Origin of the sequence: Polaribacter sp. 20A6 (assembly GCF_011378915.1) — a bacterium.
In the GTDB taxonomy this organism is placed as follows: domain Bacteria; phylum Bacteroidota; class Bacteroidia; order Flavobacteriales; family Flavobacteriaceae; genus Polaribacter; species Polaribacter sejongensis.
This window is the reverse complement of sequence record NZ_WTPZ01000005.1, coordinates 115,344-173,014: the sequence shown is the minus strand read 5'-3', so window position 1 is coordinate 173,014 and position 57,671 is coordinate 115,344. Positions and strand designations below refer to the sequence as shown.

Sequence of the window (57,671 nt, the reverse complement as noted above, 5' to 3'; positions counted from 1 at the left end):
TTCTCTGAACACCATATTCAGCAGCTTGTGGATTCATTCTTTTTAAACGATTGATTTCTTTTTCAAACGTTTCACCAACTTCTTTACTCCATTTTTTAGTTTTAGCCTGCTTACGCATTTCCTCTAACTCTTCGTCATTAGAAACGCCACCAAGTTCATCCTGAATGGTTTTTAATTGCTGATTTAAATAATATTCACGTTGTTGTTGGTCTAAATCTTCACGAGTTTTAGACTGAATATCATTACGTAATTTTAATTTCTGAAGCTCTTTGTTTAAGTTTTTCAACGCTAATAAAGCACGTTCTTTTAGATTGTCTTTTTCTAAAATTACTTGTTTCTGAGCTACAGATAAATCCATATTTGATGAAATAAAATTCACCAAAAACGAATCTGATTTTATGTTTTTAATTGCAAAAGAAGCTTCACTAGGTAACATTGGGTTTTCCTTAATTACCTCTAAAGCTTGTTCTTTAATAGACTCTATTATTGCTTCAAATTCTTTTTCATCATCAACGCTCCTGTCTTCTATCGCCTCTTTTACCGTTGCTTTTAAATACGGTTTGTCCTGAATAATTGCATCAATTTCGAAACGTTTTTTACCTTGAATAATAACGGTTGTGTTACCATCGGGCATTTTTAAAACACGTAAAATTTGTGCAACAACTCCTGTTGTATGAATGTCTTTTAAAGTTGGTTCCTCTTCGTCTTCATTTCTTTGTGCAACAACTCCAATAACTTTATCGCCTTTGTTTGCATCTTTTATTAATTGAATAGAAGCATCTCTACCTGCTGTAATAGGAATTACAACACCCGGAAACAATACGGTGTTTCTTAATGGTAAAATGGATAAAACTTCTGGAACACTTTCCTTATTAATAATTTCCTCATCTTCTGGGGTCATTAACGGAATTAATTCAGAATCTTCATTCAACATATTTTGTAGCGACATATTGTCTAAATGCATTATTTTTGGTTTGCTCATGTGTTATATCTCTGTCATACTGACATTGATTCTTAAAAAGTATAAAATCAATATCAATTCGTTATTTTTAGTTTACTAGTAATCAATAAAATAGAGTTCTATTTTCTTAATGTCTAATATATAAAAACAATTGTTGTGCCAAGGTTAAAATAGTTTAGATTCCTTTTAAAGTATTTAACTTATTATAATTTTAGTAAATTTGATTCAATAAAATAATTAATTTTCAATTATGAAAGATACAAGTCATCATGATGAGCGTATTGCAAATATGAAGTTTTTCTCTGTGTATCCACATTATGTTACAAAAGTCGAAAAAAAGGGGAGAAGTAAAGCTGAACTATTAGAAGTAATTGAATGGTTAACGGGGTATAATGAAAGTAAAATAAATGAACTTATCGATAAGCAGGTTACTTTTGAAACTTTTTTTAAAAATGCAACATTACATCCAAATGTACATTTGATAAAGGGCGTAATTTGTGGGTATAGAGTAGAGGAAATAGAGAATTCTTTAACACAGCAAGTTCGTTATTTAGATAAATTAGTTGATGAGTTAGCTAAAGGGAAAAAGATGGAAAAGATTCTAAGGCAAGCGCCTAAAAAATAGTATAAAGTGTAGTCACAATTTTGCCTTTTCCGTCTTCTAAGGTATAAGACAATAATTCTTTTTCTTCTTTAACCTTCATATTAAAAGGTGTCGCTAATAGGTCGATTCCGCTTTTCTTTTTAATTCGGATTCCTTGTCCGGAAATAATATCTTTATTAGGAGTAAAATTGCCTAAAGGAAGATGTTCTGTAAGAATAACATATTTAAAGTTTGCTAATTTAGCAACAACACTTTGTACTTCTGTATTAGATAAATGCTGTAAAACTTGTCTTAAAATAATACAATCTGCTTTTGGTAAATCATCCGTAGCAATGTCTAAACATTTGAAGTTTAAATTTTCTTCTTTAAAATTTTCTTTATTGTATTTTATCAATTCTGATACAATATCTATAGCCGTATATTTTTGAGTAAGTTTCACAAAGTTTTTACCAATATTAAAATCTCCACACCCTAAATCTAAAACTGTAATTGCGTTTTTTAAAGAAGTTAAAAAAGAGCTAATAGTTTCTATATAAGGTTCAATTATTTCTGGTTGATGAGATCCAGAACCAGAATAAAACTCAGCGTTGTTACTTCCCCAAAGCTTCATTTTATAAACTTGATCCATAGCATCTTTTGTTGGCCAAGGTTTTTTATTCTTTTTGATATTCGTGTTTTTCAAATGGATTAATATTTAACTACTTCAGTTTTTTTCGTCATTTTTGTATTAAAATAACATAGATGTCAGCAATACAAATTAAAAGATTTACTTATAATGGTTGGAAAAATGCTGTTGAAATTTCAAATTTAGAAATTAAATTGATTGTAATTCCAGAAATGGGAAGAATAATTTACTTCGGATTTTTAAATGGTGAAAATTTATTTTATGAAAATGAAGCATTAGAAGGAGTTGAATTTAAAGTTGGAGAATATTTTGCCGAGAATAATATAAAACAAGCACCAAATGTTGGCGGAAATAGAGTTTTACCTTGTTCAGAAGAGTATCATCATTTAATTACAGATTCTAGACATATTCCCGATCCTTTTATAAATGCAAGTTGTTATTCTGTTGCGTTTTTATCAAACGGAATCGTTTTAGAAAGTCCGATTAGCGACTTATTAGGAATTCAAATAAAAAGAACCATTACAATTTATGAAGATGGGGCAGAAGTTGATGTTCAACAAGAATTGATAAAAATTCAAGTGGCAAAAAATACTATTTTAGAAACAATACCTTTAACAATTTGGAGTTTATCAAAAATTAAAACTCCCAATGTTAGTTTTTCATCCATTGCAGAAAACAGCATTTTTGAAAATGGATTTACGATTTCTAAATGGCCAGATGCAAAAAATTATGCCGAAGAAAATGCATCTGTAAAAAACACTATTTTATCCTTAAAGTCTTCTGATGAATTTCCTCAAAAGATAGGATTAGATGCTAGAAAATGGGTTGCAGGTTATTTAAACGACACGTTGTTTGTAGAGCAATTTACTTTTGATGAGAAAGCTACGTACCCAGATAACGGAACTTCTGTAACCATTTTTGGGAATCATTTATTTACAGAATTAGAATGTTTAAGTCCTGAAAGAAAGTTGTCAATCGGAGAAAAAATCACTTATAATTTAAGTTGGAGTTTACAAAAAGTTAAGAATTACAGTGAATTAAAAGAGATTTTACATACTTTAGATGCATAATTTTTTTTATAATCTTAAGTATAATTACAAAGTGTAAATTATAATTATAGAATAAACAATTAGAGAAAACCTAATAAAAATAGCTATTATGAACAAAAAAGTACTTTTAACGAGTTTAATTTTAACCATTACTTTTGCTGTAAATTCCCAAAGTTGGTTTGGGAATAGTAAAAAAATAAAAGGAGATGGAAATGTGGTAACTGTAACAAGATCTACTTCGGGTTATGAAGGAGTTTCAATAGGTGGATCTTTTGATGTAATTCTTGTAAAAGGAAAAGAAGGTAAAATAACTTTAGAAGGAGAAAAAAACATACTTCCTTTTATAGAAACTGAAGTTTCTAACGGTCTTTTAAAAGTGAAATTTAAGAACAACACAAATATTAGCACTACTAAAAAACTAACAGTTACAGTGCCTTATGAGGATATAGAAAGTATTGCTTTGGGCGGTTCTGGAAATATTTTAAGCGAAAGTTTAATAAAAGCAAACGATTTTAATGTGAATTTAGGTGGTTCAGGAAACATTACATTAAAAGTAGATGCAGACGCTATAAAAGCTTCTATAGGAGGTTCTGGTAATATTAATTTAGAAGGGGAATCTAAGGAATTCAATTGTTCTATTGCGGGTTCTGGAAGTATTAATTCTTACGGTTTAGAAACCAATGAAATATATGTAAATATAGCGGGTTCTGGAGGTGTAAAAACAACTGTAAAATCTAAGATTAAAGCAAAATTAGTAGGTTCTGGTAGTGTTTATTATAAAGGAAATCCTTCTAATGTTAATAGTAAATCGGTTGGTTCTGGTGATGTGGTAGATAAAAATTAAGTTACCACCAAACAAAAAATATCTTTATAATCTCACCATTTTGTTTTTTCAACCAGCAAAGTGGTGAGAATTTTCTTTGCAAATATTCCTCCGCAACAAGGCTAAAATCTTCAAAATTTAACCAGGATACATTTTTATGAGGAATAGTTATCCAATCTTTTTTGTTTGGGATAAAAAACTTACAATCTTTAAATTGTTCTAATTCTTTTTTATTGATGTAAAACCCAGAAATACAATTTGGATTCAAGGTTGATAACTGAAGACTTATATTAGAGAAAGGAATAAATAATTGTCCTTTAAAATAAACTTGCTGTTCAATTTCTGAAGCTTGTAAATTGATAGTTTTTAAATAAGAAACACATTCATTAGAGTAGAGAAGAGGCAGTTGTTTGTCCTTTAATTTATCTAATTTCTCAACTAAAGAATCTTTTCTATTCGGACCAATAAAATGTTCTACTTCTGTTTTTCCTATTGAAGGATCATATAAATAAAATTTATAAATCACTTCTAAATGAATCGGTTGCTCATTCCTTAACAAGATGCAATCTAACTCACCTAAAGTAATTTTTTCTTTCTGAATTTGAATATTCTCACAAATAATAGAAATCGATTTTTCTTGTGCAAATTGATAAGAAACAAAACGTTCTATATATTTCCCTAAGCGTAGTTTTTCATTGATGTCTATATCAATTTTTGTTGATTTCGATTCAATTTCAAATTGATGTAAGTCATAAACAGCATTGTCATTCCACAAACAATGTGTTTGCAAAAACCCCTCATACCTTTTCTGAATGTCTTTTGTTTTTTGATGCATATATGAGACACAAATTTAAATTAATTAAACGCTAAGTTCACAAAGTTTTTTCGCAAAGGACACAAATAAAAAGCGATTTTATCATTGTTGTAATTTCTAAGCTTATTATAAAACAATTTTCTTACTTAAATTTAAAAGCATTCAACCTTTGCGTCTTTGTGACTTTGTTAAAAAAAACGTTTCTGTGAATCTTCGTGAAATCCGCATCAATAATATCTAAAAACTTCGTAAGTTTAACCTCTAAAATTTTTATCAAAATGCAATTCGAAAAATCGAGCTTTCAATTTTTAAAAGATTTACAAAATAACAACAATAGAGAATGGTTTACAGAGCATAAACCTACTTTTGTAAAGCATCAAAAAAATCTAAAAGAATTATTTTTAAAAATGCAAATGCAATTAGAAAAGCATGATGAAATTGATAAAATGAAAATTTATCGAATTTATAGAGATGTTCGTTTTTCTAAAGATAAAACACCTTATAATCCAAGATTTGCTGTTTCGTTTTCTAGATTAGGAAAACAATTGCGTGGTGGGTATTATTTACAAATTAAACCAGGTGAAACTTTATTAGGTGGTGGATTTTGGCAACCAGAAAAAGACGATTTATACCGATTAAGAAAAGAAATTGAGCAAGATGCTACTGAATTTAGAGAAATTTTAGAAGATGAAACTTTTGTAAAGTACTTTGAAGGAAAATTTGGCGGAGACGAATTAAAATCTGCTCCAAGAGGTTTTGATAAAGAGCATAAAGATATCGACTTATTGCGTAAAAAAGGGTTTGTTGCTACCAGAAATTTTACAGACGCAGAAGTTTTAGCACCCAACTTTTTAGAAGAAGTAAATAAAAGCTTTAAAGCTTTACGTCCGTTTTTTAATTTGTTTAGTGATGTTTTAACGACAAATTTAAATGGGGAGAGTATTGTTTAAGAGTTGAGTTGAGAGTTGTGTGGGGTTGTTTTACTGAGATTCACAGAGAAAACACAGAGATTCGCTGAGTTTATTTTTGTTTAAAGTTTCAGGTTTAAAGTTTCAGGTTTCAAGAACGAATGTCATTTCGAAATGAGCCTTTTTAGGCGATTGAGAAATCTCTGAGCTTCAAAAATTATGATTCCTCTTCCTACATCATTCTGAATGACATGGGGATTTTAATGTTTCAAATTCTTATCAACCTCACGTTTTAAAACTATAACCGTAATTATGGTCGATAAAACATCAGCAATAGGGAAAGACCACCAAATACCACTAATTCCGTAATACTTCGGTAAAAAATAAGCTAACGGAATTAAGAAAATTCCTTGTTTTAAAAGCGTTAAAAATAATGCAGGTAATGCTTTTCCTGCGGCTTGAAAATATGCTGAACCAATTAATTGCATGGTAATTACTGGAGTTGCTAAAAAGACAATTAACATTGCATTTGGCGTTTCAGCTAACAAAGTTGTATCAGTTGTAAAAATTCCAATTACTTCCTCCTTAAAAAATAAGATTGCTATAAAAATAAGAGTTCCTAAAACAGATCCATATAAAAGCGCTTTTTTGATAGTTTCTTTTACTCTGTCATTTTTCTTTGCACCAATATTATATCCTGCTACAGGTAAAAAACCTTGTGAGACTCCCATCACCGGAGAAAGAGAAAACATCATCACTCGGTTAATAATTCCGTAAATAGCTATAGATATTTCTCCACCATATTTAAAAAGAGAGTAATTTAATACAATCATTAAGATACTAATAGCACCTTGTCTTACAATAGAAACACCTCCTAACTCTATAATTTCTCTAACAATTTTACCATCTAATTTAAAGTTTTTAGGAATAATTTTTAATTCACTCTTAGAAGATAAAAAGAAATATAAAATGTACGAACCAGAACTCATAAAAGAAATGGTAGTTGCTAAACCTGCTCCCCACATTCCCCAATTAAAAAATTTGATAAAGATAATGTCTAAAACAATGTTTAAAACGGCGGGAACCATCATTGCATACATCGCAAATTTTGGTTTTCCTTCAGCTCTAATCGTTGGGTTCCCCATCATAGCAAAGGCTAAAAACGGAACTCCATAGATTACAACTTTAAAATATTCAGATGCAATGGGTAAAATATCGCCTTTGGCACCAAATAAATTTAGGATAGGTACACTAAAAAAGTTTCCGATAATTACAAAAATAATCGCTAAAATAACAGTTAGCGCAACCTGATTTCCAAAAGTTAAAAATGCTTTTTCAGAATTTCCTGCGCCCAATGCTCTAGAGATTATAGAACTACCTCCAATACCTATTCCCATACCAATAGAAGATATTAGAAAAACAATTGGTAGTACTACTGTAATTGCGGCAATTGCTAAAACTCCAATCCATTGTCCCACAAAAATAGTATCGACAATCATATTTAAAGACATCACAAGAATCCCTATGGTCGCTGGAGCTGCTTGTTTTATTAATAAGGTACTAATTTTTTGTGTTCCTAGGTTGTTTGCTAATTCTGTCATAATATTCTGCAAATATCGATATAAAGAGCAAGTTTTGACTAAATCTAAGCTTCAATAATTGTTATATATATCTTAAAATTTTTATGTTTGCTAAAATTGATAAAAGTGGATAACGTTTTTACATTAACTATTACAGTTTCATCTGAAGATATAGACAATTTAGATCATGTTAATAATTTGGTCTATGTAAAATGGATGGATAAAATAGCAACTACTCATTGGAGTCATTTAACCAAAGAATACCCGCTACCACAGTATGTTTGGGTGGTAATGAGACATGAAATAGATTATTTAAAACAAGCTAGTTTAGGAGATGTTATTACTGTAAAAACTTGGGTAGGAGAAACAAGAGGGATTACTTCTGTCCGTTTTATGGAGTTTTATAAAGAGAAAGTGCTATTGGTAAAAGCCAAAACAATTTGGGCAATGTTAGATTCTAAAACCTTTAAACCTGCAAGAATAAGAGAGAATGTTTTAAAAGTATTACAACCGCCTAAGTGATTTTTACCTACCTTTTAATTATCTAATTTTTCTTTCTTATTTTAAAATTTTAACGATATTAATTATATACTTTTTTTAATTCACGCAAATTCGTGTAATTAGTGTCTATAAAGTATCTTTGCACAAAATTAAGATACAAAATGTCAACTTTTTCTTCCTTAGGAATTACCAAAGATTATATACAAGCAATTAAAGAATTAGGGATTTCTACGCCTTCAGAAATTCAAGAGAAAGCGATTCCTATTTTATTGGATTCGCCTACAGATTTTATTGGTTTAGCACAAACGGGTACAGGTAAAACGGCTGCTTTTGGTTTGCCTATTCTTCATCATATAGATGCAAGTTCAGATAATATACAAGCGTTAATTTTATCGCCAACCAGAGAGTTGGTGCAGCAAATAAAAAAGCAATTATTTAAATTCACGAAGTTTAGTGAAGAGAAAATATTTGTAGAAGCTGTTTTCGGTGGAGAAAAAATTGACAGACAAATGAATAATCTAAAGAGAACTACACATATTGTTGTAGCAACTCCTGGTAGATTAATCGATTTAATAGAAAGAGGAAACATTGATATTAGCCATGTAAAAACAGTTGTTTTAGATGAAGCTGATGAAATGTTAAGCATGGGATTTAAACAAGATTTAAATAGAATCTTAAAGTTTACAACCGAAGGTGATCGTAAAACGTGGTTGTTTTCTGCTACAATGCCAGAAGAAATTAAAAGGATTGTAAAAACCTACATGGACTCTAATGCGCCAAGAGTAGAGATTAACAGAAGCTCTTTGGTAAATGCAAATATTCGTCATCATTTTGCTAAAACTACTTTAAAAGAGAAAGCGGCAGATATTGTAACTTTCTTAGAAAAGAGACAAGACCAAAGAGGAATCATCTTTTGTAGAACAAAAGCAGGTGCGCAGAATTTAGCAGCCTTTTTAATTGAAGAAGGTTTTTCTACAGCAGCTTTAGAAGGAGATATGCAACAGAAAGAACGCGATAAAGTAATGCGTGCTTTTAAGAAAGAAAATTTACAATATTTAGTTTCTACAGATGTTTCTGCACGTGGAATTGATGTAAGTGGTTTAGAGTTTGTAATTCACCATCAATTACCAGAACAATTAGAATACTACACCCATAGAAGTGGGAGAACTGCAAGAGCAGGAAAAACAGGAGTTTCAATTGCTTTTATTTTACCTTCAGAAATCGTGAGAATTCACGAAATTCAGAAAGAATTAAATATTAAGTTTTCTGAAGTAACCGTATAACATTATCTAAACCGAGGCTTTTTTAGTAGAAAAACTTCGGTTTTAATACTAATCATTGTAAAGTTGATATAAATGGAACTCATTTATGTTTTAGATATTTTAGGAACTTTTGCTTTTGCAACCAGTGGTGCTTTAGTGGCTTCGGATAAAAAGTTTGATTTATTTGGAGTATTAATTATTGCTTTTGTAACGGCTGTAGGTGGCGGAATGCTACGTGATGTTTTAATAAATGCTCATCCTATAAATTGGATTGGAGATTTAAATTATTTATACACCATTTTTGCTGCTGTTTTTTTTACTTTTCTTTTTAAAAGTAAAATTGCCTACTTAAGTAAAACCATGTTTTTATTTGATACAATTGGTATTAGCGTGTTTACCTTATTAGGTTTAGAGAAAGGCTTGGCTTTTAATTTACACCCAATTGTTGCCTTAATTATGGGGATGATTTCTGCTGTTTTTGGAGGTGTTTTACGTGATGTATTAACTAATAAAATACCACTAATTTTTGAAAAAGAAATCTATGCTTCTGCTTGTTTAGCAGGCGGTATTACTTATCTAGTTTTAAATGAGTTTAGCGCTCCTCAGGCTGTTCTTTTTGTAGTTTCAACCATAGTTATTGTCTTGATTAGAGTAGTTTCTGTAAGGTTTGAGTTAGAATTACCTAAGATTAAAGATGATTTGTTTACAAAAAAGTAAGGAATGAAATCATTAGAATTTACAAATTTTGAAGATTTTATAAAGATAAAAGGACAGCAATTACCTGTTGGAGATTGGTATACTATTACCCAACAAATGATTGATGATTTTGCAAACGCTACTTTAGACAAACAATGGATTCATGTTGATGAAAAAAGGGCTGCCAAAGAGAGTCCTTTTAAAACAACTATTGCACATGGCTTTATGTCGGTTGCGATGATTTCTAAATTATTAGAAGATTCTTTTTCGATTAAAAGTATAAAAATGGGCTTAAATTACGGGTTGAATAAAGTCCGTTTTCCGAATCCGGTTCCTGTAAATAGTCAGTTAAGAATGCTTTCTGTTGTTAAAGAAATTGAAGAGATGGCTAACAACGGAATTAAAGTAACGTTTTCTTGCACTATAGAAATTAAAGGGCAAGAGAAACCTGCTTGTGTAGCTGAATTTCTTGCAGCTTTTTTTGAATAAAAATAAAAAGTCTCTTAAGTTAGAATACCATCGTCTGCACACTTTTTTGAAAACCAAAATAGAAATACAGCAAAAAGTGGAATTATTATTAGCATAGAATATTCCAGAACCCCATACAATTCTTTTCCTGGGTTGATGAATCCATTATAAGTTGTTTGTATTAAAACAGCAATTAAACCAATTAGGAAAAATGTTTTGGCTATTTTTTTTCTAAAGAATAATAAAATGCAACCTAATACTGATGAAAAAACAGCAATTGCAAAAGCTGCCATAACCCAAGAAGGTGTGTTGTAGATAAACGCTAATTGCTCTTGAGTGTACATTAATTTAAAACGCTGCGTTTGGTAGACTTGATTTAAATAACCATCTACCCCCATAGCATTCCAAATGAATCCAATAGTGGCTATAATCCAAAATGCAGTACTAGGCTTGTTCGGGTTTTTAGTCATAAATTTATTTTAAGGAAACAATTTCTTAAATGTACAAAAAAATAAACTTGTATTTTTTTGTAGCAAAAAAAAACCTTTCAAATTAATGAAAGGTTTTAAAATAAGAGATAGTATAATGATTATTACTCTTTATGTAAATAAACAGCAGAAGCTGATGTTAAACTTGAATTGTACACAGGAGTTAAGTTTCCTCCATTAGAAATATTATTATAAGCTAAAATTCTTCCACCACCATTACCAGCTTCCGCAATAAAAACAGTTTTTGTGTCACCATCATAAGCAACATCTACTGGGTTTCCCATTAAGGTATTAGAACCTGCAACTCTTGTTTGTTCTGTTAAGGCTAGAGTATTACCATTTGCAGTAGCACTAAATTTACTTGTAAAGTTTTCTATAATTTGAAAACCACCATCATCTTGTCCGTTAGAAGCTTCTCCAATATCTGTTAAAATCATGGTATCTGTAGCCATATCATATGTTAAACCATGTGTTCTAACAATACCTTCTATTGCTATCTGTTTTGTAGCACTTAATGAAGCAGTAGACGTGTTGCTTAAAAAATTAGAATAAACTGCTAGTTCATTTGTTGTGTCGGCAATAGCGTACAAATCGTTACCAATAAAGGTAATTCCCCAAAGTTTAATATTTGTTGTAATGGTATTTCTTAAGTTAAATTGATTTCCACTTTTAGTGTAGATAAATAATTTTCCGTCATTTGTTGCTGTATTTCCATCTGCATCTGCATTATCTGCAACAACATAAAAATTACCGTTTACAGCCAGTTCTCTCGGACTTGTCATATCTAAACTACCAGTAACATTAGCGGTTACATTTGCAGAAATAACAGAGGTTACCAATGAAACATCTGTATAACCCTCTAAGCCAAAAGTGCTTCTAGAAGCTTGCACTACTAAGTCGTCTTCACTATTATAATAGATACCATCTGCGGCACCGGTTGAAGTGGTTAATGTAGATTTGGTTACAGCGTTTGTATTGTTTACGTTGTAGATATTTACATTTCCATCAGAATTGTTAGATGTAAATAATAATTTAGCTTGCACTTGGGCTGTAGTATTATTCTCGCTATCAGAACAAGATGCTAATCCTAGTGTTGCTGCACATATTAATGTGAAAATTTTAATTGTCTTCATAATTTAATGTATTTTTAGTTTTCAATTATATATACGTAGCATAGTTGATGTTGGTTTTTAAAAAAGGTGTTTTTTTATAATATTTTAAGTGTTTATAAAATAAATGTTCTTAAACCTATAACTATTTTGAAAACTTTTAAATTTATCGTATCTTTGCAGACATAAGAAAAAATACACTCCTCTAAATACACTAGTTAGCGTTAGTTTGATTTCGAATTTCCAGTTAGGTATTTTATCTTTTCAGAAATATTAATTTAAAAAACTCTTATATTTTTAATGGCAAAATCGCAGCAAACCTTTAGTAAAAGTGAAAAAGAAAAAAAACGTTTAAAAAAACGTTTAGATAAGCAAAAGAAAATGGACGCTAGAAAAGCGGACAAAGATGAAAATGGATCAACAGGTATCCAATTTGCGTACGTGGATCATAATGGGAATTTAACAGATACTCCACCAGATCCAGAATTGAAAGTAGAATATGAATTGGAAGATATTCAGATTTCTGTAACCAAAAAAGAAGATTTACCAGAAGAAGATCCTGTTAGAAAAGGAAAAGTTTCTTTCTTTGATACATCAAAAGGTTTTGGTTTTATTATAGATTTAGAAAATAACGAAAAATATTTTACGCACGTAAGTGGTTTAATAGATGAAATTGCAGAAAACGATAAAGTTTCTTTCGAATTAGAGAGAGGAATGCGTGGTATGAATGCAGTTAAGGTTAAAAAAGTTTAAGGCTTTACTAACTTTATAAAAAATGAATCCTTCTGAAAAGAAGGATTTTTTTTTGTCGTATTTTTACAATCGAAAAAAATATGTTGATGACGGACAAAATTGATACTTATAATAAAATATCTGAATACAATGACATTAAAATAGAAGAGTTTGATGTTAATAAGCGTTACACCAAACCACATAAACATAATAAATATTTAGAAATTGTCTATTTTATTAAGGGAACTGGTTTTCATCATGTAGATTTAAAGAGTTACAAAATAAAACCATCTACTGCTTTTGTAATTAAAAGAGATGAAGTCCATCATTGGGAAATTACTACCAAACCAAAAGGGTATGTAATCATTATTAAAGAAGATTTTTTACAAAAAACGCTAGATAAATTTATCAATAATCAGCTTTTAAAAATTCAACATACTTCAAAAATAAAAATATCTAAAAAAGATATTTCTTTAAAAGCGTTGTTTAAATCACTGACTTATGAGAAAAAACAAGAAGCAGTAAATAGGGAGGCGGTAGAAGGTGGCTTAAAAGCTTTATTTTCTAAGTTGGTAAACTATGCACCGATAGAAAAAGTAGGGCGTACCGATTTAGTGGTATTGTTTACGAATGTTTTATCTAGTACATTAAAAAATAACGTTAATTTTTATGCTGAGTATTTAAACACAACACCTCAAAACTTAAATGCAATTTGTAGAAAAGAGTATGATAAATCTGCATCAGATATTATTGCAGATCATATTATTAAAGAAGTTAAAAGACGTTTAATTTATACAAACGAGGCAATTAGTGATATTGCTTATGGTTTAGATTTTAAAGACGCATCTCATTTTTCAAAATATTTTAAACGTTATACTAACGAAACTCCCAAAAAATATAGGTTACAAAATAAACCCAATTAGACCTTGAAATTTTCAAATAGACCATTTTAAAACGATATTGTAAGGTATTTTTGTCAGAAATTAATAGAGACTTTATGGTTGTTTTCTTGTTGATATAAAACAACACTATCAAGCTTTTATTATTTTTGTTTAACCACTTAATTTTATAATTTAATCAAATTCTAACTTAGTAAACCGTATTTCAATGAATTTAAAAAAATGTGCATTTTTATTACTGACTCTTATCATTAGTCAGATTGCAACCGCTCAATTAACTGGTAAAATTATAGATGCAGAAGATAGTTATCCGCTAGAATATGCAACCGTAGCTTTGTATCAAACAAATAATAAAACATTGGTAAACGGTGTTATTACGGATAACAAAGGTCAATTTTCTATAGCAAATATAAAACCAGGAAATTACTATTTAGAAGCTTCTTTTATAGGTTATAAAGTAAATACAATTGCATCTTTTGTTCTGAATAATAGAAATGAGAAAAAAGATATTGGAACTATTAAATTAATTTTAGGTTCTGGAAATGAGTTGAATGAAGTTGTTGTAAGATCAGAAAGTAGCGCTGTTGAGCATAAAATAGACAGACAAGTTTTTGATACCAAAAAATACCAAAGTTCCGTTGGTGGAAATGCTGTAGATGTTGTTAAGAACTTACCTTCTATTACAGTAGATGGTTTGGGAGATATTAGTGTTAGAGGTAGTAAAGGTTTTACAGTTTTAATCAATGGAAAACCAACGCAAGGAGATGCAAGCACTATTTTGGCGCAACTACCTGCGAACGCTTTAGAAAGTGTAGAATTAATTACTGCGCCTTCTGCAAAATATGACCCTGAAGGAAAAGGTGGAATTTTAAATATTATCACTAAGAAAGGAGCAATTAACGGCACGTTTGCTCAGGTAAATGTTCGTGGCGGCTTTCCGTCTATAGAAGAATATGATACAAAAGAACCAGCGCAACGATACGGCATTGATGCAACTGTAAATAAAAGAACAGATAATTGGAATATTTCTGTGGGAGCAAGTTACCAACGAAATGATAAGACGGGGAGAAGAGAAGGAGATATGTTTATTATAAATACTCCAGAAAATAAAACTACTTTTTTACCTTCTGATGGAGAGCGTAGTTTTGATGAAGTTACCTATAATGGTCGTTTTAATATAGATTATACACCAAATAAAAAAGACACTTATTCCGTTGGACTTTTTGCAGGAAAACGAACTAAAGAACGTTTGGCAGATATTGTTTATTATGATAATCATGCTATTTCTCCTATTGGAGGAAACACGCGCGATTATACGTTTTCATATTACAATCATAATTTAAGAATTAGAAAAGGAGATTTTGCTTTAGGTAGTTTTGATTATACTCATAAGTTTGATGATGATTCAAAAATATCTACTTCAATACTTTATGAATATACTTTTTTAGGAGGTCCAACAGAGAATGATAATTTAGGGAACCCTGATAATAGTATTGTATACCAACAAGAATACAATACCAACGACAATCCATTATACGGAACCCGTTTTAATTTAGATTATCAATGGAAACCTTTTTCTTTTGGAACTTTAGAAACAGGGTATCAATTTAGAGATTTAGATCATACAGGAAAGTTTGAGTATGAAAGAGATGGTGTTTTAGTACCAGAGTTTTCTAGTGATGTTAGCTTAAAAAGAACCATTCATTCTGGTTATGCGCAGGTAACAGGAGCAAAAAGTAAATGGGAATATGCAGCCGGAGTTCGTTTAGAATCTATGGATAGAGTGTATAAAGAGGCTTTACAGAGTGAGGCAACAGAAAATGTATATAACTACGATTTTGTAAAGTTGTTTCCTTCTGCATCTTTACAGTATAAAATTAATGATAAAACGAATATTAAAACAGCTTATAGTAAAAGAGTAGAAAGAACAACTACTTTTAAAATGAATAGTTTTGCAGAACGTGAGCATTCAGAAGTTTTTGAGCAAGGTGATAATACGTTGGAACCAGAATTTATAGATTTAGTAGAATTAGGAATTACTAAAAAATTAAAAGGAGGAAACTCATTGTATGCAACAACGTATTTTAGACATGTAGAGAATGTTATTAATCGTGTAAATACGTTAGCTTATGAGCAAAGTGGTGCAATTATAGACAGTGTAATTAATAGAGTGTATTCTAACGTAGGGAAAAGTAATGCTATTGGTTTAGAGATTGGAGCAACAATAAAACCAACTGCTAACTGGACCAATTCTATTGGTGCCAATGTATATAATTATGCTATTGATGGTATTTTAAACTTTAAACACAGAGATGGTATTGATAGAAGTTATGATATAGATTCTAAATCAACTATTTATTCTTTTAACTTAAATTCTACCTATAGTTTTTGGGAAAATGCATCAGTACAATTCACTTTTAATTATTTGTCTGATAGAAATACGGCAATGGGAGAAGATTCTCGTTTTTACTCTCCAAACTTAACGTTCAGAAAAAAGTTTATGGATGATAAACTAACGGCTACTCTACAATGGCAAAATATAGATATGGGCTTGTTAAAGACCAATGAACAGCGTATAACAACCTCAGGAGCTAATTTTTATACTACTACTAACTATAAGTATGAAGTAGATATGGTTTCTTTAAACTTATCTTATACTTTTAATGCTGCTAATAATAAATCGAAGTTTATTGATAGTGAATTTGGTAAGAAAGAGTTTTAGAAAATCACTCTAATAAAAAAAAATCCCATCAGGTTTTAATGCTTGATGGGATTTTTTTTGATAAATTATTAAAGAAATATATAAAATATAGTTTGCTTTATTTTATATATAAAAAAGACCTTTCAATTTTTTAAGTTGAAAGGTCTTTTTAATATCTTGATTCTTGTTTCTAAAAGCGAAGCAATCGCTAATAGTCTTATTTATTATAAAACTCCATACTCTCCACAATCAATTCTTCAGGAACTTTACAGTCTATTTTGTAATCTTGATAATCGTTTAATAAAACAAAATTTACTTGTCCGTTTACGTTTTTCTTATCGTGTTTAAGCAATTCCATTATAGCAGAAAAATCTTCTTTTAAAAGATTGGTTTTATTATAAATTGATAAAACTACTTCTTTTACTTCATTTACTTTTTCAGTTGGGAAACCTAATAATTTAGAAGACATATAGCACTCACAAGCCATTCCAATAGCAATTGCTTCTCCGTGAGTAAGGTTTTCTTTGTCTTTAGATTCTAAGTAAAAAGACTCAATTGCATGTCCTAAAGTATGACCAAAATTTAAAATTTTTCGTAAGCTTTGTTCTTTAGGGTCTTGTAAAACAACTTCGTTTTTTATCTCTATAGATCGATGTATTAAATCACTTATAACTAATTCTTTATTGTCTTTTATTTCATTAAATAATTTAAGGTCGTAAGTAATACCATATTTAAGTATTTCTGCAGTTCCAGATTTAATTTCTCTGTCTGTAACGGTCGTTAAATACTCAGTGTCTACAATTACCATTTCTGGATTTGCAAACAATCCAATCTGATTTTTTAGTACACCTAAATCCACTCCGGTTTTTCCTCCAACAGAAGCATCAACCATAGATAATAGGGTAGTAGGAATATTTACAAAGTCAATTCCGCGCTTGAAACACGAAGCAACAAAACCACCTAAATCAGTAATAACACCACCACCTAAAGTAATAATTAAACTTTTTCTATCTCCACCTAGCTCTGTAATAACATTCCAAACCCCAACACAAGTTTCTAGGTTTTTATTGATTTCTCCAGACTCAATTTCTATTACTTCAATACGTTTGTCTGTTTCTAAATTAGGTATAAATTTAGGATAACAATGTTCCATTGTATTCTCATCAACCAAAATAAAGAGCGTAGAATAATTATTCGTTGTAATTAAATTAGAAAGCTCTTTGTAGGCTTTGTATTGAAAATGAACAGGATATGTTACTGCTTTAATAGATTTCATAGGTAAATTATTAAGTGTGCAAATTAAAAATAAATTATTCAATTATTGCCATTCAAATACTATATTTGTTTTACTAAATCGATATAGTATGAATATTTTTGACAATACTGAAATTGCCTTTTCTTTAAAAACAGATTCTCAATTAGAAAGAGCTTATTTTTTGTTTAGAATGATACAGAACGAGCCGATGGTTAGAATTGGTAGTGCTGTAACAAATTTTGCATTAAAGGTACATTTACCTGTAGAAGGCTTAATACGTTCTACTGTTTTCGATCATTTTTGTGGAGGCGTAACGGAAGAAGATTGCATGCCGATTATAGACAATATGTATAATAACGGAAATGTGCATAGTGTGTTAGATTATTCTGTTGAAGGGCAAGACCAAGAAGTTAGTTTTGATGGCGCTTTAGAGAAAATATTAAAAATCATTAATTTCTGTGAAGAAAAACAGTCCATTCCGTATGCGGTTTTTAAACCATCGGGTTTTGGTCGTTTTGAATTGTATCAAAAAATATCCGAAGAAAAAACCTTAACTAAAAAAGAAGAAGAAGAATGGAATAGAGTAGAAGCTCGTTTTCATAAAGTTTGTAAAGTTGCCATTCAGAAAGACGTTCCCTTATTAATAGATGCAGAAGAAAGCTGGATGCAAAAAGCTGCAGATGAATTAATAGAAGATTTAATGGAAATCTATAATAAAGAAAAAGCCATTGTATTTAATACATTACAGATGTATAAACACGACAGAATGGACTATCTAAAAACATTGCACGCAAAAGCAAAAGAAAAAGGTTTTTATATTGGGATGAAAGTTGTTCGTGGTGCTTATATGGAAAAAGAACGTGAAAGAGCCGAAGAAAAAGGCTATGCTTCTCCAATATGTGCAGACAAACAAGCTACAGATATCAATTATGATACTGCTATTAATTACATGGTGGAACAGCCTAAAATGGCTTTATTTGCAGGGACTCATAATGAAGATAGCTCTTATTTATTAATGGATTTAGCAAAAAAACATAACATTAAAGAAAATGATAACCGCTTATGGTTTGGGCAACTATTTGGCATGAGTGATCATATTAGCTATAATTTAGCCAACCAAGGTTATAATGTGGCAAAATACTTGCCTTTTGGACCTGTTAGAGACGTTATGCCTTACTTGATAAGAAGAGCAGAAGAAAACACTTCTGTAGCCGGACAAACAAGCAGAGAGTTAAATCTGTTAAAAACAGAAAGAAAGAGAAGAAAATTATAATGACCAGCATTGAAGAAATAAAATTATTAATTTATAGAAATAAGTTAAGGCTTGCTCAAGAATTAAGGCAAAGTAAAGAAGCTGTTTTCTTAATTAAAAAAGCTACACATTCTAATTTAACACCTGTAGAAAAGGAAAAAATTAAAATTCAGTTATTAGATATTTGTAAGGCAATACCTGCTTTGGCTGTGTTTTTACTTCCTGGAGGTGCTTTGTTATTACCACTTTTAATCAAATTAATTCCAGATATTTTACCATCTGCATTTAAAGATGATTTGCCTAATGATAAAACAGAATCTTCCTAACCTGTTGTTATCTAGTTGATTATTTGATAATTGTAATTAAAAGGACTTAAAATTTAATTATCAAGAAATAATACAATACATTTGTAGAGTAAACTTTAGGAGTAGCTATTAAATTAGTTTGAGAAAAATCCTTAGAACCTGATTTGGTTAATACCAACGTAGGAAAAAGTTGCTTAGATTTAGTTATCCATAACTAGCTCTCTTTGGTTTACAGTAAATATTTATAAAATATGATTACTATAAAAGTAAACCAAGAAAATCATCAATTTTCAGAAAATTTAGCGGTTACAGAATTAATTCGTCTTTTAGAAATAAAAACGAACGGAATTGCTGTTGCTATAAATGGCAGCGTCGTTAAAAAAAGCGATTGGTCTTTGCGGTTACTTCAAAATAGTGATGAAGTTTTAATTATTAAATCCACCCAAGGAGGTTAGTAATTAGACTATTAAAAAACAAACTATTTAATTGATCTAACTAAAATTTATGAAGAGCAAAGACACCGCACCAAAACAAGACGGAATTACAAGACATCCGTTTCCTAATTCTACAAAAGTATACGTAGCAGGTAAAATCCATCCACAGATAAAAGTTGCTATGCGAGAGATTGCATTGAGTGATACGACAGATTCTATGACGAAAAAGAAAACGCCAAACGAACCTGTAACTGTCTATGATACTTCTGGGCCATATACAGATCCAAACAAAGAAATTAATATTCATGCTGGGATAGATAGAATTCGTGAACAATGGGTTTTAGATAGAAGGAACGTAGAGCAATTAGACAGTTTTTCTTCGGATTATTGCAACGAGCGTTTAAACGATAAAAGTTTAGACCATATGCGTTTTGCCTTGTTAAAAAAGCCTTTAAGAGCAAAAAAAGGACAAAACGTAACCCAATTGCATTACGCAAAACAAGGTATGATTACGCCAGAAATGGAATACATCGCAATTCGAGAAAACCAACGAATCGATGAAATGACAGAGATTAGAAAGCAGCACAAAGGCGAGCACTTTGGCGCTTCTATTCCAGATAAAATTACACCAGAATTTGTACGTAGCGAAGTAGCAAGAGGACGTGCTGTAATTCCATCAAATATCAATCATCCAGAAGCAGAACCTATGATTTTAGGGAGGAACTTCTTAGTAAAAATTAACGCAAACATTGGTAATTCTGCTGTAACATCTTCGATAGAAGAAGAGGTAGAAAAAGCAGTTTGGGCGTGTCGCTGGGGAGCAGATAATATTATGGATTTATCTACCGGAGAAAATATTCACGAAACCAGAGAATGGATTGTTCGTAATTCTCCTGTGCCAATTGGTACGGTGCCAATTTACCAAGCTTTAGAAAAAGTAAACGGAGTTGCAGAAGATTTAACGTGGGAGATTTTTAAAGATACTTTAATAGAACAAGCAGAGCAAGGTGTAGATTATTTTACCATTCACGCAGGTGTTTTGTTACGTTATGTGCCAATGACTGCAAAACGTGTTACTGGTATTGTGTCTCGTGGTGGTTCAATTATGGCAAAATGGTGTTTAGCGCATCATAAAGAGAGCTTTTTGTACACACATTTCGAAGATATTTGTGAGATTTTAAAACAATACGATGTTGCTTTTTCTTTAGGAGACGGTTTACGTCCGGGTTCTGTGGCAGATGCCAATGACGAAGCTCAGTTTGCTGAGTTAGAAACTTTGGGCGAATTAACTCAGATTGCTCGTAAGCACGAAGTTCAGTGTTTTATAGAAGGACCAGGTCACGTGCCAATGCACATGATTAAAGAAAATATGGAGAAGCAAATTGATGTTTGCGACGAGGCTCCTTTTTATACTTTAGGGCCTTTAACTACAGATATTGCACCAGGTTACGATCATATTACATCCGGAATTGGAGCCGCTATGATTGGTTGGTTTGGTTGCGCCATGTTATGTTACGTAACGCCAAAAGAGCACTTAGGTTTGCCTAATAAAGAAGACGTTCGTGTTGGTGTAGTAACTTATAAATTGGCTGCCCATGCTGCCGATTTAGCAAAAGGGCATCCAGGTTCTCAGCACCGAGATAATGCGTTGAGTATGGCGCGTTTTGAGTTCCGTTGGAATGATCAATTTAATTTAGGATTAGATCCTGAGCGTGCACTAGAATATCATGATGAAACCTTGCCTGCCGATGGTGCAAAGGTTGCTCATTTCTGTTCTATGTGCGGACCGAAATTTTGTTCTATGAAAATTTCTCAGGAAGTGAGAGACTTTGCAGCCGAAAACGACATTGTAAATAACGAGGTAATTGCAAAAGGTTTCGAAGAAAAATCGAAAGAATTTAAAGAAAAAGGGTCGGAAGTGTATTTGTAAAATAATTGGGAAGTTCCCACGCTAAAAAAAGCGTTGGCGGGCTTTCCGTTATATCTTTTGCTAGTTCTCGATACAAATTTATTCCGTTACACTGCATAAATTCACTCGAACTGACAGCAAAAGGATGCCACTGCAATCCCTAACTCAAAAAAACATAGTATTATGATAATTCTTATAGCACCAGAAAAAGATATTCCAAACGAAATAGAAATCCTAAATCAATTATTTGAAGAAGGTTTAATGTTTTATCATTTTAGAAAACCAGATAAAAATTACGAAGAACACGTTGCTTATTTAAACCAGATAGATAAAGAGTTTCACAATAGAATTGTAGTGCATTATCATCATGAATTGATAAACGAGTTCAATTTAAAAGGAATCCATTTTCAGGAACAAAAAAGAATAGATCATATCGATGATCCAAGTGAATATTTTAAAAATCTAAACTTATATGGTAAAACAATTAGTTCTTCTTTTCATGAACCGAAAGTTTTAAAAGATTGTTATTTCGAATTCGATTATCATTTATTGAGTCCTGTTTTTTCTTCTATTTCTAAAGAAGGATATGAAGGCAAAGGTTTTGATGTAAATCATATCAATAAAACCATTATTGGAATGGGCGGAATTAATACAGAAACCATAGCGCAAACTATAGAATTAGGTTTTAAAGGAATTGGTGTTTTAGGTGGCGTTTGAAATGCCGAAAACCCGGTTGAGAGTTTTATCAATATAAAACGTGCTTATCAAGTATGTACAGCAAACTAATGATTTCTGTTTGTCTGTTCGAAGGTAGTCAAGAATTATAAAGAAAACTCCTGTCAGTTCGAGTGTTTTTATGAAGTGGTAACGGAATAAAAATGTATCGAGAACATGTTTGCAATAAACGAAATTATTTAAGAACTAAAGCGAAATAAAAATTTGAATCAAAAAAACTACATACTAACAATAGCAGGTTTAGATCCGTCGAGTGGAGCGGGAATTACATCAGATATGAAGACATTTGAAGCACATAATCTATACGGATTATCTGTGTGTACTGCTGTTACGGTTCAGAATGATATTGAATTTACAGATTGTGTTTGGATCAAGAAAAAAGTAATATTAAGTCAAGTACAACAACTATTTAAACGCTTTTCAATTCCTGTTGTAAAAATCGGAATCATTAAATCTTGGAAAACGTTGTTAGAAGTTATTCTGACTTTGAAAAAGTTAAATCCGAATATAAAAATAGTGTTGGATCCTATTTTAAAAGCAAGTGCGGGTTTTAAATTCCACAGCATACAAGATTTAGAGACTTTTGAAAAAGTATTAGAAAATTGTGATTTTATCACGCCAAATTATGATGAAATAAAAGCATTATTTCCAGATAAAAGTATAGAACAAACCATTGAGTTTATCGCAGAAAGAACAAATATCTACTTAAAAGGCGGACATAGAACGGATAAAAAAGGTTGGGACGAAGTGTATTACAGTAAAATTGTAAAACTGAATATTCCGCCAATCACCACAAAACCCATTTATGAAAAACACGGAAGTGGTTGTGTTTTATCATCCGCTTTAGCGGCAAATTTAGTAAAAGAGATTCCTTTAGAAGACGCTTGTAGAAATACAAAATTGTATACAGAACAGTTTTTAATTTCTAATGAATCTTTATTAGGAACGCATAATTATCAAAACGAATGATAAGTAAATTACAATATATATCACAAGGAAAAACGCCAGAACAACATTTAGAAAACATACAAAAAGCATGTGTAGCAGGAGCAGAATGGGTGCAATTACGTTTAAAAAATTTTGATGCTGAAATTATTTTAGAAACCGCTAATAAAGCAAGAGAAATAACAAATAGTTTTAAAGCTAAACTTATTATAAACGATCACTACAAAATTGCGAAATCTGTAAAAGCAGACGGAGTACATTTAGGAAAGAATGATGAATGTCCGTTAGTGGTTCGTGCGTATTTAGGAGTTTCTTTTATAATTGGAGGAACTGCAAATACAGCTGAAGATTGTAACAGTTTACTTGACAAAAAAGTAGATTATATTGGTTTGGGACCTTACCAGTTTACAGAAACAAAAAAGAATTTAAGTCCGGTTTTAGGTGTTTTAGGCTACAGAAAAATATTAGAAGAACTACAAACCGAAACTCTAATTATTGCAATAGGCGGAATTACATTAAAAGATGTTCCTGAAATAATAAACACAGGAATTTACGGAATCGCAGTTTCTGGAGAAATAACAAAAGAAGTTAGCAGTATTGCTGAATTTCAAGAAATTTTAAATTGAGAAAGAGAGATATCAACTAGAGCAAGGTTTATAGGTTAGGAATTTTATAAAATGAACTGGGTTTAAACTTTGCTCGACGTGATGTCAAATCAAAAAAAACATAAAATGAGTCAAAAATTAAAAATAGCAGACAAAGAATTTACCTCTCGTTTATTTACAGGAACAGGGAAGTTTAGTTCATCTCACTTAATGAAAGAAGCTTTATTGGCCTCCGAAAGTGAGTTGATAACAGTGGCTTTAAAAAGAGTAGATGTTGCGAATGAGGAAGATGATATTTTATCGCATTTGAATCATAATCATATTAATTTATTGCCAAATACTTCTGGAGTAAGAACAGCCAAAGAAGCTGTTTTTGCGGCCGAATTATCTAGAGAAGCTTTAGAAACCAATTGGGTAAAATTAGAAATTCATCCAGATCCAAGATATTTATTACCAGACCCAATAGAAACTTTAAAAGCGGCAGAAGAATTAGTGAAATTAGGTTTTGTAGTGATGCCATATATTCATGCAGACCCAGTTTTGTGTAAGCGTTTAGAAGAGGTTGGCGTGCAATGTGTAATGCCATTAGGAGCACCAATAGGAAGTAACAAAGGTTTAAAAACGGTAGATTTTTTGGAAATTATTATTGAGCAATCTAACGTGCCGGTAATTGTAGATGCGGGTATTGGAGCGCCGTCTCACGCAGCGTATGCGATGGAATTAGGCGCAGATGCTGTTTTGGTAAATACAGCGATTGCAGTTTCTCAAACCCCAGTTGCGATGGCAAAAGCATTTAAAATGGCAGTGGAAGCAGGTAGAATGGCATACGAAGCAAAGTTAGCTCCGAGAAGCGAAATGGCCATTGCAAGTAGTCCGTTAACGAGTTTTTTAAGTTAGAATATGAGTCATTTTAAAGAACTTTTCGATACTTATAATTGGGATTTTAGCCTAAAAAGTATTTTCGATAAAACAGCTGTTGAGGTAGAACAAGCGTTGGTAAAAGATAAGCTAGATTTAGAAGATTTTAAAGCCTTAATTTCTCCTGCTGCAAAACCATTTTTAGAAGAAATGGCGCATAAAAGTCAGTTATTGACTAAGAAGCGTTTTGGAAATACGATGCAAATGTACGTGCCCATGTATTTGAGTAACGAATGTCAGAATATTTGTACTTATTGTGGATTTAGCATGACGAATAAAATACCAAGACGGACGTTAACCGATGCAGAAATTTTAAAGGAAGTCGCTTTTTTAAAAGCCAAAGGCTACGATCATATTTTGTTGGTAACAGGAGAAGCAAATAAAACGGTAGGGGTAGCATATATTAAGAATGCCATTCAATTAATCCGTTCTCAGTTTTCGAATATTACGATTGAAGTGCAGCCTTTAGATCAAGATGAATATGAATTATTGGTAGAAAACGGATTGTATGCGGTGTTGGTGTATCAAGAAACATATCATAGAGACGAGTACAAGAAACATCATCCGAAGGGGAAAAAATCTAATTTCGATTATCGATTAGATACGCCAGATCGATTAGGAAAAGCAGGAATTCATAAAATTGGTTTGGGTGCTTTATTCGGATTAGAAGATTGGCGTGCTGATAGTTTTTTTACCGCTTTGCATTTAAAATATTTACAGAAAACGTATTGGAAGACAAAATACTCGATCTCTTTTCCAAGATTACGCCCACATTCTGGCGGATTAGAGCCAAAAGTAGAAATGACAGATTCGGACTTGGTACAACTTATTTGTGCATTTCGTTTGTTTGACGAAGACATAGAATTATCAATGTCTACCAGAGAAAGTGAAATTTTTAGAAATCATATTGTCAATTTAGGAATTACTTCTATTAGTGCAGAATCTAAAACAAATCCTGGAGGGTATTCGGTAGCACCACAATCTTTAGAACAGTTTGAAATTTCTGATGAAAGAAGTACTGCTGAGGTGGTACAAATGCTAAAAAATCAAGATTTAGAAGTGGTTTGGAAAGATTGGGAACATTTTAAGTAATCATTTATCAGTGATCAATTATCAATTAATCAATTATGAAATTAATGCTTTAAATTAGATTTATCATGCTAACATCAGAAGAAAAAAAACAATACAACCGTCATTTAATTTTAGATAAAATAGGAGAAGAAGGGCAGTTAAAATTGAAACAAGCCAAAGTTTTGGTTATTGGAGCTGGCGGATTAGGTTGCCCTGTTTTACAATATTTAACCGCTGCAGGAGTTGGAACGATTGGTGTTATTGATGACGATGTGGTAGATCAAAGTAATTTGCAACGTCAGATTTTATATACAATGGATGATATTGGTTTGTCTAAATCTAAAACTGCAGCAGAACGATTGACAAGGTTAAATCCGTTTGTGAATTTTGATGTTTATAATGAAAAATTAACCCAAGAAAATGCCCTTTCATTATTCAATAATTATGATATTATTGTAGATGGAAGCGATAATTTTTCGACGCGTTATTTAGTGAATGATGCGTCTGTAATTACGAACAAACCTTTGGTTTACGGATCTATATTTAAGTTTGAAGGTCAGGTGAGTGTTTTTAACTATCAAGGAAGCGGAACGTATCGATGTTTGTATCCAACGCCACCAAAACCAGATGAATCTCCAAATTGTTCAGAAATTGGCGTTTTAGGTGTGTTACCCGGAATTATAGGAAGTTTACAAGCCAATGAAACGATTAAAATTATTTGTGGAATAGGAGCGGTGCTTTTCAATAAATTATTGATTTATGATTCTTTACAAATGAATCAAACAATCTTAAATTTTGAAAAAGACACTACTTTAGAAATTACTGTTTTAGAAAATGATTATGATTTTTTCTGTGGAATTCTATCCAAAGAAGAAATTACTTTAGAAGAACTCAATAAAAATAAAGAGAAATATAATTTATTAGATGTTCGAGAAAATTATGAGAGAGAAGAATATCATATTGGCGGACAACATATTCCTTTGGGTGACCTGAAAAACCGTTTAGATGAGGTGTGTATACATAAAGAATTAGTAGTGTATTGTAAGTCTGGAGTAAGAAGTGGAAAAGCAATTGAGGTTTTGCTAAAATCGAATTTAAAGACTAAAATTTTAAACTTAAAAGGAGGTTGTATTTAATTATTTTTTATCCTGAGATACCTTTTTAAGGATAAGATAGTTAAAGTTTTTTATATAGAATACAATTTTTAATCAAAAAAGATTACTTTTGCAGCAAAATTAGAATAAATAAATGCAGCCAATTAGAAATATCGCTATTATAGCCCATGTCGATCACGGTAAGACAACGTTAGTAGATAAAATTATAGATCAAGCTAAAATCTTAGATGATCGTAAAGAACGTACAGATTTATTGTTAGATAATAATGATTTAGAACGTGAAAGAGGAATTACTATTCTTTCTAAAAACGTATCTGTTCAATATAAAAACACAAAAATTAACGTAATTGATACTCCTGGTCACGCCGATTTTGGTGGAGAAGTAGAGCGTGTATTAAAAATGGCTGATGGTGTTTTATTATTAGTTGATGCATTTGAAGGGCCAATGCCACAAACTCGTTTTGTATTAGGAAAAGCCTTAGCATTAGGATTAACTCCTATTGTAGTTGTAAATAAAGTTGATAAAGAAAACTGTACTCCTGACATCGTTCATGAAAAAGTTTTTGATTTAATGTTTGCTTTAGAAGCTACAGAAGAGCAATTAGACTTTACTACAATTTATGGTTCTGCAAAGAACAACTGGATGTCTACAGATTGGCAAAACCAAACTACTGATATCGTTCCTTTATTAGATGCTGTTTTAGAATCTATCCCAGCAACTAAATACAATGAAGGTACAGCACAAATGCAAATTACTTCTTTAGATTTTTCTAAATTTACAGGAAGAATTGCTATTGGACGTGTTTTTAGAGGAGACTTAGAAGTAGGTAAAGAATACAGTTTATGTAAAGCTGATGGTACTACTAAAAAAGTAAGAATTAAAGAATTACACGTATTCGAAGGAATGGGTAAAGTTCAAGTAGAAAAAGTACCTTGTGGAGATATTTGTGCTATTACTGGTATTGATGGATTTGAAATTGGTGATACAATTGCAGATTTAGAAAACCCAGAAGCATTACCTAGAACAGAAATTGACCAACCTACAATGAGTATGTTGTTTACAATTAACAACTCTCCTTTCTTTGGTAAAGAAGGTAAATTTGTAACATCTCGTCACATTAGAGATCGTCTGTTTAAAGAATTAGAAAAAAACTTAGCATTAAAAGTTGAAACTACTGATAGTGAAGATAAGTTTAACGTTTTTGGACGTGGAGTTTTACACTTATCTGTTTTAATTGAAACAATGCGTAGAGAAGGATATGAATTACAAGTGGGAAGACCACAAGTGATTATTAAAATGATTGATGGTAAGAAACATGAGCCAATGGAAACATTGTCTATTGATGTACCAGAAGACATGGCTTCTAAAGCAATTAACTTAGTATCTCTTAGAAAAGGAGATATGTTAGTTATGGAACCAAAAGGAGATTTACAACACTTAGAGTTTTCTATTCCTTCTAGAGGATTAATTGGTTTAAGAAACAAAATTTTAACTGCAACTGGTGGTACTGCTATCATTAACCACAGATTTAGTGAATATGGTCCTTATAAAGGAGACTTTACTGAAGAAGTAAAAGGAGCAATTGTTTCTTCTGCTGCTGGTAAAGCAACTGCATATGCATTAAACCGTTTACAAGATAGAGGAGTTTTCTTTATTGATGTAAACCAAGAAATCTATGTTGGTCAAGTAATTGGAGAGAACAGTAAGTCTGATGAAATGGCTGTTAACTTAATTAAAGGTAAGCAATTAACAAACATGCGTAAATCTGGTACAGATGAAGCTATGAAAATTGCACCTAAAGTAGATTTTTCTTTAGAGGAAAACATGGAATACATTAAAGCAGATGAGTACTTAGAAGTAACTCCAGAAAGCTTACGTATGCGTAAAATTGTTTTTAAAGGATAATATTTTTTTTCATTCTGATATAGAATGGATCTTTATAAATTTAAAAAGCTCAAGTTTTAAACTTGAGCTTTTTTTTTATGGAATTTAGTTGCTTTTAAATTAAAATCAGAAAAATAAAGTAGCAAAAAAATAAGTACTAAATCTTTTAATTTTTCGTAGTTTTCCATACTTTAAAAAAATAAAATGTTATATATAATTGCCATTGCGATACTTCTTATCGTTTTTATTGTAAGCATAAAGTCTAAGCGAAAAAAGAGTACAGTTTCTTTAGAAGAACTTGTTGTTCCAGAGCATTGGCATCCATTATTATTAAAACATATTCTATTTTATGAAAAATTAAATGTTGGTGAACAAGAAGTGTTTCGTACTAAAATGGCTTCCTTTTTAAAGGAAACTAATATTGAAGCCATTCATTTTGAGTTAGAAGAATTAGATACTTTGTTGATTACTGCGAGTGCTGTAATTCCTGTTTTTAGATTTCCAAATTGGAAGTATACCAACTTATCTACCGTATTAATTTATCCAGATTATTTTGATGATGATTTGCAATTTGATTCTCAAATAGAAGGAAGAACTATTGGTGGTTTGGTTGGCACGGGAAGATTCGAGAAGCAAATGATTTTATCTAGAAAAGCGTTACACCTTGGTTTTAGCAACAAAACCGATAAAGGCAATACAGCTATTCATGAATTTATTCATCTTTTAGACAAGGCAGATGGAGTGGTAGATGGTATTCCGTCAGTTTTGTTAAACAAGCAGTACATTATACCTTGGTTACAACTAATGCATAAAGAGATGGAGGCGATTAATAATAATGACTCTGATATTAGAAGTTATGGAGGAACGTCTGAAATTGAATTTTTAGCCGTTGCTGGAGAATATTTTTTTGAAAGACCAAAGTTGTTTCAGAGAAAACACCCCGAATTATATAACATGTTAGCGCTATGTTTTAGCAAGTAATTATACAATTAATAATTTCTTATTTATACTTTTGTAGCATGAGCGATTTTAAAGTTTTTTTTGAAACATTACAAGAAAGTTTAACAAAAGATGAGTTTGTAAAACTGACCTTAAGTAAACCCATGCGAAAAAGTGAAGGTTTATTAAATGTCTATGCACGTTTATTTAAAGTGGATGGTAAAGATATTTTTGAAATGAAATATCGTTTTGCAGAAGAGAATGAATTTAAACAATTTTCTTTTGAAACACTTACTGTAGAATTAGAAAAATTACTTTTAGAAACTTTTAGAACAGCTTGTTTATTTACATTAAGTGAAGATTTAATAGTGCTTGTTTCTAAAAAGAAACTTGTTTCTTACAGAGATAATGCACCAAGTTTTAAAAATAAATTACCAGAAATCCCAATGCAATCATAAAAAAGATATTTTACTAAAAAAGCTCAAGATTTATGTCTAGAGCTTTTTTTAGTATCGTTTTTTAAAAGATGCTTTTATTTAATAAATTGATTTTTTATATTTTTCACATCCTTTTCTGAAACCTTTTTTGCCGTTTTTTTTATTTTACTTATAAATTGGTTTACTTCTTCCTTACTTGCTGGTCCTCCTAGATTGTCTCCATTAGCATCAAAAGAATCTGCAAGTACGTTTAAATTTGAATCTAAGATTAACCAAAACGGTAAGCCTGCTTCATCTCCTTTATATTTTTTTAATAATTCTCTAGAACCCGGATTTTCTAATTTTTCTTTTCCTTTAGATTCATTTACTACAACAGGTACAATTACATAATTATCTTCAAAAAATGCTTTTGTGCTTTCAGCTTTCATGTCTTTTGTCATTTTACGGCACCACCCACACCAAGAAGCTTCAAATTTTATAAAAATAGCTTTATTTTCTTTTTTGGCCTTTGTTTGTGCATTTTCTAACAAATTAGTAGTTGTTTCTTGTGCTGAAATTGTTGAGGTAAAAGAAATTGTTCCGAGGATTAATAGTACTAAAACTTTATTTTTCATAAACTATTTTTAAATTATTATCAAAAGTAAAAAAATAATATTTTGTGATGTAGTAAGAAATCATAAACTTTAAATTAGAAGATGTATATTTTGTATGTAGTTTTATCGAAAACATACTTTATTTTCTAAGAACGTAAGATTTTACCATACATTTTAGTTAAATTCACGAGTATAAAGTTAGAACTCTAACGTGTTTAAAATTAAATAAATAGAATTTTAAAATTAGTAAAAATTATATTTTAAAAAGCATTATTGCTATTACTATAGTTTACCTTTGTCGAAAAATTGTTAGACAAATTTGTGTAACAGAATTAAGAAATATATCTAAGTTATGAATGCAACATTCACAGAAGCTAGTTTTCAAAATATAGTAAACGTAGCTAATAAATACGGAGTAAGTACAAATACTGTTACTGATTTAACATTTTGTTTGATGAATAGCAATGGTACAATGGCACAGTTTAATATCGCTGAGTTAGGTGGTGGAGGACAGTGGATGCAAGGTGGTATGACTATGGTTGGTGATATGTTTAATAATAACCTTAAATATTTGGTAGACGGACTTTGTGTAGATTTATCTAACTTAATTCACCAAGGAGCAATACAGTACAAACCGTTGCCAAAAGTTAAGAATCCACAAGGAGGTTATTCTAGTGATTGGTGGGGAGATTTAGGTTTTCCTAATTCTACAGGAAGCCAAAATAATACAAGTTATGCTATTTTTAATAACATACATCGTTTGGCAATTCAAGAAAATGGTAACGTAACTATTTTTGATATGTTAGATCATAATATTGGTGGAGTAGGACAGCAACAAAGTGGTAATTATTCGGTTTCTTTTACAAGTCAGTATGGGAATGTAGATTTAAATACTTTACCTATTATTTCTGGAGGAAATAAGCAAGCACCAGCGCCTATTCAAAATAATGAAATACAAAATAATGTTATAGAAACGCCAGTTGCACCTATTATAGAAGCTCCAATGCAGCCTGTTAACAATAATAACTACAACAATAATAATAGTGCTTTTGAAGAAGATATTTTTGGTAAAATTGAAAAATTAGCAGGTTTAAAAGACAAAGGAATTCTTTCTGTTGAAGAATTTGAGAATAAGAAAGTAGATTTATTAAATAGATTGTAATAAGTTCAATCTGCGATTACAGAAAATGAATTAATCTTATAAAAAAAGCTCAAGTATTCAACTTGAGCTTTTTTTTATAGATATTTTGTCATTCCGAGTGAGTTTACGACGAGGAATCTTTTTTTACCTAAATAATATCAACCTTACTACCCTTTACGGTATCGCTCGTTTTAACGATTGATCATTTAGGAATCAAATTGGTTGGGTACTCGTTAAAAACGAGCACTAGCGCATGAGTGTTAAACCTTGTCATACTGAACTTGTTTCAGTATCTCAACTTATTGATGTTGAATTTTCATAAGAATCTGAAATAAATTCAGATTGACAAAAAACTTCCTTTTTAGACAGCCTTTCTTTGTTTTTATTTGTTTGTTATCGCTCACTTTTAACTAGTGATTATCTTCCGCTATAAATTTGTCATTCCGAGTGAGTTTACGACGAGGAATCTTATCATATAAATGAATCTGTTTTTCTAAATAATATTAACTTTACTAACACCATTGCTTTTCTTTGTAATCTGAATTTGAGTCGGAATACGTTCTTTTAAATTTTCTACGTGCGAGATAATTCCGATCATTTTACCTTGAGATTGCAGCGTTTCTAAGGTAGAAATAACAGTTTCTAAAGTATTGCTATCTAAAGTTCCGAATCCTTCATCAATAAAAAGGGAATCTATTTTTACATTTTTACTTGCTAAATCAGACAATCCTAAAGCCAAAGCCAAACTAATAATAAACTTTTCTCCACCACTAGAAGTATCTACTAATCTCGCTTGATCTGTTTGATAATGGTCTATCAAATTAAAATTAAGCTCTTCTTTGGGTTTGTAAGAATCTTCCATTTTTAAAGAATAACGCTTGTTTAATTGATATAAATGCACATTGGCAAGATCTAACAAATGTTTTAGCGTTAAACGCTGCACATAGACATTAAATGCATCTTTAGAGTTTCCGATAATTTTAAAAAGTTCTTTCCAAACTTTACAAATTTTATCTTGAGCGTCTATTTTTTTATAGGTTTCTTGGTTTCTATCTTTTATTTCTTTGTCTTTTCTAAAAGCTTCTACAATTTTACCTTTAGCTGTTAGCAACGCATCTTTTTTAGTCTTTAAATCGGCTAAAATTTGTTTGCTTTCAGATTCGGAAGTTTCAAAATTTTTAGCTTCATACAATTGTTTTAAATCTTTAGCATGATCTTCTTTTAAGGTTTTTATTTTAAGCTGATTCTCTTTAATGCGTTCTCTGTTATCTTTGTATTTATGAGCTATTTCTTCGTTTAATAATGCTGTTTCAATGTTTTCTTTTGATGTAAAATCACTGCCTTTTAATTTAGCATTGAGGGTTGTTGTAAAGTCAGATTTTTTAATTGACAAGCCTTTTAAATCTGTTGTATTATTTACCTGTAAAGTTTCTTGTTTTGTTTTTGTATTACCTAAATTTTGCAATGATTCACTACTTAGCTTCGCTTTTTCCACAAAAATATTTTTTGCTTTTTGTAGTTGATTTCTTTTATTTTCTACCGAAGTCTCAATTGGTAAAATTGCAATTCTTTGGGTTGTTAATTTCTGCTGTTTTGAAGTTGAATCTTTAATTGTTTCAGTAAAAATCACTCTGTTTTTAGTATGATTTTCTAACAGCACTTTAAGGTTTTCTATTTTTGTATTTAGAACCTTACTTTCAGATTTTAATTCGTCTAAACTTCTTTCTGCTTTATTAAAAAGAGCAATATTTTCATCTATTTCTTTTAAAAATAGATTGATTTCCGAAAGAATAGGAAGTTGATATTTATATTTAGAGAGTTTTATTGTTAAGCTATTCTCTAAGTTTCTGCTAATTGTATTTAATTCTAGAATCGATTTTTCTTCTTGAAGAATTACTTCTTTTGCATTTTTATTTTTTTCTTCTAAGGTAGCAATTGTTGTTTTTAATTGATTGATTGCTTCATTTTGTTTTTGAATCTCTTTAGAGAATTGGTCTTTATCTACCTGTAATTGTTGAGCGTTTTTTAAACTAACGTTTATTTCAGCTAACTTATTTTTAAGGGAAAGTAATTCAGATTCAATTTTATCAAAATCAGTTAATTCACAAACAATTGATAACTCATTTACCTTCGATTTTATTGAAGATAATTCGGTTGATTTCCCTTTAATTTGATCTTGAAAATTTTCTATACGAGTTTGTATTGCTGTTTTTTTAGTATCAAAAAGCGATTTTTCTTCGTTTAATTTTTTTAAATCGTCTTTTCTTTTGGTCAATTCTATTTCAGATTCCGATACATTTATTGTTGGTAAATGTGCTGTATACGGATGTTCTTTAGAACCACATAAACTACAAGGTTCTCCTTTTATCAAACGATTTCTATCCTCTTTATATTTGACAACACTTCGTTCTAAATCTAAAATTTTAGTCGCATCATTAACTAATTTTTCCTGATTGTCAAGCACTTTTTGTAAAGCGACTATTTTATCAGTAATTTCTTTTAAATCGGTAATGTATTTTTTCTCATCTCTTTCTAAATCAGTTTTATCTTTTGTAATTTTTTGATGTTGTTCTGCAAAAACTTTAAACTGTTTCCAGTTATTTTCAGACTGATTGTATGTTTCTTTTAACGCTAATAAATCACTTAATGAATTCTTCTCTAAGTCTTTGTTTAGAGATGTGATTTTTTCTTCAATAACTTTTATAGCAGCTGATTTCTCTTTAAGAATACCTTTGTTTTGTTTTAAACTTTCAGTTGTTTTTTTAATTTCTATTTTCTTGTTATCAACTAATAAAGCACTTTTTACAATCGTTTCTTTATGTGTTTTTAAAGTTGATAAATCGGTTCTCCAATCTGTTATTTCTAAGGCAACTGATCTTAAAAATTCATTTTGTTTTATAAAGCTTTCTTTTACTTTAATTTGATTTGTAGTCTCATTAAAACTGTTGACTAATTTACTCTTGTCTTCGGTAGCCTTTTTGATTTCTAACTCAAGTTTAACTAAGTTTTCAGAAGCTTTTTCTTTTACGGTTAATTCGTTTTTTAAAGCAGCGTCTAAATTTGTAATGGTATCAAACTTTGGCAACCATTCCGCAAAATCTTTTTCTGAGACTTCTACATTTTTAGTGTCTGCTTTGGTTTGTTTTTCTAAAAGAAGTATTTGAGGTTTTAATTCTGTTAGTGTTTTTTCAATTTCTTTAAGTTGATTTTCTTTTAAAACAGTTTCTTTTGCTGTTCTATTCAAATCTGTTATTAACTCTTTAAAAGGCAATGCTTTTTCATGTAAAGCCAATTGATCTAATGCTACTTTGTGTTTCTCTACAAAAGATTGAACACTTTTAGATTTCTCTTCATGCTCTTCACCTTCTTTTGTTAATTTCACAAAACTAACATACCAATCCACCATTTTTTGAGAAGATTTTATAGCTGTTTCTGTAAGTTTAATATCAGCATCTAGTGTTTTATCTTCAGCAATTAAATTTGCTTTAGCCTCTTCATTTAAAATGTCATCTGCATTAATTTTGGCTTCAATTTCTCTTAGTTTTTTTTCTTCCTCAGATTTTCTGTCTAAAATTCCTTGTCCAATTTTTTTATAAATCTGTTCACCCGTAATTTGTTCTAATAGTTTTCCTTTTTCAGGACCTTTTGCTGTTAAAAAAGAAGCGAACTCACCTTGCGCCAACATTACAGATCGTAAAAACTGATTGTAATCTAATTGAGTAACTCTTATTACTTCATCAATTACATTTCTTTTTTGTTCTGCTAATGAAACACCTGTATTAAGGTTTTTTAACCGAACCTCTTCTAGAGGGTTTTTAAGTGCTTTACCATTAGAGGAAGTCAAACGAATTCCCCAAAATGCCTCATAAACGGTGGTGTCGTTTTTAAAAGTGATTCTACTAAAAGCATCATGTGCACCATGACTTACAACATCTAACAAAGTACCTTTTGATCCGCTAAATCGGGGAACGTTGTGATACAAAGCAATAGTGATGGCATCTAAAATAGTGGTTTTTCCTGCCCCTGTAGAACCAGTAATTGCATACAAACCAACATCTCTAAATTGTTCGTTTTCAAAATCGATAACAATAGGAGTGTCCGATTTTAAGGAATTTATATTTTGTAATTCTATCTTTAAAATTTTCATAGAGAAGCTGCCTTATTGTTTTTTAACGGATTGTAATATTTCATTAAAAGCATCCCAAACTTCGGGTCTTTTTTCTAAATCATAGTCCATTTCTTCACATTTTAATTTAAAAACTTCTGTGGGCAATAATTCTTTAATGGATTTTGTATTCTCTAACAACTCTTCAATTCCTTTAACTTTCCGTTGATTTTTCAACCCTATTTTTAAGATTTCAAAAGGATATTGTGCTGCTTCAGACTTTAAATCGTCTGTATTTACCGTATGATCTTCCTTTAAAGCAATTTCTACCCAAGGCGTTAATTCATAAGAATTAGAAGTCAAACTAGAAAATTTAGAAATACACTCTTGCAAACTACCTGTAAGCTTGTAAAATTCTCTAAATTTCGGAATTATATCATCTTTAATGTCAGCAATTTTATTATTTTCTATAGATAAAATAATGACTTTTTTATCGTAATTAATTTCACTAAAACTTAAAATATTAGGAGAACCAGAATAACGAACTTTGTCGTTTCCGCCAATTATTTGAGGTCTGTGTAAATGCCCTAAAGCCACATAATCAAAATAGGTAGGAAAATCTTCGGCACCAATATGTCCTAAAGTTCCTACATAAATATTTTGTTCACTATCAGAAATTGTTCCGCCAGTGGCAAACAAATGTCCCATGGCAATAACAGGTACATTATTGGTGTTTATGAGTTTACATTGTTCTGCTGCAGATACATAATGGTTTATTAAAGCAGTTTTGTATTTATCGGTTAATTCATCAAAAGTTTCACCAGCAACAGCACGTCTAATATCACCATCACGTAAATAAGGAACCGCAGCAATAATTACTTTTTCGTTGTTTATTTCAATTTCAAAAACTTCATCTTTAATATCTTCTGTTGCTTTACCCACTACTTTTATAGACAAAGCACCTAAGATATGTTTTGGCGCATTTAAAGTTCCTGGAGAATCATGATTTCCGCCAGTAATAATTATCGATTTACAAGTAGTTCCGTTTAGTTTTACTAAGAAACTATAGTACATTTCTAAACTCTGATTAGAAGGAGAACCGGTATCAAAAACATCACCAGAAATTAAAAGTACATCAATTTTTTGATCAATAATATAAGCTTCAATCCAACTTAAAAATAGTGATTGTTCTTCAAATTGAGATTGTTCATGCAATCGATGTCCCAAATGCCAATCGGCAGTGTGCAGTACTTTCATTTCTTTTTCCTTTTTTTTGAATGTCGATAATATAAGTTTTAAATCCGATTTTTACGAGGAAATTAATCATTGATATCATCTATAAAAACATAGAGCTAAAATACTTTTTTTGACTTAAAAAAAGAGGAAATCGAAACACCTTTTTGTTATAATTTGTAAAGAAAACCTGTAAAATAGGAGGGAACCTTGTATAAAATAATAAAGCTCAAGTGATTCACTTGAGCTTTATATTATGATTTTAAAATATTTTTTTATTGCGCGTATTCTCCTCGCAAACCATTGATAAAATTATTATTACCTGCTTTATCTACATGATAATGATATCCTCTAACATCATCATAATGACCTCTAGATGCATCTAAATCTTTAGCTTCATTTCCGTCTGCATCGGTATTTTCATAAATTCCATATCCATCAAAAGCATAACCAATCATTGCAGCATGATTATCTGATTGTGTAATTTTTTTAGAAACACCTGTTGCAGCATGGTAATGATATCCGGCCGCTAAATTAATATGTCCGCCAGCATCATCAAACGGAGCTAAAGTATACGCACTTAAAATATTATCAGTTGGCGCTGGAGCATCAAAAATAACACCGTTAAAAGCCAATCCTCTGCTAGATGGCATTGTAGAACTATTTTCAGGTCTTCCTTCTGGTATTGGAGGTCTTTCGCCTCCTTCGGGTCTTTTACCTCCTGGAGGAGGACCACCTGGACCTCTTTCTCCTCTTGAAAAGGCATAAGGAGTTGCTGCCTTTTTAGGAGTAACAGGAATGTAATAGGTGTGAGTTACATCTGACACATAAGAGGGTAAGCATTCTACACAATAGTTTTTATATTCTTCTCCAACATTAGGATTTGCAGCTTCTTCACATTCTTCTTTTGTAGATGTTTTTGTTATTTCTCCTGTTTCGCTATTGTAAAGCATCCAAGTATCATCTTTATAAAAAGTGGCTAAGTTTTTTACAAATTCGCCATCTACATCATATACTTTTCCATCTTGCATCCAAATTCCACCAGCGCTTGCATCATCAGAAATATTAGTAGGACACCAAGGTCCCATTGTGTGATCTGTAGGCGTGCTTGTTGCCACAATTTTATAGCAATCTGCCGTAGAACCGTCAGACAAAGTTCTGCTTACAATGGTAATGGGGTCTGCCAATCCTCCTGATAAAAAATAATCACTATTAACAGCTACCGTTACTTTGTCTTGAGTAATTGTTTTTTTACTGTCACTATTACTTTTACAAGCAGAAAGTCCGACAAGAAATAGACTTAGTGTTAAGAGTTTTAAATTATATTTTTTCATAATATTTTTAGTCTTAATATTTATAATGAGATTTCTTATGGCAAGAGTTATTATATTTTTAGTTTAGATTTTTTCTTTTTTTAAGAACAAAAAACACTGCTAAAATTACTAATAAAAATGTAAAATAACCTACATATTTAAAATTAGAATTCGTTTTTTTCGCTATTATATTTTCCCAATTCCCGTCTTTAATAGCAATGTTTATTTGATATTTATTATCAATACCTAAAGAGAATTTTTGTGTTGGAAATTGATCTAATAAAAAGATAACTATAGATTGACTGTGATAAATATCTTTAAATAAGGTGTTTTTTAATTGAATGGTATTTATGTTTTCTGGAAGCCCAATAATTTCTGTAACTAATTTTGTCTCATGTCCTAAAAATACCTTCGGGTTTTTAAATTGTATGGTATCTTTATTATTGATAATCATAGAAAAACGACTGTTGAAATGTTCGATAACTAAGTTTCTAAATTCTTCAGGAGATTTATAAAAACCTTCGCCATTTACAAAATTGACTTCCTGCTGAAAGGCCGTTAAGGAACTATTTACTTGCAATATAACTTGTCCGTTATCAGTTCTAGAAATTACGATATTAGATAAATCTGGTTGATGTGCAAATAGAGTATTGCTCATCAACAGAAATATCATTAAAATAGAAAAGTTTTTAATCATTTTTTTATAATGCATATTCACCTCTTAATCCATTGATAAAATTATTGTTTCCTGCTTTGTCTACATGATAATGATAGCCTCTAACAGCATCATAATGACCTCTAGAGTCATCTAAATCTGTAGCTTCATTGCCGTCTTCATCCGTATTTTCAAAGATACCATATCCATCTAAAGCATAGCCTATCATTGCTGCATGATTATCTGTTTGAGTTATTTTTTTTGAAAGTCCGGTTGCGGCATGATAATGATACCCTGCAGCTAAATTAATATGTCCGCCAGCATCATCAAAAGGAGCTAAAGTATAAGCACTTAAAATATTATCTGTTGGTGCCGGAGCATCAAAAACAACACCATTAAATGCCAGTCCTCTATTAGAAGGTACGGTACTTATAGCTGTTCCGGGGCCGCCTGGACCTCCACCAAGTCCGGTTGAAAATACATAAGGAGTTGCAGCGATTTTGGGAGTAACAGGAATGTAATAGGTGTGTGCTAAATCTTCTACATAAGAAGGCAAACATTCTACACAGTAGTTTTCATATTCTTCACCTACATTAGGATTTGCAGCTTCATCACATTCTGTTTCTGTAGTCGTTTTTGTAATTTCTCCGGTTGTAGCATTGTATAACATCCAAGTGTCATCATTATAAAAAGTAGCTAAATTTTTAACAAAAGCTCCGTCTACATCATACACTTCTCCGTTTTCAAGCCAAATTCCACCTGCAGTAGCATCATCATAAATATTACTCGGACACCAGGGCCCCATTTCATGATCTGTAGGTGTACCCGTAACTACAATTTTATAACAATCTGCTGTAGAACCATCAGATAATGTTCTGCTTTCAATGGTTATAGGTGTTGCTAATCCTGCTGCAATAAAATTACTGCTTTCTACAGATATGGTTACTGCGTCGCTAGTTGTTAAATCGGATGTTGTATCTTCACTACAAGCGTTTAAAATAATAAAAATTGAGCTTAAAGCAACTGCTTTTAATTGGTTGAATTTCATAAATAATATAGATTGATAATTCCTTTTTTAATTAAAAGGACTATCTATTAAGATGCTTTCTATTTATAAAACTTGTGATGAATTTTTTGTTTTTTATTAAAAATAAATTATTACTCAATTTTATTTATTTTAATAGTTTTTGATTAATAAGCTGCTTTCTAGTAATTTAAAAATATATTTGTTACATATCTAAAACCTATATGAAATATTTATATCTGTTGATTCTATTTTTTTTTAGTTCGCTACTAACTGCTCAAGATTCAAAACGTTTAAATAGAATTGAGAAATTAAAAGCGGAGATAGCGTTGAGTGAAAACGGCAAGAAACTACAGTATATGGATAGTTTAGTGAGAACTGTTAACTATACCCCCAGTTTAAAGTTCGATTCCATTGTAAAAGCAACAATTGCATTTGCGCTACAGATAGATTCTGTAGGTATTGCTGCAAATAGAACCGCAGATCTAATTTACTATAACAATACTATTGTTAACAAACCAGAAGAAGGGTTAGCTATATTTATTCAGTTTTTAGATAAAAATTTACAAGTAAAGAATAGCTATTCTTTAGCGAGGTTGTATTTAAATGGTGCGGACAGTTATTTTTTTAATAAACAACAAAACAAAGCTATTGAAATCTATGAAATAGCTGAAAAATATGCCATAAAAGCGAAAGAAGATAGGCTTTTAGGTTTTGTGAATTTATATATTGGGGAAACTCGCGAATCTTTAGGAATGTTTGTAGAAGCTTCTCAAAACTATAATACTGCTTATAATTACTTCGTGAAAGTTAAAGATACTTTTAATATTATAAGCTCTAAAAATTCATTATCTAGATTGTATAGTAAAAATGGTTTTTATAAAGAAGCTAAAAGTGTTCGAGATGATGCAATATTACTTTTAGAAATTACTAAAAATTATGAACAATTAGCAAATTCTTATTATAATGCTTCAGTAGTTTACAGTGAGTTGGGAAACCAAAATAAAAGAATTGATAATTTATTGAAAGCATTAGAGTTTAATAATAAATCTACTATGGATCTTTCAGGACCAGCTATTTTAAGCACACTGGCTATTGCGTATGCTAAAAATAACAATACTCAATTATCTAAAAAATATTTAAAAGAAGCTGAAAAGGATTCTGAAGCAATAACAAAAGGAAAAAATGAAGAACTCTATAAAGAAGCTTTAATGACTATTGCTTTGGTAGATAAAGATTTTAAAAAAGCAATAATACTAGGTAACGATTTATTGAGTATGAAAATTAAACGAAAAGATCCTTCAGAGATTGTACGTTTAGAAAAATTAGTTGCTGAAATTTATGAAAAGTTAGGAGACTCTAAAAACTCTTTAATTCATTTAAAAAATCATCTTTCACTTAATGATTCTATAAAAAGTAGCCAAAAAGTTAAAAACCTAATATATTATCAAACACTTTACGAAACTGATAAAAGAGATTTTAAAATTATAGAACAAGGAGAAAATATAGAGGTATTAAATGCTAAAAATAAAGTTAAAAATCAATGGATAATTTTTACATCAATAGGCTTAATAGGGGTATTTGCTTTTATTTTGTTAATACGATCAAGAAATACAGCTTCTAAAAGACAAAAATTACAGCAAAAATTTTCACAAGATTTAATACAAATTAAAGAAGATGAGAGTATACGATTGGCAAGAGAATTACATGATAGTGTTGGTCAAAAAATGATGCTGTTAAGCAAAAAAATAAAATTACATAATTTAGATGAAATAAGCATTTTAGCCAATAGTACTTTGGAAGAATTAAGAAGTATTTCTAAAAATTTACATCCTTCAATAATAGAGCAGCTAGGAATAACTTCAGCAATTACCACTTTAATTAATGAAGTAGATAAGCATACCAATTTGTTTTTTACCAATGATATTAATGGTATTGATGGCACTTTAGATAAAGAGTCTAATCTACATGTTTATAGAATTTTACAAGAAACATTAAATAATATTGTAAAACACGCAGAAGCTACAACGGTTTTTGTAACGATTGAAAAGAATGCTAACACCATAAAAATGGTAGTAAAAGATAATGGAAAAGGTTTTGAGCCTTTAAAAGCAAAAGTAGAAAGCAAGAGTTTAGGAATGAAAACAATTTTAGAACGTTCTATAATAATAAACTCTAAATTATCGATTGATTCTAACTTAGGTAAAGGCACCACTGTAAAATTAGTAATACCAATCAAATGATCACTAAAAGTAAAATAACAATAGTTGTTGCAGATGACCATCCGATGTTATTAAAAGGCCTTTTTGAAGAGCTTACAAACAATGGTTATAATGTAGTTGGTAAAGCAGAAAATGGTTTAAAAGCTTTAGAGTTAATTTTAAAATTAAAACCAAATTTAGCAATCTTAGATGTAGATATGCCTTTCTTATCCGGTTTTGAAGTTGTAGAAATGGCAAAAGGAAAGAAAGTTGAAACAGAATTTATTATTCAAACCTTTCATAAAGAAGTTAGCTATATAGCGCAAGCAAAAAGACTTCAAATTAAAGGTTATTTATTAAAGGAAGATTCATTTTTAGCAATAGAAAAATGTATAAAAGCAGTAATTAATAAGGGAGAATTTTTTAGCGATTCCCTACAAAATACTTTCGAAAACGAGTCTAATGGACTTCAAAATTTACAATTTTTATCACCTTCAGAAATTGTTATTTTAAAACATATTTCAAAGCAGGTTTCAACAAATACTATTGCAGAAATATTATGTGTTTCTGTAAGAACAATAGAAAAACATAGAAGTAATATCATTTCAAAATTAGATTTAGAGCATAAGGCTAACTCGTTAACCAATTGGGCTTTTAGAAATAAAATTTGTATAGTAAATTTGTAACTTGTTTTAGCCATTTTTTAGCATAAAACAGGTTTTTATTAACAAGTTACCACTACGTAGCGCTACGTAATAAACACGTAAAAACCCCTATTTTTTAAAATAACCTAACTGTATACCTTGCACCTTATGCAGGGAAAGCACTCACATACCTTATTTATAGCTCATAGTAATAAGAACTATGTACTTGGCTTGTCAATTGAATTAACTAAGAATGGGTATTTAATTGAAAGTCAGGCCGTTTCTGGTATAGAGGCATTGGAGTATGTAATACAGTACCAACCAAAAGTTGCTGTTATTGAAGCAGAACTACCACTACTTTCTGCTTACGATATTATAAAAACAGCAAAAAGTAAAGAAATTAAAACTCAGTTTATTGTTGTACTTAAAGCAGGTGAGTTGCCTATGTTACGTCCGCTTCAATATGTAAAAGTGAATGAAGTTTATTATTGCAATATGAGTTTTAAAATATCAAATAAAGTATTGTCTGGGTTGTATAAGCCTAAAAATTGGTTTTGGAGATGCATTGAATTAAAATTTCAGAAAAGCAATACTAAAACCATAAAAACTGTAGAAACATTTTTAAAATATGACTGTACTAAGCTGTTAAGTTTAACCAATACTCAATACGTTGCAGTTATTAAAGATGATTAGAATACAGCACTAAAAATAATAAACAAGAATATCAATACAATTGCTATAAACCTAAAACTACTAACCTAAAACTACTAACCATGAAATCTAAATTACTTTTACTAACTATTTTAATGTTACTTTCTACTATTGCAACATATTCTCAAACTACAGCATCTGCTTCTGGTATTGCTGTACAAGGTATAGCAAGAAATGGAAGTAATACTGCACTTATAAATAAACAAATTAAATTCACTTTTACTATCTACTACAAATCTGGTGGAGATCAAGAGGTGCATTCCGAAGATGCTACAATAACTACAGATGCTTTTGGCGTATTTTCACATGTTATTGATATACCAGCTGCTGCATTTTCAAAATTTTCAAATAAAATTCTTTGGTTGAAAATTAAAGATGAAGTTAATGAAATTTCAAATGAAGTGTTTAAACATGTTCCGTATGCCATTGCTGCAAATAATGGTGCACCTACAGGTTCTATAATGCCGTACATAGGTACAGATGCTCCGGAAGGTTGGGCAATTTGTGACGGTAGAGTTTTAACAAGCATAGCTGGTTCTGAGGAGTTGTCTAATTTATTACCTACTAGTAGGTTACCAGATTTAAGAGGAATGTTTTTAAGAGGTACTGGAACAAATGATAATACTAATTACTCCAACAATGTTGGACCAGCTTTAAATTCAATACAAGGAGATGGTATTAAAAGTCATTTACATGAAGTTGACTTAATAGCCTCTGGTGCTGGAGCACATAATCATGATATTATTAGAGGACCATTAGATAATATATCTGGTGTAACCACTAGTTTCCATACTCTTACTGATACTGGTGGGACTAATGAAGCCTGGGGTTCAATTAACGGGGGAGAAAATGCTACTAGTACAGAACCTAATCATACTCACCCTGTAAAAGGAAATACTAAACTAGGTGGAATTGTTGAAACACGCCCAGTAAACTATGGAATAAATTATATTATTAAACTTTAGATCTATAATTATGAAAAAAATAATTATAGCATTAGGCTTCATGTTTCTGGTTACAGGAATATGGGCACAACAAGATGATGGGGCTAGAATAGTACCTGTTTCACAAGCCATACAAAATAAAGGATTTACAATTCAAGTTGGAGTTCCTTATTTAGGACAGAATTTTAATAACGTTAAACGTAAAGTTAACCCATATGATATACGTTTTCCCTGGGATGTATTGTATTTATTTTCAACTTTTACTGAAGAAAATTTTGATGTTTCAAAAGGATATTTTGGAGATAAAATTTTAATAAACTGGGATTTAAAGGCAAATTTTGATATTATAACTAGTATTAAAATATACAAGAGAGAATATAAAGAATATGTAACAGTTCAAGAAGATCAGAATAATGGATACGAATTTGTTGCAAGTGCTTCTAAAAGCGAAACAAGTTATGAAGATAAATATGTAGAAGGCGGAGTTTTGTATGAGTACAAGATTGTTGCAGAGGGAATTAGTGAAGTGGAAACTATTTACAGTAATTATATTTCTGGTATTGGTTATCGAAGTCCTACGGCAGTTGTTACAGGAAATGTAAGTTACAGAGGAGGAAATCCAGTAAAAGATGTTATTGTACGTGCCAGCTCAGAAGGAAGTAGTGTAAATGCTGGTAGCTCGTTAAAAGTTCCTGCAACAGGTAATATTAAAATTGAAAATTTAAATAATTCTATAACAGATGCTGCAACATTGCAGGCTTGGCTAAAACCAGAAAATAGTTTTACAAACGATACAGGTACTCCTATTAATTTGTTTAAACTATCAAATCTAGGTGGAGATATTATTAATGTGAGCGTAAATTTATTAGCTTCTGCAAAAGAATTAGTAGTAAATATAGATGGCAGTGAATACAAATTACATAATTATTATCCATCAGGTAAATTAAACTCTAAAGGAGAAGATATTATGACTCCAGTAACAGAATTTAATAATTCATTTGTACATTTTTCAGTAGTAATGCAAAACGACAGTGTACCTTCATTATATGTAAATGGTAGAGGAATTACGGAAGTTTATAAAAATAATGTTAATGAAAAATTAGTAGATAATGATACTAGTTATACTGCGCCCTATTTTAATGTAACCATTCCAACACAAACTACAACGTTAAATATTGGTGGTTCATCTACAGAATGGAATAATGTATATGTTGGTGGACAAAATGGTAGTTTTATTGATGAAATTAGAATTTGGAAATCAGCTTTAAATTCAACAACTATTAGAACAGATTATACTCGCTATATTAGTGGTAATGATGTTAGACTGGTTTCCTATTTAAGGTCCAATGAAAAAGTGGGTTCTTTTGCATATGATTTATCTAGAGATGGTTTTAACTACAATAAAAATCACGGAAAATTATATGAGGTTGCTACTCCAGTAGCTGAAAAAGTTTTATGGTCTACAGGCACAGGAAACTTTCCAACTTCAGATCAGTTGGGCATTTTAGGGGTAACCGATGTTAATGGAAATTACGAAATTACTGCTATTCCATATTCTGGTACAGGAGAATCTTTTAATATTACTCCATTATATGGCGTACATAAATTTGAACCTAACCAACAATTAGTGTTTTTAGGTCAAGGTTCAGAGGTAGTTAATAAAGTAGATTTTACAGATGTCTCTTCCTTTAGTTTTAAAGGAAAAATATTATATGACACTAGAGGTGTTTTTAAGTCATTTGTTGAAACAACACCTACAATCCAAGTAAATGATGGGGATGAATATATTGCAGCTAATAAAATTATTGGTGAAGGGTATAATTATTATGAAACTTTAAGTGATGGTAAATTAAGTAAAGGTGAATATTGGTATAATTCAGAAACAAATAGATACGAAAAATATGCTACCATTTATTCGAACGATGTAAATGTATATATAGATGGTAATATTGTTTTAGATGAAAATAATTTACCTGTAATCTCTAAATCTGCAGATGGTCTTTATGGGTATTTTGATATTCAAGTTCCTATCGGGAAACATTATATAACCGTTAAAAAAGATGGTCACGAATTTAAATATGAAGGTAGGTTTCCTGCCGAATCTGGAACTTTTAAAGAGTTTTTTGAAGACTCAAATGAGGCTGTTGTTTTTGTAGATAGTACTAGAGTTACTATTGTCGGTAAAGTTGTTGGTGGTAGTGTAGAAGCTGCTAAATCTATTGGATTTGGTGCACAAGGCTTATTTCAAAAACAAGTTAATGTAGATGGTAAACCCAAAACATTAACTATAAGTGCTAAAAATAACATTGGTGTAGCTGCAATTAAATTAGGTTATATTCCACCTGGGGCTACTGTAAGCGAAATAGAAACTGAGTTTAATTTTGAAACTAACGAGGAAACAGGAGAATACAGAGTTGCAGTAATGCCTTTAAAATATGAAATACATCAACTGAATGGATTAAGAATAAAAAATAATACTGGAATAAGTATTTTAACAACCACCGAAACGGTTGATGTCTCTAAAGTAGAAAATTTATCACTCCCAGAATTTGAGTATCCAGATCAGACTTTTGAACTTGGAGCACCTTATCATTACGAAAAAAGTTTTACCTATAGAACCACACCTGTTTTAAGTATTGAGGAACAGACTTCAGAAAAAACAGTTACTATTGAAGGTGAGAAAATAAGTACTGATGGTTTTCAATACCGAGTTTATCAACAATTTGGACAGTATAGTATTAACTTAAAAAGTTTTGAGCGTTATATTAATAAAGACTCAGGTACAGATATTGAAGACATTGTTCCTATTATTGATGGCGAATTTAAACCGACTAATAATTTGGCATTTCCTGGTTCTGAAACGGTAGAAAGAGATCCAGACGATCAAAGTATTATTAAATATTCATTTAAAGGAGGTATGCCTTCTATTTCATCTCCATTTACAAGAAACATAGATATAAAATATAGAATAAATGGTGTAGATTATGATGCTGAAAACTATGATAAAATAGGAATCGTTTTAGGAGGGCAATCAGATGGTAGTCAAACATTTGTAACAGCTGCTCCAGATGTTCCAGATATTATTTTACGCGATCCACCAGGGTCAAATAGTTCAGCGTCAATTCAGAGTGGGGAGAGTTTTTCTGTTACTTCTAGTAGCGAGTTTGTAACTTCTGAAGGTGTTTCAACGGGTGTTAAAAATTCCCTAGGTAAGATTTTTAAATTTGGAGGTGGTTTACTAGGCCCAATAACTGAAGTTAAAACAATTGCTGATGTAGATATTGGTTTGTCTGTTACACATTCTTCTGCATTTGGAGAAAACTTAACCAAGACATATTCATTTACCCAAACAATTTCTACTAGTTCAGATCCAGCGTATGTTGGTTCCGATGGTGATTTGTATATTGGTAATTCAACAAATTATTTTTATGGATCTTATGATGATGTGCAATCTTCTAAAGAAATTAAAGGAGGTGCAGATTCCTTTAAATTAACCAATTCTACTGGAGAAAGTATATATATAAGCAAACAGAAAGCAATGTATTTTTCTGAAGAACCTTCTGAAACATTCTTTGTTTTTTCACAAAAACATATTCTTGAAACTTTAATTCCAGAATTAGAATTAATTATTGCTAATTATGATAATCCAACAAGTAATGGTTCAGCACCAGCACTTACAAAAAAACAATATGAAGACCAGATTCATTTATGGAGAACCATTATTTTAAATAATGAAAGAAGTAAATACAGAGCTAAAAACGATTTAGAAAATTATAAAAATGAATTGTTAGTTAATTTAGATGGTACTTCAACCGAACTAAAAGCTAAAATAAACAGCGGTATACTAGATAACGTTTCTTTTGATGCTGGTGTTGGCCAATTTACAAGAAGTGTTGAAACGAGTTCGGTTATAGGGAGTTCACATAAACTTAATTTTAAGCTAGAACAATCTGTAGCAGCACAATTAGGATTAACACTAGATGGAATTGGATGGGTTAAAAAAATTGGAGGGAAACTAGAACAGAATATTACCAGTACAACTAGTAACCAACACAGTACAACAACTAATATTAGTTATACGTTAAACGATACAGATCCTGCAAATCTATTAAGTATAGATGTTGTAAATATGTATGACGGAAATGGACCAGTTTTTAGTACTATTGGAGGAAGAACTTCCTGCCCTTATGAAGGTGCGGAGTTTTCCATATTTTATAACAATGCAGATTATAACCCAAATGCAACTCAAATTTTTAAATTGCCAGAAGATAAAAGAGAGCAATTAAGTTATGCAACACAGCGTGTTGAATTGCCTTTAATAAGTGTTGAGGTTGCTGATGTTACCAATGTTCCAGAAAGAAAAAATGCAGAATTTACCTTAATACTCGAAAATAATAGCGTTTCTGAAACCGATGTATATTTTGAATTATTAGTTGATAATTTAAGTAACCCTAATAATGCATTAATAAACATAGAGCAAAATGGAACCATAGTAAATGTACCATACGGAGAAAAAGTGAAATATACTTTAACACTAGGAAAGTCAATTTCTGATGTGTATGATTATAAGGATATTAGAATAATATTACAATCAAGATGTGACAGTAGTGTTTTTGATGATGTAGTATTGTCAGCTCAATTTGTACCTTCTTGTTCGGAGGTAGAAGTAACGGCTCCATTAAATAACTGGGTATATAACAATAGTACTGCCTATAATATAGATGAATCGGTAAACCCAATACAAGTTAAATTAGAGAGTTTTAATACAGGTTTCGATAGTTTTCAAAAACTAGATTTAGAATATCGTTTAGCATCATCTCCAACTTGGACACGATTAAAAACTTATTATACAAATCAAGTTTTTTATGATGAAGCTATAGCAGCTAATGAAACTGAAATTGAATTAATTGATGGAGCAGTACTAAATTACGCCTTAGATATTATTGGACTGCAATTGCAAGATGGAGAATATGAGCTAAGGGCAAGAAGTACCTGTACAAACGATACCGAATATATTTCGGAAGTTGTAAAAGGTAGGGTAGATTTAACAAGTCCGCAAAGATTTGGGACGCCATTGCCAATTGATGGTATTTTGGGTGTTGGAGAAGATTTAAAAGTAAGTTTTAACGAACCTATTTTTTACAACTCTGCAATAAGTACTATTGAAATAAAAGGACAAACAAATCAGTTACCAATAAATCATAATGTTTCACTGTATTTTGAAGGACAAGAGAATACAGGAATAATCAACAACCCTAAAATTACAGCAGGAGATTTAACGTTAGAGTTTTGGATGAATAACAATACTGTTGTAGGAAATGCAACAATACTAAAACAAGATGGAGGGTTAAATATTGGTTTAAATAATGGTGAAATTACTTTTGAAATTGGCGGCATAAAAGCCAATGGAGGAATTGCAAATGATGGATTATTTCATCATTACACATTTACTCATAAAAACAGTTCTGGAGAAATTAGTATTTTTCAAGATGACACCCAAATTGGTGGAACTACTGGTACTGCGAATATAGATTTTACGAATAATAATCCAATAATAATAGGTGGTAATACTTTTGTAGGTAATATAAGTGAACTTCGTTTATGGAATAAAACCATTAATTTAGAAAATGCTTATGCTAGAATGTACGATAAACTTATTGGTAACGAATCTAAATTAATTGGTTATTGGCCAATGGATGAAGGTAGAGGTATAGTCGCTAATGATTTGTCTAGATATAAACATTTAGAGGTAAATGCAGATTGGGATATAAAACCAAAAGGAAATTCTTATGAGTTTAAAAATGACCAATATTTAACTTTAGATAATGTTGGTTTAGTACAATTAACCAATGAAATGGATGCAACAATTTCATTTTGGATGAAAACCGAAAGTGGACATGATGCCACTTTATTTTCAAATGGTAAAGGAGATGGTTCAGATATTATACAATCCAATGGACGGGCAAATAAATGGGCAATCAATTTAAAAGCATCAGGGATGTTAACTTTTGAAAACGAAGGAAGTGCCTATGTATTAACTAGTAAGCCGATCTCAGATAATAATTGGCACCATGTAACTTTATTGTTTAATAGGATAGGTTCTTTACGCACCTATGTAGATGCTGAGCCAGTTTCTTCAAATATAATGTCTGATATAGGAGGTTTCTCTGGAAATAAAATTTGGATTGGAGCAAGAGGTTCTTCAGATTTAGCAGGAAATGTAACTGTTGATAATGCATTTACGGGTAAAATTGATGAATTTAGAATGTGGAATACTTTACGAAATGTAGCCCAAATTAGTAGAGATAGATTTAATGAAGTGGACGTAGAAAGTATTGGTTTAATGCTGTATGCTAAAATGAATGCACCAGATCCGGAAAATGGAAAAGGGCCAAGATATTTTCATGCTGATGTTAATGAAACAACAGCGGCAAGTTTAGCATTGTTAAATAATGGTGTTGTAAATTATGCGACTGATGTACCGCCAATTAAACCAGAAAGAGAACTTATTAAATTTGGTGTAACGCGCGTTATAAATGGAAGTGAAATGATTATAGAACCCGTTGTTACAGATTGGGCTTCATTAGAAGGTCAGATTCTAGATATTACTGTTCACAGAATGTTTGATAGTGCAAATAACAGGCAACAATCTCCAATAACTTGGACCGCATATGTAAAGCGTAACGAAGTAAGTTGGTTTGCTGAAGGTTATAACGAAATTGTTGATATTGAAAAATATACTGGAGAAGAAAAAACTTTTGAAATTTCGTTAATAAACAAAGGAGGTAAAGGACAGCCATTTAATATTACAAACATTCCAAGTTGGCTAAAATTAAGCAGTACCTCAGGTACATTACAACCAGATAGTAAAATTAACATATTTGCTACTATAGACAAGGAGTTAACGCCAGGTGAATATCTCGAAAATTTATATTTACAAACAGATTTTGGTTTCGACGAAAAACTACAAATTAAATTAAGAGTACTAGAAAAAGAACCAAATTGGAATATAAATCCAACCGATTTTGATTATAGTATGAATATTGTTGGACGCCTAAAAATTGATGGTCAATTTTCAGAAGACTCTTATGATAAACTTGGAGCCTTTTTAAATGGTGAAGTTAGAGGTTCTGGAACTTTAGTTTATAACGAAGCCTTTAAAGAATATTTTGTTTATATAACTGTGTACAGCAATGTAATTTATGGTGAAGCTATTAAATTTAGTATTTGGGACGCATCACAAGGTAAAATTATTGAAGCAGAAATAGATGGAAGCGCAACCATTACTTTTAAAGAAAATGAAGTAGTAGGTAGTTTAAGTAATCCAATGATTTTTGAAAATTCTGATATTTTGGTTCAAGAAATTAGCCTTAATAAAGGTTGGACTTGGGTTTCGTTAAACGTAAATGATTCAAATTTTACGAACCTTAATGCCTTAACACAAGGTTTAAGTTTAGAAACAGATGATAGAATGCTTAGCCATTCACCATCAGAATTAGAAACGTATTATAAAGACAATTCAGTGGCTTCAAATAGCACTTGGTCTGGAAGCATAAGTGCAAATGGAGGCTTTTCTACGACTAAAATGTATAAAGTTAGGTTTGCGAATCAACAATCATTAAATATAAAAGGAATGCCTGTTAATATTTCAAATTGGAGTTTTCCAATGAAAGAAAATTGGAACTGGTTACCTTATCCTTTTAAAGGAAATCAATTAACCAATGAAGCATTGGCTTATTTTGATGCCATTGAAGGAGATGTAATTAAATCGCAAAATTTATTTGCAATTTATGATCCAATAAATGGTTGGAACGGAACTCTAAATTATTTAGTTTCCGGAGCAGGGTATATGATAAGATCTAGTAAAAACCAAACATTTACCTATCCTAGTTATTTAGCGAAATCTGTGGGAAATAAGTCGGTTATGTTAAGTCTAGAGGCAGAGCAACCAGATATTTCAGTAACATTTATGAAATATTCAGAAAACATGAACGCTGTTGTTCAATTGCCTGAAGGATTTGATGAGGTGCTTATTTATGATACAAAGGGTGTTTTAAGAGGTGTTTCTAAAACACAAATTGTACAAGATAAAGAGTTAAGTTTTATTACTATTTATGGTGATGTAGAAGATGATTTAGTGTTTTATGTAAATAATAATCAAGCTAAAAAAATAACTACTAATACAATAAGCTTTAAAAGTAATAATGTACTTGGTACTGTAAAAGATCCAATCGTTTTAGAATTGTTTTCTGATGAATTAGCTGTTTTTCCTAATCCATTTTTAAATGACCTCACAATTAGTGTTAATGCTTTAACAAGTCAAAAAGCATTAATTCAATTGTTTAATGTGTCTGGACAATTAGTTTTTTCTCAAGAAAAACAAATGTTATTGGGGATAAATAGGATAAACATTTCACCTAAGGTTGCCCTAGGTACTTATTTATTGCATGTTAATATGAAAGAGAAAAAAATGATTATTAAAATTGTTAAAAAATAGTATTAAACCAATGTAGTGCTTAAATATATAAATGTTTAAGCACTACTTTAAAAAAAGGATAAAAATGAAAAATTATATATATAGTTCTATTCTATTGTTTTTTTTAAGTGTCAATATATTTGGGCAATCACCAGATAGTTGGTTTGTTAATGAGAATAATTTTGAATATACGATGTCTTTTGTAACATTTGTAAATATTGATGGAGCAGATTTGGCAAATACAAATGATAAAGTTGCTGCCTTTGTAAACGGAGAATGTAGAGGTGTTACAAATCTAATTTATGTAGCTAGTAAAAATCGGTATTATGCCTATTTAACTGTTTTTTCTAATGCGAATGAAGAAGTTATAAATTTTAAAATTTATGACTCGGCAAATAATACCGTTAAAAATGTTATAAAAAAAGAAAAGTTTGAAATTAATGAACATTATGGAAATCTATTTCAAGCATATAGTCTGGCTAGTCCTGCATTGAGTTCAAGTGCTGAAATAATAGATTTTAAATTTAAGGATGTAATAGCTAATGATCTGTCAATTTCTGGAAATAAAATTTCGATTGATTTAGATAACAAAATTGATATTACGTCTCTAAGTGCTTTATTTGAGCTCACTACAAATTCAAAATTATTTATAGGAACTGAAAATATAGTGTCTGGTAATAATTTAATGGATTATAGTTATCCAGTAGAGTTTCAAGTACTTTCTGCAGATCAATCAGTTTTAAAACAATGGTTGGTTACTGTTAATTCTAGTTTAGGTACTGCACTATTTTATAAGAAAGATGCCGTTTGTTATAAAGGAGGCGCTATTAAGGTACTTTTTACTAAAAATAATGAAGAGGTGGTTTTAAGTAAAGCAGGCATTGCGTATGCTACTCAAAACATAAATAATGGAGAAACAACTTTTAGCAATCTAGAAACAGGTGTTTATACGATTAAAGTAGGCGGAAATGTTAAAGAAATTATCATCAATTTAAAAGAATAATTATGAAAATTAAAAGATATAATATATTAGTCTTAACCGTATTGTTAATACTAGTTTTAGGTTGTTCAAAAGAAGATGATTTTCAACTTTTAGATCCTGAAATTTTATTTGTGAATAGTGATGGTACTACACTTGTTAAAGAGGAGTGCTTAGATTCAAATAGCACGTACGCACTTCAAATAACGCTTTTGTCTAATAATGGAGAATTTAGATCTAAAGAAATAATTGAATATACAATAAATGGAGTTGTTTATAGTGTTACGTTTACCGAATTAGGAACCAAAATAATTCCATTAAATTTTATAAACGGAACTAATGTAGCACAATTGGTAGAAAGTGGTAACTCCATAAGTATTGATGTCGAGTATTGCAGTTCTGAAATTACAGCTTCAAAAATAAGTTTTGTTTATGCTGATGGTTCAGAAATTTTAGAAGGAGAGTGTTTAGATTTAAATTTGAATTATGGAGTTAAAATTGAAACTGAAAAAGTAGGGAAAGGAAGTTTAGAGCCTACAAAAATAGCGTATACGATAAACGATGTTGTTTATAATACAACATTCACAGAAGTTACAAGTAAGCTTTTACCTGTTACCGTATCCGCTGGTAATAATGTAGCCCAAATTATAGGGACAAGTATAGATAGCTCTATTTATTTTGTTAATCAGGGCAACTTTGTATTGGTAGAATAACTTTGTAAATAAAAATTTATTTAAGGCGAAATGTACTAAAGTGCATTTCGCTTATTTTTTTTATAAACTTTATTTTATAAGGAATTAAAAAGGAATCTATTATCCTAAAGTTGCTATAAATCCTTTAGAGTTCATTAGTTTTAGTGTAATTTTTTTGCGACTATTTTCTCTAGTTCGAGTTGTTTAAAATCAAACCAATCTTGTCTAAAATTAGATTGTTCTATTTGATGTTTAAAATTCTGAAATGGTTTTTTTCTTTGCAAAACACTTTGTAATTCCTCCTTAAAAATTAAATCGTTTAATTGTACTGCAAAGTCTTCCATTATTTTAAAGGATTCGGAACTTTCTAAAGGTTCAATTTTTATGAAATCTGCTTTTTGTTGCTCAACCCTTTCTAAAGCTTCACCAAAAGCCTCTTTAAATACATCTTCATCAAATACTTGTGAGAAATCTGGAATTGCTATAATTTCATGTGTTTTAAAATTATAATAGCATTCACTACCACAATCTAAATCTTGTGCAATTTCTTTAATTATGTGTTGTTTTGTTGTCTCCATTGCTCGTTGGTAGATAAATAACGTCTTATTTTTTAATCGTTTAAAAATTGGCTTTTATATAGGTTTAGACTGAATCTTGTATTGATTGTAGTCGAAAGGCTTCACCATATATATTACTTATTTAAAATTCAAATTTATGCAATTAAAAAGAGATTTCTATTACCCAAAAAAGCAACCGTGTTCATCTTTTTTAATAATTGCAATAATTTCACTTAAATGTGTAGCTTCTGAAAATGGTTCATAGAGCGTCCATTTTTCGTTGGAACGCATCCAATAGAGTTTCCATATTTTTTTAGACTTTATACGCGTAATTTTAGCGAAATCAATTTGTAATTTCTGTTCTGGGTTGTTCCATTGTGGTCTTATTTGAAACAGAATGACCGATTTACCATCATAAGTATAGCCAATATCTATTTGTTTTCTAATTTCTAAATCTTCTGGTCTTAAGTATTCTACGTAACTTTTTATAGTAGATTCGTTAATGTCTATGATTTTTGTTGGCATTTTTGATGGTGGTTTTGTGTTTTTAACATTGTTGTTAAATGAAAGTTTCGGTTTTTGTGAACGGCTATTTTTAGATGGAAAATTGTTGTTTGTAAAAAAAGAGCAACTGCTTTTAGTTAAACGTTAATTCATCCATTTTTAATTCATGGTGCCAGGTAAAGTAATTTTTAGAACTCCGATTCTATAATTTTAACTATAAACTCCCCTTTTGTGTTTATTAACCCTTTTTCACTAATTCCTTTAGAATCATAGTTTATAGCAAAAGCTTTTCCGTTTATTAAGTTTATTATTTTGGCAAATGGTTTACTTAAAATTTCCTTTTTAGAATTTATAATTACTGTTTTTCTATTAGTCCTTAAAATTGCAATTGTTTTTTGTTCATTAACTAGAGAAATTAAATTTGATTTAGTAGCTTTTACTTCAATTTCTTTATCAAATGAATTGATAATTTTACCATTTATGTCAATTAAATTAATTTCTGAAGAATAATAACTGTCTTTAACTAAAGCATAACCTTTATAAAAATCAGTTACTACATCATATTTTGCAGGAATAATTAATTCACCATTATTGTCAATGTATCCTTTTTTTCCTTTTTTATTCACTACAATAGCTCGATTAGAATAGAAATCACCAGGCTTTTTTGTATACTTAAAAGGAATTATTTCATTATTTTTTGAATCAATAAATCCCCATAAGTAACTGTTTCCTGATAATTTACAAACCGCGACTAAACCATTTGAAAAGTTTGAAGATTTGTCATAATAGGGTGAAATTACAATTTTATTAGATTTATTTATGAAGCCTATTTTTTTAGTTTTTAGATTCGTAATTTGTTTTAAACCATCATAAAACACTTCAACTTTTTTATTACTCAGAGCTTTAAAAATTTTCATGCTTGAAGATAATTCAGTAATACCTAATTGTTTGTTTATTTCCTTTTTGTTGTAATTACATATTACGTTTCCTTGTAAGTCAATAAAGACTTCTTTATCATCTTTAGTAATTGCCCAAGTATTATCAGTAATGAATGGTTGTATTTCTTTAAATTTATATTCGGAAATTGGATTTTTATTGAAATCAATTAATCGATATAAGTTTTTATTGTTGTCGAAATCATAAGTAACACCTTTATAAAAGGTGAAAGTGTTTAAATTTTTATCGTGTTTTTTAAATGTTATTTTATCAGCCGTAACATTTCCAAGAGTATCAACCAATGCAAATCCATCATTTTTTAATATTCCAAAAGATATTCCATCAAAGTTTTTTCCAAAGTCATTTGCTATAACTTCTTTTTGTGAATAAATAAAATTGATGAATAATAATAAAGTAATTGTTATAGTTCTTGTTTTCATTTTTTTTTTTTTGACGTGTTTATATTTTAAATATATTCATCATATTCCACAATATTGGATAACTCGCTTAATTATTTTGGTTTTTAGTTTGAAATTCTTTCATAGCAAATGAGTGAAGAATTTTTGAAGATAAAAGTACAAATTATATAAGGTTTTTAGGATTAACTTATGATAATAATTATAGAATTGTTTTAGTGAAAAATTAATGAGTTTTTACTTGTTTTTTACCACAGTACTTTGTTAGCAGAAGTACCTATTTTTTACTATAATTGCATTCATAATTTTTCAAGATTTTATTTATGAATCAAATTACTAAAGGGACATTAATTGGTTTCTCAGCGATAATTTTGTGGAGTGCTATTGTCGCATTAATTAAAGAGGTTAGTAATTCATTTGGTGCAATTGGTGGTTCTGCGTTAATTTATACAGTTGCATTTCTTTTTTTGATTTTTAGTGTAGGTTGGGTACCACTAAAGAAATTTTCTAAGAAGTATTTGA

Annotated in this window: 49 protein-coding genes and 1 riboswitch (2 of these 50 cut by a window edge); of the genes, 33 read left to right on the top strand and 16 right to left on the bottom strand. The window is 30.4% G+C overall.

The window, feature by feature from the left end; all coding sequences use genetic code 11:
- Positions 1-982: the beginning of an endopeptidase La gene (lon, locus tag GQS57_RS13225; RefSeq protein WP_165733333.1), read on the bottom strand. Its footprint begins 1,472 nt before the window's first position; 982 of the gene's 2,454 nt are visible here — the first part of the coding sequence; it begins with the start codon at positions 980-982; the stop codon falls past the left edge of the window.
- 229 nt (positions 983-1,211) lie between these two features.
- Between lon and GQS57_RS13220 the strand changes: the two genes are divergently transcribed.
- Positions 1,212-1,586, top strand: a complete 375-nt coding sequence (locus GQS57_RS13220) for a DUF2200 domain-containing protein (RefSeq protein ID WP_165733332.1) — start codon at positions 1,212-1,214, stop codon at positions 1,584-1,586.
- Here the strand turns inward: GQS57_RS13220 and GQS57_RS13215 are convergent.
- Positions 1,576-2,247: a class I SAM-dependent methyltransferase gene (locus GQS57_RS13215; protein WP_240915480.1), complete on the bottom strand. Its 672-nt coding sequence runs from the start codon at positions 2,245-2,247 to the stop codon at positions 1,576-1,578. The genes GQS57_RS13220 and GQS57_RS13215 overlap by 11 nt on opposite strands.
- 59 nt (positions 2,248-2,306) lie before the next feature.
- Between GQS57_RS13215 and GQS57_RS13210 the strand changes: the two genes are divergently transcribed.
- Both GQS57_RS13210 and GQS57_RS13205 read left to right on the top strand, forming a co-directional pair.
- Positions 2,307-3,260 carry a hypothetical protein gene (locus tag GQS57_RS13210; RefSeq protein WP_165733331.1) on the top strand — a complete coding sequence of 318 codons (954 nt, stop codon included), beginning with the start codon at positions 2,307-2,309 and terminating at the stop codon, positions 3,258-3,260.
- A gap of 88 nt (positions 3,261-3,348) precedes the next feature.
- The gene (locus GQS57_RS13205) at positions 3,349-4,083 is read left to right on the top strand and encodes a head GIN domain-containing protein (protein WP_165733330.1); all 735 of its coding nucleotides are present in this window, start codon (positions 3,349-3,351) and stop codon (positions 4,081-4,083) included.
- Position 4,084: 1 nt separating this feature from the next.
- Here the strand turns inward: GQS57_RS13205 and GQS57_RS13200 are convergent, their stop codons facing one another.
- Positions 4,085-4,897, bottom strand: a complete 813-nt coding sequence (locus GQS57_RS13200; RefSeq protein ID WP_165733329.1) for a DUF1853 family protein — start codon at positions 4,895-4,897, stop codon at positions 4,085-4,087.
- A 257-nt stretch (positions 4,898-5,154) separates the two neighbouring features.
- Between GQS57_RS13200 and GQS57_RS13195 the strand changes: the two genes are divergently transcribed.
- Complete coding sequence (locus GQS57_RS13195; RefSeq protein WP_165733328.1) at positions 5,155-5,826, top strand: DUF2461 domain-containing protein; 672 nt, start codon at positions 5,155-5,157, stop codon at positions 5,824-5,826.
- A 218-nt stretch (positions 5,827-6,044) separates the two neighbouring features.
- Here the strand turns inward: GQS57_RS13195 and GQS57_RS13190 are convergent, their stop codons facing one another.
- On the bottom strand, positions 6,045-7,385 hold the full coding sequence (locus GQS57_RS13190; protein ID WP_165733327.1) for an MATE family efflux transporter: 1,341 nt from the start codon (positions 7,383-7,385) through the stop codon (positions 6,045-6,047).
- Between the two features lie 105 nt (positions 7,386-7,490).
- Here GQS57_RS13190 and GQS57_RS13185 point away from each other — a divergent pair, with 105 nt between their 5' ends.
- The 4 genes from GQS57_RS13185 to GQS57_RS13170 all read left to right on the top strand — a co-directional run bounded on the left by GQS57_RS13185 (position 7,491) and on the right by GQS57_RS13170 (position 10,312).
- Positions 7,491-7,886: a thioesterase family protein gene (locus GQS57_RS13185; RefSeq protein WP_165733326.1), complete on the top strand. Its 396-nt coding sequence runs from the start codon at positions 7,491-7,493 to the stop codon at positions 7,884-7,886.
- Between the two features lie 140 nt (positions 7,887-8,026).
- Positions 8,027-9,148 carry a DEAD/DEAH box helicase gene (locus tag GQS57_RS13180; protein ID WP_165733325.1) on the top strand — a complete coding sequence of 374 codons (1,122 nt, stop codon included), beginning with the start codon at positions 8,027-8,029 and terminating at the stop codon, positions 9,146-9,148.
- A gap of 72 nt (positions 9,149-9,220) precedes the next feature.
- Positions 9,221-9,844, top strand: a complete 624-nt coding sequence (locus GQS57_RS13175) for a trimeric intracellular cation channel family protein (RefSeq protein WP_165733324.1) — start codon at positions 9,221-9,223, stop codon at positions 9,842-9,844.
- Between the two features lie 3 nt (positions 9,845-9,847).
- Positions 9,848-10,312, top strand: a complete 465-nt coding sequence (locus GQS57_RS13170) for a MaoC family dehydratase (protein ID WP_165733323.1) — start codon at positions 9,848-9,850, stop codon at positions 10,310-10,312.
- A 14-nt stretch (positions 10,313-10,326) separates the two neighbouring features.
- On the opposite strand, the gene GQS57_RS13165 is transcribed toward GQS57_RS13170, so the two are convergent.
- Positions 10,327-10,761: a hypothetical protein gene (locus GQS57_RS13165; protein WP_165733322.1), complete on the bottom strand. Its 435-nt coding sequence runs from the start codon at positions 10,759-10,761 to the stop codon at positions 10,327-10,329.
- Between the two features lie 122 nt (positions 10,762-10,883).
- Complete coding sequence (locus tag GQS57_RS13160) at positions 10,884-11,912, bottom strand: hypothetical protein (protein WP_165733321.1); 1,029 nt, start codon at positions 11,910-11,912, stop codon at positions 10,884-10,886.
- Between the two features lie 276 nt (positions 11,913-12,188).
- Between GQS57_RS13160 and GQS57_RS13155 the strand changes: the two genes are divergently transcribed.
- The 3 genes from GQS57_RS13155 (at position 12,189) to GQS57_RS13145 (ending at position 16,241) form a co-directional block, all read left to right on the top strand.
- On the top strand, positions 12,189-12,641 hold the full coding sequence (locus GQS57_RS13155) for a cold-shock protein (protein ID WP_165733320.1): 453 nt from the start codon (positions 12,189-12,191) through the stop codon (positions 12,639-12,641).
- 86 nt (positions 12,642-12,727) lie between these two features.
- Complete coding sequence (locus GQS57_RS13150; protein ID WP_165733319.1) at positions 12,728-13,543, top strand: helix-turn-helix transcriptional regulator; 816 nt, start codon at positions 12,728-12,730, stop codon at positions 13,541-13,543.
- A gap of 184 nt (positions 13,544-13,727) precedes the next feature.
- Positions 13,728-16,241 carry an outer membrane beta-barrel protein gene (locus tag GQS57_RS13145; protein WP_165733318.1) on the top strand — a complete coding sequence of 838 codons (2,514 nt, stop codon included), beginning with the start codon at positions 13,728-13,730 and terminating at the stop codon, positions 16,239-16,241.
- A gap of 196 nt (positions 16,242-16,437) precedes the next feature.
- Here GQS57_RS13145 and aroB read toward each other — a convergent pair whose 3' ends face one another.
- Positions 16,438-17,496 carry a 3-dehydroquinate synthase gene (gene aroB / locus GQS57_RS13140; protein ID WP_165733317.1) on the bottom strand — a complete coding sequence of 353 codons (1,059 nt, stop codon included), beginning with the start codon at positions 17,494-17,496 and terminating at the stop codon, positions 16,438-16,440.
- Between the two features lie 88 nt (positions 17,497-17,584).
- Between aroB and GQS57_RS13135 the strand changes: the two genes are divergently transcribed.
- From GQS57_RS13135 to GQS57_RS13075, 13 genes are all read left to right on the top strand, one after another.
- The gene (locus tag GQS57_RS13135; protein WP_165733316.1) at positions 17,585-18,748 is read left to right on the top strand and encodes a proline dehydrogenase family protein; all 1,164 of its coding nucleotides are present in this window, start codon (positions 17,585-17,587) and stop codon (positions 18,746-18,748) included.
- Positions 18,748-19,053 (top strand): LETM1 domain-containing protein, encoded by a 306-nt coding sequence (locus GQS57_RS13130; RefSeq protein WP_165733315.1) that lies wholly within the window; start codon positions 18,748-18,750, stop codon positions 19,051-19,053. The genes GQS57_RS13135 and GQS57_RS13130 overlap by 1 nt, the downstream gene beginning before the upstream one ends.
- Positions 19,054-19,140: 87 nt before the next feature.
- Positions 19,141-19,235: riboswitch (TPP riboswitch) on the top strand.
- A 48-nt stretch (positions 19,236-19,283) separates the two neighbouring features.
- A complete protein-coding gene (gene thiS / locus GQS57_RS13125) occupies positions 19,284-19,487 on the top strand; it encodes a sulfur carrier protein ThiS (RefSeq protein WP_165733314.1) in 204 nt (67 codons plus the stop codon).
- Between the two features lie 49 nt (positions 19,488-19,536).
- Complete coding sequence (gene thiC / locus GQS57_RS13120) at positions 19,537-21,396, top strand: phosphomethylpyrimidine synthase ThiC (protein ID WP_165733313.1); 1,860 nt, start codon at positions 19,537-19,539, stop codon at positions 21,394-21,396.
- Positions 21,397-21,558: 162 nt separating this feature from the next.
- Positions 21,559-22,092 carry a thiamine phosphate synthase gene (locus GQS57_RS13115; RefSeq protein ID WP_165733312.1) on the top strand — a complete coding sequence of 178 codons (534 nt, stop codon included), beginning with the start codon at positions 21,559-21,561 and terminating at the stop codon, positions 22,090-22,092.
- Between the two features lie 222 nt (positions 22,093-22,314).
- Entirely contained in the window at positions 22,315-23,079 is a 765-nt protein-coding gene (locus GQS57_RS13110) for a hydroxymethylpyrimidine/phosphomethylpyrimidine kinase (protein WP_165733311.1), read from the top strand.
- On the top strand, positions 23,076-23,681 hold the full coding sequence (thiE, locus tag GQS57_RS13105; protein ID WP_165733310.1) for a thiamine phosphate synthase: 606 nt from the start codon (positions 23,076-23,078) through the stop codon (positions 23,679-23,681). Before GQS57_RS13110 ends, thiE begins: the two co-directional genes overlap by 4 nt.
- Positions 23,682-23,786: 105 nt before the next feature.
- On the top strand, positions 23,787-24,557 hold the full coding sequence (locus GQS57_RS13100; protein ID WP_165733309.1) for a thiazole synthase: 771 nt from the start codon (positions 23,787-23,789) through the stop codon (positions 24,555-24,557).
- A gap of 3 nt (positions 24,558-24,560) precedes the next feature.
- Complete coding sequence (gene thiH / locus GQS57_RS13095) at positions 24,561-25,670, top strand: 2-iminoacetate synthase ThiH (RefSeq protein ID WP_165733308.1); 1,110 nt, start codon at positions 24,561-24,563, stop codon at positions 25,668-25,670.
- Between the two features lie 62 nt (positions 25,671-25,732).
- The gene (gene moeB, locus GQS57_RS13090) at positions 25,733-26,785 is read left to right on the top strand and encodes a molybdopterin-synthase adenylyltransferase MoeB (RefSeq protein WP_165733508.1); all 1,053 of its coding nucleotides are present in this window, start codon (positions 25,733-25,735) and stop codon (positions 26,783-26,785) included.
- Between the two features lie 112 nt (positions 26,786-26,897).
- Positions 26,898-28,670, top strand: coding sequence for a translational GTPase TypA (typA, locus tag GQS57_RS13085; RefSeq protein ID WP_165733307.1), 1,773 nt, complete (start codon positions 26,898-26,900; stop codon positions 28,668-28,670).
- 183 nt (positions 28,671-28,853) lie between these two features.
- Positions 28,854-29,630 carry a zinc-dependent peptidase gene (locus tag GQS57_RS13080; RefSeq protein WP_165733306.1) on the top strand — a complete coding sequence of 259 codons (777 nt, stop codon included), beginning with the start codon at positions 28,854-28,856 and terminating at the stop codon, positions 29,628-29,630.
- Between the two features lie 38 nt (positions 29,631-29,668).
- Positions 29,669-30,046 (top strand): hypothetical protein, encoded by a 378-nt coding sequence (locus GQS57_RS13075; RefSeq protein ID WP_165733305.1) that lies wholly within the window; start codon positions 29,669-29,671, stop codon positions 30,044-30,046.
- 74 nt (positions 30,047-30,120) lie between these two features.
- Here the strand turns inward: GQS57_RS13075 and GQS57_RS13070 are convergent, their stop codons facing one another.
- Positions 30,121-30,639: a thioredoxin family protein gene (locus GQS57_RS13070; RefSeq protein ID WP_165733304.1), complete on the bottom strand. Its 519-nt coding sequence runs from the start codon at positions 30,637-30,639 to the stop codon at positions 30,121-30,123.
- Between the two features lie 331 nt (positions 30,640-30,970).
- Between GQS57_RS13070 and GQS57_RS13065 the strand changes: the two genes are divergently transcribed.
- Positions 30,971-31,780 carry an SHOCT domain-containing protein gene (locus tag GQS57_RS13065; protein ID WP_165733303.1) on the top strand — a complete coding sequence of 270 codons (810 nt, stop codon included), beginning with the start codon at positions 30,971-30,973 and terminating at the stop codon, positions 31,778-31,780.
- Between the two features lie 472 nt (positions 31,781-32,252).
- On the opposite strand, the gene GQS57_RS13060 is transcribed toward GQS57_RS13065, so the two are convergent.
- The 5 genes from GQS57_RS13060 to GQS57_RS13040 all read right to left on the bottom strand — a co-directional run bounded on the left by GQS57_RS13060 (position 32,253) and on the right by GQS57_RS13040 (position 40,113).
- Positions 32,253-35,906, bottom strand: a complete 3,654-nt coding sequence (locus tag GQS57_RS13060; RefSeq protein WP_165733302.1) for an AAA family ATPase — start codon at positions 35,904-35,906, stop codon at positions 32,253-32,255.
- Positions 35,907-35,918: 12 nt separating this feature from the next.
- Positions 35,919-37,121: an exonuclease SbcCD subunit D C-terminal domain-containing protein gene (locus tag GQS57_RS13055; protein ID WP_165733301.1), complete on the bottom strand. Its 1,203-nt coding sequence runs from the start codon at positions 37,119-37,121 to the stop codon at positions 35,919-35,921.
- Between the two features lie 251 nt (positions 37,122-37,372).
- Entirely contained in the window at positions 37,373-38,431 is a 1,059-nt protein-coding gene (locus GQS57_RS13050) for a YHYH protein (RefSeq protein ID WP_165733300.1), read from the bottom strand.
- Positions 38,432-38,489: 58 nt separating this feature from the next.
- Positions 38,490-39,107: a hypothetical protein gene (locus GQS57_RS13045; protein WP_165733299.1), complete on the bottom strand. Its 618-nt coding sequence runs from the start codon at positions 39,105-39,107 to the stop codon at positions 38,490-38,492.
- A gap of 4 nt (positions 39,108-39,111) precedes the next feature.
- Complete coding sequence (locus GQS57_RS13040) at positions 39,112-40,113, bottom strand: YHYH protein (RefSeq protein WP_165733298.1); 1,002 nt, start codon at positions 40,111-40,113, stop codon at positions 39,112-39,114.
- Positions 40,114-40,448: 335 nt separating this feature from the next.
- Here GQS57_RS13040 and GQS57_RS13035 point away from each other — a divergent pair, with 335 nt between their 5' ends.
- From GQS57_RS13035 to GQS57_RS13005, 7 genes are all read left to right on the top strand, one after another.
- Positions 40,449-42,332 (top strand): sensor histidine kinase, encoded by a 1,884-nt coding sequence (locus GQS57_RS13035; RefSeq protein ID WP_165733297.1) that lies wholly within the window; start codon positions 40,449-40,451, stop codon positions 42,330-42,332.
- Positions 42,329-42,976 carry a response regulator transcription factor gene (locus GQS57_RS13030; protein WP_165733296.1) on the top strand — a complete coding sequence of 216 codons (648 nt, stop codon included), beginning with the start codon at positions 42,329-42,331 and terminating at the stop codon, positions 42,974-42,976. Before GQS57_RS13035 ends, GQS57_RS13030 begins: the two co-directional genes overlap by 4 nt.
- Positions 42,977-43,102: 126 nt before the next feature.
- The gene (locus GQS57_RS13025; RefSeq protein WP_165733295.1) at positions 43,103-43,627 is read left to right on the top strand and encodes a hypothetical protein; all 525 of its coding nucleotides are present in this window, start codon (positions 43,103-43,105) and stop codon (positions 43,625-43,627) included.
- 80 nt (positions 43,628-43,707) lie between these two features.
- The gene (locus tag GQS57_RS13020) at positions 43,708-44,610 is read left to right on the top strand and encodes a tail fiber protein (RefSeq protein ID WP_165733294.1); all 903 of its coding nucleotides are present in this window, start codon (positions 43,708-43,710) and stop codon (positions 44,608-44,610) included.
- Positions 44,611-44,620: 10 nt separating this feature from the next.
- Entirely contained in the window at positions 44,621-53,086 is an 8,466-nt protein-coding gene (locus GQS57_RS13015; protein ID WP_165733293.1) for a LamG-like jellyroll fold domain-containing protein, read from the top strand.
- Between the two features lie 64 nt (positions 53,087-53,150).
- Positions 53,151-54,068 carry a hypothetical protein gene (locus GQS57_RS13010; RefSeq protein WP_165733292.1) on the top strand — a complete coding sequence of 306 codons (918 nt, stop codon included), beginning with the start codon at positions 53,151-53,153 and terminating at the stop codon, positions 54,066-54,068.
- Positions 54,069-54,070: 2 nt separating this feature from the next.
- A complete protein-coding gene (locus GQS57_RS13005; protein ID WP_165733291.1) occupies positions 54,071-54,757 on the top strand; it encodes a hypothetical protein in 687 nt (228 codons plus the stop codon).
- A 140-nt stretch (positions 54,758-54,897) separates the two neighbouring features.
- Here the strand turns inward: GQS57_RS13005 and GQS57_RS13000 are convergent, their stop codons facing one another.
- The 3 genes from GQS57_RS13000 to GQS57_RS12990 form a co-directional block, all read right to left on the bottom strand.
- The gene (locus GQS57_RS13000; protein ID WP_165733290.1) at positions 54,898-55,314 is read right to left on the bottom strand and encodes a UPF0158 family protein; all 417 of its coding nucleotides are present in this window, start codon (positions 55,312-55,314) and stop codon (positions 54,898-54,900) included.
- A 159-nt stretch (positions 55,315-55,473) separates the two neighbouring features.
- Entirely contained in the window at positions 55,474-55,818 is a 345-nt protein-coding gene (locus tag GQS57_RS12995; protein ID WP_165733289.1) for a DUF3024 domain-containing protein, read from the bottom strand.
- A gap of 167 nt (positions 55,819-55,985) precedes the next feature.
- The gene (locus GQS57_RS12990; RefSeq protein WP_165733288.1) at positions 55,986-57,173 is read right to left on the bottom strand and encodes a WG repeat-containing protein; all 1,188 of its coding nucleotides are present in this window, start codon (positions 57,171-57,173) and stop codon (positions 55,986-55,988) included.
- A 299-nt stretch (positions 57,174-57,472) separates the two neighbouring features.
- Between GQS57_RS12990 and yddG the strand changes: the two genes are divergently transcribed.
- A protein-coding gene (gene yddG / locus GQS57_RS12985; protein ID WP_165733287.1) for an aromatic amino acid DMT transporter YddG crosses the window boundary here: on the top strand, positions 57,473-57,671 show its 5' portion. It continues 710 nt past the right edge of the window; 199 of the gene's 909 nt are visible here — the first part of the coding sequence; its start codon is at positions 57,473-57,475; its stop codon lies beyond the right edge, outside the window.

Bases quoted from the DNA above. Each gene is read 5' to 3' on its own strand.
- GQS57_RS13035 (WP_165733297.1), top strand. From the start codon at position 40,449: ATGGATAGTTTAGTGAGAACTGTTAACTATACCCCCAGTTTAAAGTTC.
- GQS57_RS13060 (WP_165733302.1), bottom strand. From the start codon at position 35,906: ATGAAAATTTTAAAGATAGAATTACAAAATATAAATTCCTTAAAATCG.
- GQS57_RS13075 (WP_165733305.1), top strand. From the start codon at position 29,669: ATGAGCGATTTTAAAGTTTTTTTTGAAACATTACAAGAAAGTTTAACA.
- GQS57_RS13145 (WP_165733318.1), top strand. From the start codon at position 13,728: ATGAATTTAAAAAAATGTGCATTTTTATTACTGACTCTTATCATTAGT.
- GQS57_RS13005 (WP_165733291.1), top strand. From the start codon at position 54,071: ATGAAAATTAAAAGATATAATATATTAGTCTTAACCGTATTGTTAATA.
- GQS57_RS13010 (WP_165733292.1), top strand. From the start codon at position 53,151: ATGAAAAATTATATATATAGTTCTATTCTATTGTTTTTTTTAAGTGTC.
- GQS57_RS12990 (WP_165733288.1), bottom strand. From the start codon at position 57,173: ATGAAAACAAGAACTATAACAATTACTTTATTATTATTCATCAATTTT.
- GQS57_RS13210 (WP_165733331.1), top strand. From the start codon at position 2,307: ATGTCAGCAATACAAATTAAAAGATTTACTTATAATGGTTGGAAAAAT.
- GQS57_RS13100 (WP_165733309.1), top strand. From the start codon at position 23,787: ATGAGTCAAAAATTAAAAATAGCAGACAAAGAATTTACCTCTCGTTTA.
- GQS57_RS13055 (WP_165733301.1), bottom strand. From the start codon at position 37,121: ATGAAAGTACTGCACACTGCCGATTGGCATTTGGGACATCGATTGCAT.
- GQS57_RS13190 (WP_165733327.1), bottom strand. From the start codon at position 7,385: ATGACAGAATTAGCAAACAACCTAGGAACACAAAAAATTAGTACCTTA.
- GQS57_RS13045 (WP_165733299.1), bottom strand. From the start codon at position 39,107: ATGATTAAAAACTTTTCTATTTTAATGATATTTCTGTTGATGAGCAAT.
- GQS57_RS13080 (WP_165733306.1), top strand. From the start codon at position 28,854: ATGTTATATATAATTGCCATTGCGATACTTCTTATCGTTTTTATTGTA.
- GQS57_RS13150 (WP_165733319.1), top strand. From the start codon at position 12,728: ATGACGGACAAAATTGATACTTATAATAAAATATCTGAATACAATGAC.
- GQS57_RS13205 (WP_165733330.1), top strand. From the start codon at position 3,349: ATGAACAAAAAAGTACTTTTAACGAGTTTAATTTTAACCATTACTTTT.
- typA (WP_165733307.1), top strand. From the start codon at position 26,898: ATGCAGCCAATTAGAAATATCGCTATTATAGCCCATGTCGATCACGGT.
- GQS57_RS13170 (WP_165733323.1), top strand. From the start codon at position 9,848: ATGAAATCATTAGAATTTACAAATTTTGAAGATTTTATAAAGATAAAA.
- GQS57_RS13130 (WP_165733315.1), top strand. From the start codon at position 18,748: ATGACCAGCATTGAAGAAATAAAATTATTAATTTATAGAAATAAGTTA.
- GQS57_RS13030 (WP_165733296.1), top strand. From the start codon at position 42,329: ATGATCACTAAAAGTAAAATAACAATAGTTGTTGCAGATGACCATCCG.
- thiE (WP_165733310.1), top strand. From the start codon at position 23,076: ATGATAAGTAAATTACAATATATATCACAAGGAAAAACGCCAGAACAA.
- thiH (WP_165733308.1), top strand. From the start codon at position 24,561: ATGAGTCATTTTAAAGAACTTTTCGATACTTATAATTGGGATTTTAGC.
- GQS57_RS13020 (WP_165733294.1), top strand. From the start codon at position 43,708: ATGAAATCTAAATTACTTTTACTAACTATTTTAATGTTACTTTCTACT.
- GQS57_RS13175 (WP_165733324.1), top strand. From the start codon at position 9,221: ATGGAACTCATTTATGTTTTAGATATTTTAGGAACTTTTGCTTTTGCA.
- GQS57_RS13070 (WP_165733304.1), bottom strand. From the start codon at position 30,639: ATGAAAAATAAAGTTTTAGTACTATTAATCCTCGGAACAATTTCTTTT.
- GQS57_RS13015 (WP_165733293.1), top strand. From the start codon at position 44,621: ATGAAAAAAATAATTATAGCATTAGGCTTCATGTTTCTGGTTACAGGA.
- thiC (WP_165733313.1), top strand. From the start codon at position 19,537: ATGAAGAGCAAAGACACCGCACCAAAACAAGACGGAATTACAAGACAT.
- GQS57_RS13220 (WP_165733332.1), top strand. From the start codon at position 1,212: ATGAAAGATACAAGTCATCATGATGAGCGTATTGCAAATATGAAGTTT.
- GQS57_RS13000 (WP_165733290.1), bottom strand. From the start codon at position 55,314: ATGGAGACAACAAAACAACACATAATTAAAGAAATTGCACAAGATTTA.
- GQS57_RS13040 (WP_165733298.1), bottom strand. From the start codon at position 40,113: ATGAAATTCAACCAATTAAAAGCAGTTGCTTTAAGCTCAATTTTTATT.
- GQS57_RS13200 (WP_165733329.1), bottom strand. From the start codon at position 4,897: ATGCATCAAAAAACAAAAGACATTCAGAAAAGGTATGAGGGGTTTTTG.
- GQS57_RS13065 (WP_165733303.1), top strand. From the start codon at position 30,971: ATGAATGCAACATTCACAGAAGCTAGTTTTCAAAATATAGTAAACGTA.
- GQS57_RS13160 (WP_165733321.1), bottom strand. From the start codon at position 11,912: ATGAAGACAATTAAAATTTTCACATTAATATGTGCAGCAACACTAGGA.
- GQS57_RS13155 (WP_165733320.1), top strand. From the start codon at position 12,189: ATGGCAAAATCGCAGCAAACCTTTAGTAAAAGTGAAAAAGAAAAAAAA.
- GQS57_RS13135 (WP_165733316.1), top strand. From the start codon at position 17,585: ATGAATATTTTTGACAATACTGAAATTGCCTTTTCTTTAAAAACAGAT.
- GQS57_RS13180 (WP_165733325.1), top strand. From the start codon at position 8,027: ATGTCAACTTTTTCTTCCTTAGGAATTACCAAAGATTATATACAAGCA.
- thiS (WP_165733314.1), top strand. From the start codon at position 19,284: ATGATTACTATAAAAGTAAACCAAGAAAATCATCAATTTTCAGAAAAT.
- GQS57_RS13115 (WP_165733312.1), top strand. From the start codon at position 21,559: ATGATAATTCTTATAGCACCAGAAAAAGATATTCCAAACGAAATAGAA.
- GQS57_RS12995 (WP_165733289.1), bottom strand. From the start codon at position 55,818: ATGCCAACAAAAATCATAGACATTAACGAATCTACTATAAAAAGTTAC.
- GQS57_RS13165 (WP_165733322.1), bottom strand. From the start codon at position 10,761: ATGACTAAAAACCCGAACAAGCCTAGTACTGCATTTTGGATTATAGCC.
- GQS57_RS13195 (WP_165733328.1), top strand. From the start codon at position 5,155: ATGCAATTCGAAAAATCGAGCTTTCAATTTTTAAAAGATTTACAAAAT.
- GQS57_RS13025 (WP_165733295.1), top strand. From the start codon at position 43,103: ATGCAGGGAAAGCACTCACATACCTTATTTATAGCTCATAGTAATAAG.
- aroB (WP_165733317.1), bottom strand. From the start codon at position 17,496: ATGAAATCTATTAAAGCAGTAACATATCCTGTTCATTTTCAATACAAA.
- GQS57_RS13050 (WP_165733300.1), bottom strand. From the start codon at position 38,431: ATGAAAAAATATAATTTAAAACTCTTAACACTAAGTCTATTTCTTGTC.